This is a genomic window from Oceanisphaera marina (assembly GCF_014643915.1).
GTDB lineage: Bacteria > Pseudomonadota > Gammaproteobacteria > Enterobacterales > Aeromonadaceae > Oceanimonas > Oceanimonas marina.
This window is the reverse complement of record NZ_BMKE01000001.1, coordinates 228,838-272,916: the sequence shown is the minus strand read 5'-3', so window position 1 is coordinate 272,916 and position 44,079 is coordinate 228,838. Positions and strand designations below refer to the sequence as shown.

39 protein-coding genes (1 of these 39 only partly in view) are annotated in these 44,079 nt (G+C 53.6%); 27 read left to right on the top strand and 12 right to left on the bottom strand.

Going from position 1 to position 44,079, the window contains the following annotated elements; genetic code table 11:
• Positions 1-274: 274 nt before the first annotated feature.
• Positions 275-1,393 (top strand): S-(hydroxymethyl)glutathione dehydrogenase/class III alcohol dehydrogenase, encoded by a 1,119-nt coding sequence (locus tag IEW52_RS01360; protein ID WP_444544012.1) that lies wholly within the window; start codon positions 275-277, stop codon positions 1,391-1,393.
• Positions 1,394-1,599: 206 nt separating this feature from the next.
• Positions 1,600-2,433 (top strand): S-formylglutathione hydrolase, encoded by an 834-nt coding sequence (fghA, locus tag IEW52_RS01355; protein ID WP_188628265.1) that lies wholly within the window; start codon positions 1,600-1,602, stop codon positions 2,431-2,433.
• Positions 2,434-2,531: 98 nt separating this feature from the next.
• Here fghA and yjeH read toward each other — a convergent pair whose 3' ends face one another.
• The gene (gene yjeH, locus IEW52_RS01350) at positions 2,532-3,803 is read right to left on the bottom strand and encodes an L-methionine/branched-chain amino acid transporter (RefSeq protein WP_188628264.1); all 1,272 of its coding nucleotides are present in this window, start codon (positions 3,801-3,803) and stop codon (positions 2,532-2,534) included.
• Between the two features lie 273 nt (positions 3,804-4,076).
• Here yjeH and IEW52_RS01345 point away from each other — a divergent pair, with 273 nt between their 5' ends.
• The 8 genes from IEW52_RS01345 to IEW52_RS01310 all read left to right on the top strand — a co-directional run bounded on the left by IEW52_RS01345 (position 4,077) and on the right by IEW52_RS01310 (position 14,444).
• Complete coding sequence (locus IEW52_RS01345; protein ID WP_188628263.1) at positions 4,077-4,502, top strand: Lrp/AsnC family transcriptional regulator; 426 nt, start codon at positions 4,077-4,079, stop codon at positions 4,500-4,502.
• 31 nt (positions 4,503-4,533) lie between these two features.
• The gene (locus IEW52_RS01340; protein WP_229667735.1) at positions 4,534-6,573 is read left to right on the top strand and encodes a UvrD-helicase domain-containing protein; all 2,040 of its coding nucleotides are present in this window, start codon (positions 4,534-4,536) and stop codon (positions 6,571-6,573) included.
• A 139-nt stretch (positions 6,574-6,712) separates the two neighbouring features.
• A complete protein-coding gene (gene hppD / locus IEW52_RS01335) occupies positions 6,713-7,816 on the top strand; it encodes a 4-hydroxyphenylpyruvate dioxygenase (RefSeq protein ID WP_188628261.1) in 1,104 nt (367 codons plus the stop codon).
• Positions 7,817-8,038: 222 nt separating this feature from the next.
• The gene (locus tag IEW52_RS01330; protein WP_188628260.1) at positions 8,039-9,400 is read left to right on the top strand and encodes a sodium-dependent transporter; all 1,362 of its coding nucleotides are present in this window, start codon (positions 8,039-8,041) and stop codon (positions 9,398-9,400) included.
• Between the two features lie 933 nt (positions 9,401-10,333).
• The gene (locus tag IEW52_RS01325) at positions 10,334-11,887 is read left to right on the top strand and encodes an OmpA family protein (RefSeq protein ID WP_188628259.1); all 1,554 of its coding nucleotides are present in this window, start codon (positions 10,334-10,336) and stop codon (positions 11,885-11,887) included.
• 8 nt (positions 11,888-11,895) lie between these two features.
• Positions 11,896-12,360, top strand: coding sequence for a hypothetical protein (locus IEW52_RS01320; RefSeq protein ID WP_188628258.1), 465 nt, complete (start codon positions 11,896-11,898; stop codon positions 12,358-12,360).
• A 15-nt stretch (positions 12,361-12,375) separates the two neighbouring features.
• Positions 12,376-13,629, top strand: a complete 1,254-nt coding sequence (locus tag IEW52_RS01315) for a hypothetical protein (protein ID WP_188628257.1) — start codon at positions 12,376-12,378, stop codon at positions 13,627-13,629.
• Positions 13,626-14,444: a hypothetical protein gene (locus IEW52_RS01310; RefSeq protein WP_188628256.1), complete on the top strand. Its 819-nt coding sequence runs from the start codon at positions 13,626-13,628 to the stop codon at positions 14,442-14,444. The genes IEW52_RS01315 and IEW52_RS01310 overlap by 4 nt, the downstream gene beginning before the upstream one ends.
• A 233-nt stretch (positions 14,445-14,677) precedes the next feature.
• Here the strand turns inward: IEW52_RS01310 and IEW52_RS01305 are convergent, their stop codons facing one another.
• Both IEW52_RS01305 and IEW52_RS01300 read right to left on the bottom strand, forming a co-directional pair.
• Positions 14,678-16,087, bottom strand: a complete 1,410-nt coding sequence (locus tag IEW52_RS01305) for a sigma-54-dependent transcriptional regulator (RefSeq protein ID WP_188628255.1) — start codon at positions 16,085-16,087, stop codon at positions 14,678-14,680.
• On the bottom strand, positions 16,084-17,946 hold the full coding sequence (locus IEW52_RS01300; protein WP_188628254.1) for a sensor histidine kinase: 1,863 nt from the start codon (positions 17,944-17,946) through the stop codon (positions 16,084-16,086). Before IEW52_RS01300 ends, IEW52_RS01305 begins: the two co-directional genes overlap by 4 nt.
• A 322-nt stretch (positions 17,947-18,268) precedes the next feature.
• On the opposite strand from IEW52_RS01300, the gene IEW52_RS01295 reads away from it, so the two are divergent.
• Both IEW52_RS01295 and cydB read left to right on the top strand, forming a co-directional pair.
• Positions 18,269-19,675 (top strand): cytochrome ubiquinol oxidase subunit I, encoded by a 1,407-nt coding sequence (locus IEW52_RS01295; RefSeq protein WP_188628253.1) that lies wholly within the window; start codon positions 18,269-18,271, stop codon positions 19,673-19,675.
• A 1-nt stretch (position 19,676) separates the two neighbouring features.
• Positions 19,677-20,666: a cytochrome d ubiquinol oxidase subunit II gene (gene cydB, locus IEW52_RS01290; RefSeq protein ID WP_188628252.1), complete on the top strand. Its 990-nt coding sequence runs from the start codon at positions 19,677-19,679 to the stop codon at positions 20,664-20,666.
• Positions 20,667-20,980: 314 nt separating this feature from the next.
• Here cydB and IEW52_RS01285 read toward each other — a convergent pair whose 3' ends face one another.
• Positions 20,981-22,405 (bottom strand): glutamine synthetase family protein, encoded by a 1,425-nt coding sequence (locus IEW52_RS01285; RefSeq protein WP_188628251.1) that lies wholly within the window; start codon positions 22,403-22,405, stop codon positions 20,981-20,983.
• Between the two features lie 187 nt (positions 22,406-22,592).
• Between IEW52_RS01285 and puuD the strand changes: the two genes are divergently transcribed.
• The 5 genes from puuD (at position 22,593) to IEW52_RS01260 (ending at position 28,271) form a co-directional block, all read left to right on the top strand.
• The gene (gene puuD, locus IEW52_RS01280) at positions 22,593-23,357 is read left to right on the top strand and encodes a gamma-glutamyl-gamma-aminobutyrate hydrolase (protein ID WP_188628250.1); all 765 of its coding nucleotides are present in this window, start codon (positions 22,593-22,595) and stop codon (positions 23,355-23,357) included.
• Complete coding sequence (gene puuR / locus IEW52_RS01275; RefSeq protein ID WP_188628249.1) at positions 23,354-23,920, top strand: HTH-type transcriptional regulator PuuR; 567 nt, start codon at positions 23,354-23,356, stop codon at positions 23,918-23,920. The genes puuD and puuR overlap by 4 nt, the downstream gene beginning before the upstream one ends.
• Before the next feature lie 54 nt (positions 23,921-23,974).
• Positions 23,975-25,249 (top strand): NAD(P)/FAD-dependent oxidoreductase, encoded by a 1,275-nt coding sequence (locus tag IEW52_RS01270; protein ID WP_188628248.1) that lies wholly within the window; start codon positions 23,975-23,977, stop codon positions 25,247-25,249.
• 258 nt (positions 25,250-25,507) lie between these two features.
• Positions 25,508-26,992: an aldehyde dehydrogenase gene (locus IEW52_RS01265; RefSeq protein ID WP_188628247.1), complete on the top strand. Its 1,485-nt coding sequence runs from the start codon at positions 25,508-25,510 to the stop codon at positions 26,990-26,992.
• Positions 26,993-27,266: 274 nt separating this feature from the next.
• On the top strand, positions 27,267-28,271 hold the full coding sequence (locus IEW52_RS01260; protein ID WP_188628246.1) for an META domain-containing protein: 1,005 nt from the start codon (positions 27,267-27,269) through the stop codon (positions 28,269-28,271).
• A gap of 74 nt (positions 28,272-28,345) precedes the next feature.
• On the opposite strand, the gene IEW52_RS01255 is transcribed toward IEW52_RS01260, so the two are convergent.
• The 4 genes from IEW52_RS01255 to IEW52_RS01240 all read right to left on the bottom strand — a co-directional run bounded on the left by IEW52_RS01255 (position 28,346) and on the right by IEW52_RS01240 (position 31,485).
• Positions 28,346-28,690, bottom strand: coding sequence for a 4a-hydroxytetrahydrobiopterin dehydratase (locus IEW52_RS01255; RefSeq protein ID WP_188628245.1), 345 nt, complete (start codon positions 28,688-28,690; stop codon positions 28,346-28,348).
• Positions 28,691-28,700: 10 nt separating this feature from the next.
• Entirely contained in the window at positions 28,701-29,507 is an 807-nt protein-coding gene (gene phhA / locus IEW52_RS01250) for a phenylalanine 4-monooxygenase (RefSeq protein WP_229667734.1), read from the bottom strand.
• 135 nt (positions 29,508-29,642) lie between these two features.
• Entirely contained in the window at positions 29,643-30,845 is a 1,203-nt protein-coding gene (gene pncB, locus IEW52_RS01245; RefSeq protein WP_188628244.1) for a nicotinate phosphoribosyltransferase, read from the bottom strand.
• Entirely contained in the window at positions 30,838-31,485 is a 648-nt protein-coding gene (locus IEW52_RS01240) for an isochorismatase family protein (protein WP_188628243.1), read from the bottom strand. The genes pncB and IEW52_RS01240 overlap by 8 nt, the downstream gene beginning before the upstream one ends.
• 143 nt (positions 31,486-31,628) lie before the next feature.
• Here IEW52_RS01240 and IEW52_RS01235 point away from each other — a divergent pair, with 143 nt between their 5' ends.
• Both IEW52_RS01235 and zapE read left to right on the top strand, forming a co-directional pair.
• Complete coding sequence (locus IEW52_RS01235) at positions 31,629-31,970, top strand: DUF2750 domain-containing protein (RefSeq protein ID WP_188628242.1); 342 nt, start codon at positions 31,629-31,631, stop codon at positions 31,968-31,970.
• Positions 31,971-32,148: 178 nt separating this feature from the next.
• Entirely contained in the window at positions 32,149-33,273 is a 1,125-nt protein-coding gene (gene zapE, locus IEW52_RS01230; protein WP_188628241.1) for a cell division protein ZapE, read from the top strand.
• Positions 33,274-33,378: 105 nt separating this feature from the next.
• On the opposite strand, the gene IEW52_RS01225 is transcribed toward zapE, so the two are convergent.
• Positions 33,379-33,885 (bottom strand): DeoR family transcriptional regulator, encoded by a 507-nt coding sequence (locus IEW52_RS01225; protein WP_188628240.1) that lies wholly within the window; start codon positions 33,883-33,885, stop codon positions 33,379-33,381.
• Between the two features lie 227 nt (positions 33,886-34,112).
• Between IEW52_RS01225 and IEW52_RS01220 the strand changes: the two genes are divergently transcribed.
• The 8 genes from IEW52_RS01220 (at position 34,113) to IEW52_RS01185 (ending at position 41,351) form a co-directional block, all read left to right on the top strand.
• Positions 34,113-34,694: an anthranilate synthase component II gene (locus IEW52_RS01220; protein ID WP_188628239.1), complete on the top strand. Its 582-nt coding sequence runs from the start codon at positions 34,113-34,115 to the stop codon at positions 34,692-34,694.
• Between the two features lie 309 nt (positions 34,695-35,003).
• Positions 35,004-36,218 (top strand): aspartate aminotransferase family protein, encoded by a 1,215-nt coding sequence (locus IEW52_RS01215; RefSeq protein WP_229667733.1) that lies wholly within the window; start codon positions 35,004-35,006, stop codon positions 36,216-36,218.
• A 71-nt stretch (positions 36,219-36,289) separates the two neighbouring features.
• The gene (astA, locus tag IEW52_RS01210) at positions 36,290-37,306 is read left to right on the top strand and encodes an arginine N-succinyltransferase (RefSeq protein ID WP_188628238.1); all 1,017 of its coding nucleotides are present in this window, start codon (positions 36,290-36,292) and stop codon (positions 37,304-37,306) included.
• A gap of 3 nt (positions 37,307-37,309) precedes the next feature.
• Positions 37,310-38,797 (top strand): succinylglutamate-semialdehyde dehydrogenase, encoded by a 1,488-nt coding sequence (gene astD, locus IEW52_RS01205; RefSeq protein WP_188628237.1) that lies wholly within the window; start codon positions 37,310-37,312, stop codon positions 38,795-38,797.
• A gap of 169 nt (positions 38,798-38,966) precedes the next feature.
• Complete coding sequence (locus tag IEW52_RS01200; protein ID WP_268236637.1) at positions 38,967-39,854, top strand: NAD(P)-dependent oxidoreductase; 888 nt, start codon at positions 38,967-38,969, stop codon at positions 39,852-39,854.
• A 332-nt stretch (positions 39,855-40,186) separates the two neighbouring features.
• A complete protein-coding gene (gene hupA, locus IEW52_RS01195) occupies positions 40,187-40,459 on the top strand; it encodes a nucleoid-associated protein HU-alpha (protein WP_188628235.1) in 273 nt (90 codons plus the stop codon).
• Between the two features lie 108 nt (positions 40,460-40,567).
• On the top strand, positions 40,568-40,993 hold the full coding sequence (locus tag IEW52_RS01190; protein ID WP_229667732.1) for a hypothetical protein: 426 nt from the start codon (positions 40,568-40,570) through the stop codon (positions 40,991-40,993).
• 1 nt (position 40,994) lies between these two features.
• Entirely contained in the window at positions 40,995-41,351 is a 357-nt protein-coding gene (locus tag IEW52_RS01185; RefSeq protein ID WP_188628234.1) for a sirohydrochlorin chelatase, read from the top strand.
• Between the two features lie 50 nt (positions 41,352-41,401).
• On the opposite strand, the gene IEW52_RS01180 is transcribed toward IEW52_RS01185, so the two are convergent.
• From IEW52_RS01180 to purH, 3 genes are all read right to left on the bottom strand, one after another.
• Positions 41,402-41,770 carry a COG4315 family predicted lipoprotein gene (locus tag IEW52_RS01180; RefSeq protein ID WP_188628233.1) on the bottom strand — a complete coding sequence of 123 codons (369 nt, stop codon included), beginning with the start codon at positions 41,768-41,770 and terminating at the stop codon, positions 41,402-41,404.
• Positions 41,771-41,939: 169 nt separating this feature from the next.
• Positions 41,940-43,229 carry a phosphoribosylamine--glycine ligase gene (gene purD / locus IEW52_RS01175; RefSeq protein ID WP_188628232.1) on the bottom strand — a complete coding sequence of 430 codons (1,290 nt, stop codon included), beginning with the start codon at positions 43,227-43,229 and terminating at the stop codon, positions 41,940-41,942.
• Positions 43,230-43,451: 222 nt separating this feature from the next.
• On the bottom strand, positions 43,452-44,079 hold the 3' portion of the coding sequence (purH, locus tag IEW52_RS01170; RefSeq protein ID WP_188628231.1) for a bifunctional phosphoribosylaminoimidazolecarboxamide formyltransferase/IMP cyclohydrolase. 956 nt of this gene lie beyond the right edge of the window; 628 of the gene's 1,584 nt are visible here — the last part of the coding sequence; its start codon lies off the right edge, out of view; the stop codon is at positions 43,452-43,454.

Genomic DNA, 44,079 nt, shown 5'->3' with positions numbered 1-44,079 from the left:
CGGCCGTGAGTGACTGACCTAACAAGTTCCGTTTCATGGCAGGCTCCCGAATGTAGCTATATGTAGAAATTATAGATCCACATGGGTTATGCCGTACTGCTTATGTCGCCTTTTTATTACCTGATGGTAAAAATCATTTACATTTTAGGTCGTTGTTACTTGGTGGGCGTGTAATACAATGCATCCACTAAAAGTGATGGAGTGTTCTTTCTGTAAAGCACCGCTGTCATTCTGCTATTTGTACTGACGATTCGTTATTAACAGGAGAAAACCAATGGATATGATCAAAACCCGTGCCGCCGTCGCCTGGGAAGCGGGCAAACCGCTTTCGATTGAAGAAGTCGACCTTATGCCGCCGCAAAAAGGCGAAGTACTGGTGCGCATCGTGGCCACCGGTGTATGTCATACCGACGCCTTTACCCTGTCTGGTGACGATCCCGAAGGTATTTTCCCTGCCATTTTAGGTCACGAAGGTGGCGGCATTGTTGAAGCCGTCGGCGAGGGCGTAACCACGCTTGAAGTGGGCGATCATGTTATTCCGCTGTATACCGCCGAATGTGGCGAGTGTAAATTTTGTAAATCCGGCAAAACCAACCTCTGCCAGGCCGTTCGTGCCACTCAGGGGCAGGGTTTGATGCCAGATGGCACCACCCGTTTCTTTAAAGACGGCAAACCCATCTTCCATTACATGGGCTGCTCTACTTTTGCCGAGCGCACCGTGGTTCCCGAGATTTCCCTGGCCAAAATCAGCAAAGAAGCGCCATTGGAAAAAGTCTGCCTGCTGGGCTGTGGCGTAACCACCGGCATGGGCGCGGTTAAAAACACCGCCAATGTACAGGAAGGCGATACCGTGGCGGTATTCGGCCTGGGCGGTATCGGCCTGGCGGTGATCATAGGTGCGGTGATGGCCAAGGCCAGCCGCATCATTGCCGTCGATATCAACGAAGACAAGTTCGAGATCGCCAAACAGCTGGGGGCCACCGATTGCATCAACCCCAATGACTACGACAAGCCGATTCAAGAGGTGATTGTCGAGATGACCGATGGCGGCGTGGATTACTCTTTCGAGTGTATCGGCAACGTGAAAGTCATGCGTTCCGCACTGGAAGCCTGCCATAAAGGATGGGGCGAGTCGGTCATCATCGGTGTAGCCGGAGCCGGGCAGGAAATTTCCACCCGTCCGTTCCAGCTGGTAACCGGTCGCGTCTGGAAAGGCTCTGCCTTTGGTGGCGTAAAAGGTCGCTCTCAGTTGCCCGGTATCGTTGAACAGTACCTGAACGGCGAATTCGAACTGGATACCTTTATCACCCATACCATGGGTCTGGAAGACATCAACCATGCCTTCGACCTGATGCACGAAGGCAAATCGATCCGTTCCGTGATCCACATGTAATTAACATTTGGCAGTAGTGCCAGCATATTGCACCAATGTAGGCACTGCTTCAGCTGTGCAATTCGGCGCAGCCGGATCTCAGTGTCGCTGCGCGCCACCAGCCAGCTGAAGCAGGCTTCTACAAAACACCATCCGGCAGAGCCGGATCAGATTAATTTTTTTCTGACAGCTTTAAGCTCCCCCGAAGGGGGAAGGAAGGAGTTTCCATGCAAATCGTTCAACAGCAAATATGCTTTGGTGGTCGTCAAATCCGTTATCAGCATGACTCCAAAGTGCTTGATTGCAGCATGCAGTTTTCGGTGTTTCTGCCGCCACAGGCCGAGCTTGGCCCAGTACCTGCGGTGTACTGGTTGTCGGGCCTGACCTGTAGCGACGAAAACTTTTCCAGCAAGGCGGGTGCCCAGCGGGTGGCGGCCGAACTGGGGCTGGCCCTGATTATTCCCGACACCAGCCCCCGTGGCGAAGGCGTGGCTGACGATGAAAACGCCGCCTACGACCTGGGGTTGGGGGCCGGCTTTTATGTTAATGCCACCCAGGCTCCCTGGCAGCAGCATTACCAGATGTACGATTATGTGCTGAGCGAGCTGCCCAATCTGGTTGAAGCCGAGCTGCCGCTGAATGGCAAGCGTGCCATTAGCGGCCATTCCATGGGCGGCCATGGTGCCCTGGTACTGGCGCTGCGTAATCCCGAACGGTTCGTGTCGGTATCGGCTTTTTCACCGATCTCTAACCCCAGCAATTGTCCCTGGGGCCATAAGGCACTGGGGGCTTACCTGGGTAACGATCGCCAGGCCTGGGCCCAATACGATGCCAGCCTGTTGCTGAAAGAACATGGCTGCCCACTGCCGATACTGGTCGAGCAAGGGGAGTCTGACAACTTTCTGAACGAGCAGCTCAAGCCCGAAGTCTTGGCGCAAGCCGCCAAACAAGCCGATGCCAACTTCACCCTGCGCATGCAGCCCGGCTACGATCACAGCTATTACTTCATCGCCACCTTCATTGAAGACCACCTGCGTTTTCATGCCGAGCATCTTGGCTAACACAGTGCTCGCAGTGCCTACAGATGTGCATCCTGTAGGCACTGCTTCAGCTGTGCAATCCGGCGCAGCCGGATCTGACGCAGTTTCAATCCATTACATCAACAGACCCTGTTCCGGCGTTGACTTCCTAGCGCCATTCTTAGCCAGCGGCCGCCAATAAACAGCCCGCCCAACACCAGTGCATATCCTGCCTCAAACCCCAATGAGATAAATACCCCCAGGCACAACAGGCTGGCCAGGGCGGCTAACCAGCGGTGGTTGCCGTTGAGCAATTTAACACCGGCGATCATGGCGAGCAGATACACCAGAATAAAGTTGCCGTTGGCATAACGCATCAGGGTTTCCAGCGGTAGCTTGAACAGCCAAACGGCCAGTACACAAAGGGCGCTGGCGGCAACTATCCAGCACAGGGCGTGAAAGGGCGCCCCATTGCGGTTGAGTTTAGCCAGTGGCGCAGGCAGCTTGCCTTCGTCGGCCATGCTCCACAACAGACGGGCAAAACCTTGTACATATAAATTCAAACCGGCAAAGCAGGCCAGATAACCCACTATGGCGGCGGCCCAGCGGCCCGGTTCACCAAACAGGGTGGCCATCATCACCGGAAACGAGGTGGTATTGGCCACTTCGCTACCAAACACACTGAATTTAATTACTGCAACGGCGTAGGCCAGATAAATAAGGCCCGCCAATAACACGCCAAACAGCAGTGCCAACGGAAAATCCCGTTCGGGGCGTTTAAATTCTTCTCCCATATGGGTGAAAGCTTCCAGCCCGACAAAGCACCAGAACATCACTGCCAGCGTCGAGGGCAGGGCGTTCCAATGCACGCTGTGTACGGACGGAATGGCGTTTAATCCGCTACTAACCAAATCACCACTTAGCCAGATCGCGGTCAACAGCCCAATAATGGCCAGTGCAATCAGCAGTTGTATCAAACCCGAGGCGCCGCTGTTGCGGCTGCCCAGTACCAGTGCCAGGCCCAGAGTACCGAGCTGAATCAACAAATCGCCGGTGGCGTTGAACGCAAACAGGGCGTGCCAAAAGCCGGTGGTTAACGTCAGCATGGCGGGCAGGCCCACTGGCAGCACGGCTAAAAACAGAAAGGCCGCCAGTTTTTCCATTGGTGCACCTAGCGCGCGACCAATCAAGTGCGGAGCACCGCCAGCATGGGGAAAGGTTCGGCCCAGACGAGCGAAGGTAAAAGCGATGGGCAATACCAGGATCATCAGTAATAGCCAGGCCCATAATGAATCGGCTCCGGCCAGGCTGGCCGCCACCGCCGGTACCACAAAAATGCCGCTGCCCAATAACGAAGTGGCCATCATGGCGGTGCCATAGCCTAATCCCAGCTGTTTATGTAAACGTCCCATTTTGTTGCCATTCTCCATGTTCGCGCAGTGCGAAATTTCGTTATTCTAGGAAAGGTCGGAACCTGTGTATCAGATCCGGCGTATTTTTATAGGCACTGCTTTAGCTGCGCGGTTTGTATTCCACATTGAGCATTCAAGATTCCGCTTGGCGCTGTTTAATTCTGATATATTAGCGGCAAATAAAGAGCAGTAGGCGTGCCACTCTGCCGCTTGAACACGGCAAAGCGTCGTATTTGGCCGACGTTTGGTGGGTGGCAGTAAAAAGGGGTTGCAGTGGACAAGTTTGACCAAAAAATACTGGCGTTATTAACCACAAACGCGCGCATGGCGGTGGCCAGCATAGCGCGTGAGGTTAATCTTTCACGCTCGGCGGTCTCTGAGCGTATTAAAAGCCTTGAAGAGCGCGGTATTATCCAGGGCTATCATGCCCGGGTAGGCCAGGCACCTGCCCTGGTGCGCGCCTACTTTGCCCTTTGTTACCATGTGCGCCAGTGCGAGCAATATGCCGAGTCGTTGCGCGGCGTGCCGGAAATAAAGCTGTGCTATACCATCAGTGGCGAAACCGACATGCTGGTGTATGTTGAGGCCGCTTCCATGGAGCGGCTGGATGCCATTCGTCACCTTATCGAACACACGCCCCACATCAAAACCGTGCGCACCCACATGATTTTGGGCGAAGTGATCAACACCCTTGTCTGAGGCCGCTATGCAGATGTTTCGGGCGCACTGGATGGCGCCATGGTTTAATCACCCTTTTATTGCCAGCGAACTGACCCCTCGAGGGGTGGTGCTGCATCTTAAACGCGAGCGTCATGCACTGGAATGGCATGAGCTGAGTGCCCCGCCCAAACTGGTTAAAGGAAGGCGTTTGTATCGGCTGCATTTGTATTGCGCCCAGGGCGATATCGAACTGGGCTGGTTATCAAAGGCCGTAGCCGAATCGCTGCATGAAGCCGTGACCCTGGGTTGGTTTCGCTTTCAGGCCGCACGGATTTTGCCGTTGGCCGAGCAGTGCCTGAGCGTGCTGGAGTTGGGGTATTTACGACAGTCCCGCTGGCAGGCGTTACAGCAGCTGTTAACACAAGCCATACTGCCGGGGCAGACTTCGGTTGAACATTCTGGGACGGGGCGAGAACGGTTTGCCTGGACCGCGTTAACGCCACCGCCCGGATTAAGCGATCGCGAAACCGCCGCCATCGGCTTGATCGCCACCTTGATTTCGGCTGATGAGCGCTGGCGCGAACAGTGTTGCGATGATTATTGCCAGCAAATGCTGGCGGATTTCAGCGAGGTGTTTGACTCGTTAGAAGCGCACCCGCTCACCGAGGCCCAGCGACTGGCCTGCGTAGTTGATGAAGACCATAATCTGGTGCTGGCCGGTGCCGGCTGCGGCAAAACCAGCGTGATGACGGCACGCGCGGCATTTTTGGTGGCCTCGGGCCAGGCCCGACCCGATGAGCTGTTATTGCTGGCCTTTGGTAACGAAGCCGCTGTGGAAATGGCCGAGCGCTTGGCAGATCAGCCCAGCACGGCGACCGTTAAAACCAGCACCTTTCATGCCCTGGGCTTGATGATTCTGGCCAGTAGCAATGGCAAGACGCCTTCGCTTAGCCCGCTGGCACAACAAGAGAATACCCGCATTCAGGCCTTCGCCCTGTGGCTCGAGCAGTTGTGCGCCGAAGACGAAGCATACAGCCAGCAGTTGCACGACTGGTTGCGCCGGCATCGTTTTCAGGTGGTGCCGCAGCCGGATTATCGGCGGGTGGCGCGGGAGTGGGCGCCCCTGGTGTCGGCTCTCAAGCTGGTTGGCGAGCCCGAGCCGGCAGATCTGACGCCTGCGCTTGCGGAGCAGCTGAACCTGGTGTTGCCGCTCTTGCATCGTTATCAGCATACGCTGGCCGAGCAGGAGCATATTGATTTTGACGACATGATTGAACAGGCTACCGAATTGGTGCGCCAGGGGCGGTTTGTGGTGCCGTGGCGTTATATTCTGGTGGATGAGTTCCAGGATATTTCGGCGCCCCGTGCCGCCTTGCTGCAGGCATTGCGCGACGCCAAGCCCGAGTTATCGCTATTTTGTGTTGGCGATGACTGGCAGGCCATTTATCGTTTCAGTGGTGCCGACGTTACCTTGACCACCCGCTTTGCCGACTACTTTGGTGCCAGTCGCATCACTCGGCTGGATAAGACCTTTCGCTTTAATAACCAGATTGAACAAGTGGCCAGCCGCTTTGTGCAGCGTAATCCGGAGCAACTGCCTAAAACCCTGAATACGCATTCGCGCAGCAACTCGCCTTGTGTGCATGTGTTGCCGGTAGACAGTAACAGCCAGCTGGATGCCATTAGCCGTTTATTGGGGCAAATTGCTGCCGAGCAGGCCGAAGTCTCGGTATATGTGCTGGCGCGGTTTCGTTTTAGTCTGCCCGATAACGCTCAGTTGGCCGCCTGGCACAAGCGCTTTCCGACGCTCAAGATCGCCGTGCAAACCTTGCATGGCGCCAAGGGCAAAGAAGCGGATCACGTCATCATGCTGGGGCTCTGCCGAGGTAAATATGGCTTTCCGCCAGAGCAAAATGCGACCGGCTTGCTGGATCTGTTATTGCCAGAAGTCGAAACGTTTCCCCATGCCGAAGAGCGCCGGCTGTTTTATGTGGGCCTCACCCGTGCTCGCCAGCAGGTGTTCCTGCTGGCCGACCAGCAGATACCTTCTCCTTTTGTCAAAGAGCTCACCGGTGGTGGTTATCCGGGGGTAAGCCGGTGGGCGGGGTAAACCCCGCGGGCAACAGGATGCAATGTTTTTTGTAGGCGCAGCTTCAGCAGCTACTACAAAAGCCTGAAATTCGTGTTTTCCCCTATGCTCAATAGAGTGCGCATACCAGCGACCACAGCTAACAGGGGGGATCGTTATCATGGCTGCTATTCGTTCTACCACATCTGCTTCATCTACCCAGCCGCTGGCGTGGGATAACCCGCTGAACACCGACGGCTTCGAGTTTGTGGAGTATGCCTCCCATCAGCCAGAGCAACTGGCCAAGCTGTTCGAGCGGCTGGGCTTTGTGGCCATTGCTCGCCATCGCAGTAAAAACGTGACCTTGTATCGTCAGGGGGACATCAACTTTATTTTAAATGCCGAGCCCAACAGTCGGGCGGCGGAATTTTCGCGTCTGCATGGCCCCTGTGCCAACGCCATGGCCTTCAGAGTGAAGGATGCCGCCGCGGCCATTACGCAGCTGGCGGAAAAAGGCGCCAAGGTGGTGGCTTTGGGGGCCGGGCCCATGGAGCTGCAAATTCCGGCCATAGAAGGTATTGGCGGCTCACTGATTTATCTGGTGGATCGCTACGGCGAGCACAGTATCTACGACGTGGACTTCAAGCCCATCCCGGGCGTGTATCAAGAGCCCAAAGGGGTGGGGCTGACCTATATTGATCATCTAACCCATAACGTGGCCATGGGCAATATGGACTTGTGGGCGGGATTTTACGAGCGTCTATTTGGCTTTAGAGAGATTCGCTACTTCGATATTGAAGGCAAGCTTACCGGTCTTAAATCCCGGGCCATGACCAGCCCGTGCGGTAAAATTCGCATTCCCATCAACGAGTCGTCCGACGATAAAAGCCAGATCGAGGAGTTTCTGCGTCTGTATCAGGGGGAGGGGATTCAGCATATTGCGCTGGGCACGGCCGATATTTTTGCCACCGTGGAAACATTGCGTAACGGCGGCATGAGTTTTATGAACACTCCCGACACTTACTACGAACAGCTGGACACTCGGCTGCCCGGTCATGGCGAAGATGTGGCCAGATTACAAAAAAACCATATTCTGATCGACGGTGCGCCCACTGAGGGGCAGGGGGTATTGCTGCAGATTTTTACCGATACGGTAATAGGGCCGATTTTCTTCGAAATCATTCAGCGTAAAGGCAATGAAGGCTTTGGAGAGGGGAATTTTCAGGCTCTTTTTGAATCCATAGAGGAAGATCAGATCCGCCGCGGCGTATTAAAGCGCGAGTGATACTGGAGATAACGCACAAAACTGGGCTTAAAACTGACATATTTACTGGCTGCCATTTTTTATTTTATCCGTTAGTGGCAAAATAGCAGGACATGCTGTCAGCTATTCTTTACACCCAGGGTCTGCAGACCCCGAGAATGGCTGGCTTTTTGTTTAGCAGGCTTTTTGTTTAAAAAGCAGTCAGTAACAGGAGTGGCAGCGCCCGTGCCCCAAAGCAAACAAATGTCTCAGCGCCCTGCAACCAGCCCGGCTCTATGGTCCAGTCGTTTTGTGTTTATTATGGCTGCCGTCGGCTCGGCCGTGGGGCTGGGGAATATCTGGAAATTTCCCTACATTACCGGCGAAAACGGCGGCGGTGCTTTTGTGCTGGTATATCTGGCCTGTATTGCCATTATCGGTTTACCGCTGATGATGTCGGAAGTCATGCTGGGTCGGCGCGGCGGTAAAAGCCCCATCGGCACCATGGCGGCCGTAGCCGCAACAGAAGGGCGCAGCAAAAGCTGGGTCGGAGTCGGCGTGTTGGCCACTCTGGCGGCATTTTTGATTTTGTCGTTTTACAGCGTGATTGCCGGCTGGACCATGCCTTATATAGTGTCAGCCATGAGTGGTGGCTTTAATAACATTAGCGCCGACCACTCCGGTGAGCTGTTTGGTCAGTTGCTGGCTTCACCCGGCCAGTTGCTGTTGTGGCATTCGGTATTTATGGGGCTGACGGTACTGGTCTCCGCCGGTGGCGTACGGCACGGGCTGGAACGGGCCGTGACCAAGCTGATGCCGGCGCTGTTCGTGCTGCTGCTGATCCTGGTGGGCTATGCCACCACCACCGGCCACTTTGGGCAGGCCGTCAGTTTCTTGTTCAAGCCGGATTTTTCTGCCCTTACCGCCGAGTCGATACTGATTGCCCTTGGCCATGCCTTTTTTACACTGAGCCTGGCCAGTGGTGCCATGATGGCCTACGGCGCCTATTTGCCCAAAAACGTTTCTATTGCTCGTACCGCCGTGGTGGTTGCCGTGATGGATACCGGCGTGGCGCTGCTGGCGGGGCTGGCTATTTTCCCTATCGTGTTCGCCCACGGCCTGGCCGCCGGTGAAGGCCCCGGCCTGATTTTCGTGACCCTGCCGGTGGCCTTTGGCCAGATGCCCGGCGGCAGTTTCTTTGCCTCGCTGTTCTTCGTGTTGCTGTTGTTTGCCGCCTGGACCTCGTCCATCTCCATGCTGGAGTCCCTGGTCAGCTATTTGAACGAGAAAGGCGTAGGCCGGGTAACGGCGGCCATTGGTGGCGGGGTTGCCGCCTGGTTGGTGGGGATTACTACCTTGCTGTCGCTTAATGTCTGGTCCGATGTAACTCCGCTCGACATGTTTTCCCGCTTTGAAGGTAAAACCCTGTTCGACCTGTACGACTATGTGACCGCCAACATCATGATGCCGATCGTCGCCTTGCTGATCGCCGTTTTTGTAGGCTGGAAGATGAAACCGGCACACTCCGCCAGTGAACTGGGCGGCTGGCACAAGCTGTGGTTTCCGGTGGTCCGTTACCTGACTCCCGTCGCGTTACTGATCGTGTTTTATTTCAATCTGAAATAACACCGACTGACACAATTCCAACGCCGGTCAGCTCGAAGGAACTGACCGGCGTTTTTTATGGGCCGTATTTATTCGAGGGCTTAACGGGCCAGCGGCAGCAGACTGTTGGGATTGGGAGTGAACGACAGGGCAATCATGGCCACTAGATAGATAAGCTAGAGCCCTGCTCCATCGGCTGATTCTCTTCAGCGTTGGGGAATGGCGCAATATAGCAATGAGGAGTCTGCGGTTTCGAGAGGATGATTTAAATGGTTCTATGACCATCACTGTTTACGATTAGTTATCCTGAAGACTTGTTTTATTCCTGCTGATTGTTCAAGAATAGTTTTTATCGTGATAGCTCATATCTGGTAGAGCTGCCTGACGCTATGTAGTTTCGGGCTGCTCTAAATCACCACCTGGTGAATAGAAAATTGTTCATTAAATGGTCGTCATTATCAACTTTATCACGCACCGGCCTGCCATACTGTCAATACAAATTAACTTGCTGTTAGCTCGTTGTTTCGTTTCCAATATGTAACAGAAGCATAAAATTGTTGCATATGAGTCTTAAATTACTTACATTTGCGTTTTTTGCAAAACGCATTGCGGCATTGTTTTTTTGATTGTTGGATCGTCTTCTTCATCAAAGAGTAAATATTGAACGCAATGTTAGGTATTTACGGTGAATAGCCAGGAAGATAGCAAGCTAATATTTGTCATTACCTTGATGTGAGGCGGGTGCGTTGCCTTGGATCGTAAATATGAGGTATTGCATTAGCAGGTTCTTTATAAAGTTGAGTTTGAGCTCAATCTACAGGCCGATATAGCACACTGCTTGCTATGTCGCGCTGAGCATTTTCTAGTGTAGAAAAACTTCATTTTACATTTTTATCTTAAATAAAAAATGATAGGCACATAATATCTTTTTTGTGAACGTAACGGGATAACGCTTTGAAAAAGAAGAATAATAAATATTATCTAACTACTTTGAGTTGCGCTGTCGTATTGAGTGTTACCGGATGTGCCAGTATTGACAATTTTTATGCTAATTCGTCCGGTAGCCTTGCATGCGCCGCCGGTGGTGTTGTCGGCGGTGTGCTGGGAGGGGGGATTGCAGCTCTTACTGGAGGAGACACCAAAAGCATTATTGGAGGTTCTTTGGTGGGAGCAGCGGCTGGCTGCGGCTTAAGTACTGCTTACCAGCATAGGGTAAAGGCAATACGCGCCCTGGCGCGTGAAGAAGGGATGAGTATTGAAATAGAGGAGCTTAAAACCACCGACAATAGTCAGCAGCGCTCAACTTCCGGCACAGGTTTGGTTGCCACTACACAAGACAGCAGCATGTTTGCCGTTGGCTCTCATCAGTTAACCGCTGATGGGAGAAGGCAGATAGGTAAACTGGCTGCCATTTTTGCTGGCTCAGCGACGGACTCTGAGCAACCAAAGTTACTCGTCGTAGGTCATACGGATGCCACCGGCTCTGCTGCCTTGAATCAACGTTTATCTGAGCGCCGTGCACAAACGGTAGGTAAGGTTTTAGCCTCGGCGGGTATTCCTGCCAGCCATATTTATTTCCAGGGGGCGGGCTCTTCAAGGCCCATAGGTGATAATACGGTGGTGGCGGGTCGTAATAAAAATCGTCGAGTGGAAATAGTAGAAGTCACCGATGAGCAGATGCTGGCCCAGCGTATTGATGCCGAAAAAGGCAACAGTAAATATTTGGCTTTTGGTACATCAAGTGCGCCTAGCCCGGTTGTTAGCCCCAAACCTGTTATTAAATCTGGCACTGAACTCAGCTCAAAGGAAAAGCGAACCACTACCGCCAAGCGGGTTGAGTCTCAGGCAAGCAAATCTCAATCACAGGATGTGCGAACACCCAATAACGGTAATGCCAAGAGCAAGCCAGGAGCTGATATTGTCGATAGTACTGCGCGAGTGAATTTTGGTGGCTCACCGGCACATAATTATACGGCGTCCCTGGGAATGAATATCGAGCCCAAATCTGGAGGTTTTAACCTTATATCCAAGGCCGAAGCGTCAGATGTTCCTATTTCCAGTTGTTTGGAAGATATGCCTAGGCAGCAGGGTGAGGTGATTAACCTTGCTACCAACAAGCCATTGAATAGTCACAAAACCAGAGAATATCTACCCGGCTATAACAATCGGGTGTGGGCTAATTTAGTCAATGGCCATTTGGTCACTATATCTCCAGTTTCGATACTGAAAAAAAATGCGGCCATAGATCGTCAGCCGTTAGTACAGATTGTTAAGGGCTACGATAAAGGTAACCGCAAGGCCTTAACCGATAAATATGTCAGCGTGGCCAATACCTACGAAGGCGAGACAGACCTGCTCTACCGAGTGTTCTTTAATGGCAAGAATACGCCAGTGACTTGCATGGATGTGGTATTCAGCAAGGGGAATGCCAAAGCCAAAGACGGCGTGCTGTTCTATTCCGATAGTAATCAGCCTTATGTCGCTCAATACCAACCTATCAGATCTTAAGGTAAAAGATGGAAACGTTATCACTGGATACACTCTTAGCGGCTCTTAGAGCTAATCAAGGCATCGTGTGGAGTCTGGTTAGCCTCTGTATTGCCTTGGCGGTTTTGGCCAAATACTGGGAGGAAGTTCGTTATTTTGCCATGCGTGTTTGGCATCGCATTCCCTTTATTGGCACTATTGATCGCTTCGCCAAAAAACAATGTAACCAGCCAGATGGCTGGCCTACGGTGGAGAAAGATCTCTGTTCTGCCTATTACACTGAATATAAAAAATATGACGGTGGCTCAAGTTTATATCGTAAGAGTAAAGACTACCTAGCTAAAGTCGGTGAAGCAGGCAGAAAGCCGACGCCAGCTTGGGTATACGTGTTGGCTGTAGTGTTACTTATTCTGGAAGCCGTGGGTTTTGCTTTTGTGATAGGTCCTTGGGTAAATCCGAACGTGAGTGCTACCCAAATGGGATATCTGGCCTGATCAGTAGCGTTCTTCTTGGCATTGATCAGTGGTGGTCTGGCTCATTTCGCCGGCTCGCAGATCCACTACAATAATTTGATCGGTAAGGCGCATGCTTGGTGGCGTGCAACGCCAAAGGACGACAGAACCCCCAAGCTGAAACAATTGTATTCCATTAATCTTGATGCCACTTTTGATGATGATGACAAACCTGATTATCAACATATTATGGCGCGGGTACATGCTAACGCCGAAGTCAGCCAGAAAAAAAACTGGGTTGTGGGCTTTTTCGCACTGATTCTTATCTTTGCCGTGGCCGCCTTCTGGATACGGGCTGAAACCCTGAAAAGCATAGAAACCGAGATGATTTCATCACTGCAACCGCCTGCTGCAGCGGGCACTATGGCCGGCCCCTTCGATTTGCCGGAAATCTCGGAAGATATTAATAATGCTGAGGTTGAGGTAAGCATTCAAGAGCAAATAGATGCGATACGCAGCGCCTCTTTGATGACTTATGTGGTGCTGTCGGTTATCTACATTGCGATTCAGTGCATCATGCTGTGGTTGGCTATTGCTTACGGATTCAAAGGAATTCATTCCAAGGCGGCCTGGAAGTATACACATAAATTTCAGAGCGCAGATGAACTGGAAGACTGGTTGGAAACAAAGCGTAACAAAATACGTGGTCATGCGAATGAAAAACTGCGGGCCTTGCAGCAAAAGCGCAGCATGCTGCACACCACAGATTCTGACCGAGATGATGCTAGCTCCAGCGTAGATGTAGCCGCTCGACATTTTTTGGCTTTTGTATCGATGGAAAATATGCCTAGAGCAGCAGCTGATGCAGACAGGAATAAGGGTGTTAACGCCTCGGGCGCAGCAGCAGAGAGTGGAAAGTTAGCGCCCGGAAGCTCTCCCAGTACCACCTCTAGAGATGCCATGAATTTTCATGATATTACCGAGATGAGTGATACCGAGCTGTCAGCGTTAAGCCGAGCCATGAAGTTGGATCTGTCTGAGCTTCAGGATATTCAAGAACAACAAAAAGCCCTGAAACTGATCGGTCATTTTGGCGTGAAAACGGCGGCCAATGAGGTTATTGAAGATCAGGAAGACAAGGTTGATCCGATAGATGCGGCGACCTTTAACGATTTGACCGAGCTGGAAGTCAGCGAACTGGCGATGGCCAGCAAAAGCCTCAATATCGATGTCGAGATACTGCAAGATATACGTGAGCAACAGCTGGTGATGAAAAAGTTAGGAATGTTTGCCAGTAAGGAAACCGCATGAAACTGACATGTTTAGTCGCTATTGCCGCACTCGTTACCGCGACAGGTTCTTTTGCCAGCGAACGAAATGACATTGTGAGCTGTTATGACCAAGCGCAGTTAAGTGATGCCAGGCCTGCCGTTTCGGGTCGATTGTTGACTGTGGTGGTGGATCAAACTCTACCGCTTTCTGATGATCTGCAGCGTGCCGCCTGGGGGCACATTGCCCGCTTTGTAAAGCCAGGTGATGAAGTCAAATTATACAGTTTTTCATCATTGGCTAACGGTAACTATATGCGGTTACATTACAGCGGAAAATTGGATGGACTATTAACTGAATCAGCACGTAATGATATCAACATGACACGATTACGTAGATTGGATAACTGTCTTAAAGGACAGATGGGTTTGTTTACGCAAACTTTTGGTCGTGAGTTTGTGCAGACAGTGAAAGGTGCCTCGTTAGATCATCCTAAGACTGAGATCATCTTTTCACTACGTGCAATAGCGGGCGATCTCCAGCGTAGTCAAACGGAAGAACGAGTCGTCTTTATACTCAGCGATATGATGGAAAATAGTGACTACACGTCGCTTTACGGCAAGAACAAAAAAGCTGCGAATGAGCTGAAAATAGTTGAAGACAGACAACTGTTTACCGATCTGGGCGGAGCTAGAGTTTATGTGCTTGGCGTAGGGTATTTACCTGATCAACCAGGCCATTATTATCCTGGTGAATATATAGACAGAATAAAGGAATTTTGGAGTGCATATTTTGAAAACTCCAATGCGAGTCTTGAAGGTTTTGGTACGCCAAACCTAGGTATGGATTTGAACTAATCGGCTTCTTATTGATGCGGGTAATTGAGAGCTGTCTGAGTCAGGCAGCTCTCTTTTTTGGTTTGAGCATATCGCTACTTGCTGTTCAACACTACAATAACGGTAACTAATATCACGTCGTAAATGCGGTTTACTGGATACTACCACCCTTCCTGGACCGTGGGTCGCTACCCATTCATTATCGACACAAGGCTGGCAGAGTTATAACCAAAAAACAGGCTTTCAGCTTGTGTTTACAATCCATATCGTTCTATTTTTTTCAGCAGGCCTTGGCGGGATAACCCCAGGGCTTGGGCGGCGTGGGTACGGTTGTTGTTGTGTTGGGCCAGGGCCTGGCTTATCAGGGTAATTTCCAGGGCCCGAACCTGGGCGTCCAGGCTTTGGTCTGGGTGGGCCATTGAGGGTTGGTCAGGCCGATTGGCGGAGTCGGTACTTGCTGATGATGTGCTGACCTGGTTGTCTGTTTGTGCGTCGGGATAGAGCAGGGCAATGTCGTCGAGCGTGATCACGCCGTTGCGGGCGATGGCGGCCACGCTGTCGAGGGCGCTTTTCAGCTCGCGCACATTACCGGGCCAGCGGCGCTGCATAAACCAGTTAAACGCCTGGCTGTCCGGGTGTTGAGGGGCTTGTTGAAACGCGGTAGCCTGCAGCGCCAAAAAATGATTAATCAGTAAAGGAATGTCTTCGGAGCGCTCATCCAGTGGCCGGGTTTCTATGTTGACGCCCTTGATGCGGTAGTAGAGATCTTCACGAAACTCGCCCAGTCGTACCTTTTCTGCCAAATCCGCATTGGTGGCCGACACCAGCCGCACGTCTATGGTTTCCAGGGCGCGTCCTCCCACCGGATAAAAGCTGCCCTCTTGCAGGACCCGCAGCAGTTTTACCTGCATAGCCCAGGGCATGTCGCCAATTTCATCCAGAAACAGAGTGCCGCCATCGGCCAGTTTCAACAGGCCGTCGCGGGCCTTGTCGGCGCCGGTAAAGGCGCCCTTGGTGTGACCAAACAGCTCGCTTTCCAGCAAATCGGCCGGAATGGCCCCGCAATGCACCGAAATAAACGGCTGGTTGGCGCGATTGCTCAGATCGTGAATGGCGCGAGAAATCACTTCTTTACCGGTGCCCGAGGGACCTGTGACCAGCACTCGTACATCGGTGGGGGCAATGCGGCTGACCAGGGCACGAATGGTGTTCATGGAAGGCGAGGCACCAATCAGGGTTTCAAGCGCCTGTTTGCCGCCCTGATTGCTTTTCAGGTTGTTCAGTTCGCGTACCAGGTGGTGCTTGGTGAGTGCTCGCTTCACTACCACCGCCAGCATGTCGGGATCGATGGGCTTGGCCAGAAAATCCCAAGCGCCTTGGCGCAGTGCTTCCAGTGCCAGCTCGCGCTCGCCATGACCGGTTAGAATGATCACCGGACGCTCGATAAATTGCGGCAAGGCCGCCAGCGTGTGTTGTGGATCGAAATGCGGCGGCAGCGACAAATCGAGCAGGATCAAGTCGGCATCAAACTCGTCGAGCCGGCTTTGCAGCTCGCTCAGACTGGCACCGGTTTGTACCTGATAGCCTTCGCTTGCCAGCCATTGGCTGCTGAGGGTACGAAAAGCCGGTTCGTCATCTATCAGCAGAATACGTGATGGTGTCATGAGTGATCCTTGGGGAAATAAAGCTCGAAGGTGACCGGCCAGCCCAGATCACTGCGATGGGTAATACGTCCGCCGTGGGCGTCCATAATGCGGCGGACGATGGACAGCCCCAGCCCGCTGCCGCCACTGCGTTTACTGACAAAGGGGCGAAATAAATGCGCCAGCATGTCCGGTGAAATGGCCGGCCCATTGTTATGCACCCGCAGAATGTCATCGGCGCTGGCTTCTATGCAGATTTTACCGTGGGGCTGGTTGCGAACAAACGACAGGGCATTGTCCAGCAGGTTAACAAGCACTTGCTGCAGCCGGTAGGTATCTGCACATAGGGTGAGATGTTCGTCCAGCTGATAATCAAATTGAACATGTTGCCAGTCGAACTGCGGGCGCAAGCTATCGAGTAGCGATGCCAAGGGCACGGCATGACGTTGCACCTTGATGTTGCCCGAGTAGGTCAACATGTCGGAAATCAGCCGATCTGCACGCTTGAGCTGGGTCTGGATCATGGTTTTGCGCTCGGTTTCCAGCCCCGCCGAGGCCATGGAAATGATATTCAGCGGATTGCGTAGCTCATGGGCCATGGCCGCCGACAGCCCCCCAAGCTCTACCAGGTGTTGCTCGGACAAACGTTTGCGTTCGGCTTCGGCCAATTGCAGTGAGCGCTCCAGCAGGCTGCAGCGGGTGGTCAGCAGCGAGGCGAATACTTCTGCCGCCAGCCGCACGCTGGGAGTGACATCGTCAAATCCTTGCAGGCGCGACTGCCAGCCGCTTGCCTGATGATGGCAAACGATGCACGGGCCGGAGATGACGTGGGCAACCTGCATGGCGGGCAGCAGCTGCACCCGAATGCTTTGTCCCATCTGGCTGCTGAGCAGTTGTTCGGCAATGATACCCAGTTCGGGCCAGTCTCGTGCTTCGGCCAAATGCTGCAGCCAGCTGTCCAGTCGTTGTTCGTTCAGCTGGCTGCCGGGATAGATAAGCCTGGCCACCAGCTTGCTGACCGGCTGATACAGTGCCAATGCCAGGGTCAGTAATAACATGGAATAGAGCCACAGCTGCCATTTGGGCACATTGGCCAGCGCCTGCATGCCAAACTGACCGGCGACCGAGCTCAGCAGGGCGATCAGTCCCAGCAGCAGTAGTGTCATTAAAATCCACAGCAGGGCGCGATTGGCCCAGGCATTGATCTCCAGCATTTGATAACGCACCACGCCATACACCAGCAGCACCACATAACTGGGCAGTAACAGCATGGGCCAGGGATACCAATAGAGCCCCAGCGAGGGAAAAATAAAGCTGCTGGCCAGCAACAGTCCCCAGGCACCGGCGGCAAACATCGCCGCGATGGAGCGTCGACGATTGCCGCTGTGAGTGCGCCAGCCCCACAGCAGCAGGGCGTGGGCCAGTATGCCGATGGCGATAGTGTAGGCAATGTTAAACCAGCCGATGCCGCCGAATACAAAGTAGTGGCTGAAGGGGCCAAACGAAATAATGTGGCCGCCATCGGCCACCAAGCTGATGCCCAATACCAGTAATGCGGCCAGATAGAGGAATACGCGCCGCTTTGCCAGGCGATCCAGCCAGCGGCGTCGGCCAGCGCCCTGGTTGACGAAGCCGATGGCAAAGTCGAGAAAAAAGGTCGGCATCAGTGGGTTGGCCAGAATGAGTGCTTTGCCCAGTGTTTCCCAGCCGTAAAATACCGACACATGACCACAGCACCACACCGCCATCATGATGCCAAAGCCGGCCATGGCCTTCATGCTGCGCTGGCTGCGGGCTCGCCAGAACAACCAGGTTGACACCACAAGTGCGCAACCTGCGGTGAGCAACATCATCAATTCAAAGGCCAGATCGAGCGCCATGGAAGTCCTTGGTGTGTGGAGTAAGAGGGAGCATCAAACTGTAAACAAGGTTTACAGCCAGACAGGTGTAAACTGTAAACCTGGTTGTCGGCTGGAGCAAGTATTATGACTTTTATTGATCTAAGTTAAGGTAATTAAAGGTATTTTGTTTTGTGGCACAGTTCGTGCTTCGTAAGGTGCATTGTTACATTGAATGATATCTGCGAGCACTTATATGAATATAGCCACATTAATGCTGGAATTTTCTGCCATCTTTATTGTTCTACTCTTGGCTACACTGCCTGCGGCAGTTAACCGTTTTCAACGTACATAAGGAGGCAATATGGACTTAGATGCGGCCATACTGTCGAGGGTTCAATTCGCCTTTACCATCAGCTTTCATATTATTTTTCCGGCCATTACCATCGGTCTGGCGACCGCCATCGCCATCTGGGAAGGCATGTGGCTGAAAACCCGTAATCCGGTTTATTTTCAGCTGGCCAAGTTCTGGATCAAACCTTTTGCCATTACCTTCGGCATGGGGGTGGTCAGCGGCATAGTGCTGTCTTACGAATTTGGCACCAACTTTTCCAAATTTTCCGAGCTGGTAGGCCCGGTACTGGGGCCGCTGCTGGCCTATGAAGTGCTGACGGCCTTTTTTCTGGAAGCCGGCTTTCTGGGGATCATGCTGTTTGGCTGGCAACGGGTAGGCGAAAAGCTGCACTACTTTGCCACCTGCGTGGTAGCCATAGGTACCTGGATTTCGTCGTTCTGGATTATTGCCGCCAACTCCTGGATGCAAACTCCCGCCGGCTACAAGATAGTAGACGGTCACTTTGAAGTTGAAAGCTGGATGGAAGTTATTTTCAATCCGTCCATGCCCTATCGTTTGGCGCACATGCTGCTGGCCGCCATGCTGACCGCCACCTTCGTGATTGGGGGTGTCAGCGCCTGGTATTTACGCAAGAATCGCGATGTGGCCTTTGCCCGCAAAGGCTTGTCGATGGCCATGTGGGCCGCCCTGGTACTGGCGCCCTTGCAGCTGATGGTGGGGGATGCTCATGGCTTGAACGTGAAAGAGCATCAGCCGATTAAAGTGGCGGCCATGGAAGGCATTTGGCCGGCGCAGGAAACCGGCGCCCCCTTGCTGCTGTTTGCCATTCCTGACATGGAAGCAGAAACCAACCATTTTGAAGTGAAAGTGCCCAAGATGGCCTCGCTGATTTTAACCCACGAACTCGACGGTGAACTGCAGGGACTGAAATCGGTACCTGCAGACGAAAGACCCTATGTGCCTTTGGTGTTCTACTCGTTTCGCGTCATGGTGGGGCTGGGCATGCTGATGATAGGTGCCGCCCTGTGGGGCTTGTGGCTACGCCGTCAGGGCAGCCGGTTTGAAAGCAAACCCTTCTTGATATTAATGAACATGATGATACCCGCAGGGGTGATTTCTACCCTGGCCGGCTGGTATGTGGCCGAAGTAGGGCGTCAGCCCTGGCTGGTGCATGGTCTGGTGCGCACTATGGAGGTGGTGACGCCCTTGCCTGCCGAACGGGTGCTGTTCTCGCTCACGCTGTTTGTGCTGACCTACAGCACTCTGCTGCTGGTTTATCTGTATTTTATGGCCAAACTGGTCCGCAAGGGACCGCCGGATCTGGCGCGGCTGGAGCAATACATGATTGGCGTCAATGCGCCCAGTTTTGCCCTTGAATGGGTGAAGAAACTGCAACGCGACGTGGTGGAGGACTGATATGGATCTGGCGCTGTTTTATTATTTATTACTCGGCTTTGCGGTGCTCATGTATGTGGTGCTGGATGGCTTCGATCTTGGCCTTGGCATCCTGTATCCCTGGTTTAAAAGCGAGGGAGAGCGCGACCACATGATGCGCTCGATCTCTCATGTGTGGGATGGCAACGAAACCTGGCTGGTGTTTGGCGGTGTGGTGCTGTTTGCCGCTTTTCCGGCGGCTTATGCGGGTATTTTATCGACCATGTACACGCCCATTATCATCATGCTGATTGGGCTTATCTTTCGTGGCGTGGCCTTTGAGTATCGCTTCAAGTCTCATCGTTCCAAATCCTTGTGGGACTGGGCCTTCTTTCTGGGCTCTGCGGTAGCAACCTTTTGTCAGGGCACCATTTTGGGAGCCGTGGTACAGGGGGTGGAAGCCGGCGAACAGGGAGCGCTGGACTGGCTGACGCCCTTTAGCGCCTTTACCGGTTTTGCGCTGATGGCGGCCTATGCCTTGCTGGCCTGCTGCTATCTGGTGATGAAAAGCCGGGGCGATATTATGGCGCGTGCCGCTCACCTGGGCCGCAAGCTGGTGGTCACCGTGATGGTGATCCTGGTGATCGTCAGTCTGTGGACGCTATATACCAATACCGAAGTTCGCGCCCGCTGGTTTGACGGTATCAACTTTATTCTGCTGTTGCCGCTGCCCTTGCTGAGTGCCTTGTTCGGCTGGTTGCTGTTCCGGGATCTGGATGGTGAACCTCATGAAACCCGGCCGTTCTGGCTGGCGGTGGGCCTGTTTGTGCTGGGCTTTGGCGGTTTGGTCGTGGGTTTGTTCCCTTATCTGATCCCCCATCAGCTAACCTTGTGGCAGGCCAGTGCGCCCGAAAGCAGTTTGAAATTTCTGTTACCCGGCATTTTCATCTTCCTGCCGCTGATCTGTGCCTACACCCTGTGGGGCTATCGTATTTTCTCGGGCAAGGTCGAGGACTTTGAAGAGGGGTATTGATTGATGGCCAACAAGAAAAGCTGGCTGTGGTTTGCGGCTCTTTACCTGGGCGGCGTACTGCTGCTGACCTTGGTGGGGGGCGCCCTCAAACTGCTGCTAACGGGGTTGTAACTCCATGTTTAAAAAGGCTCCTTTGGAGCCTTTTTTGTGGGTGACATACGGTTATACAAACAGTAAGCCGGCTCTCAACAGGCCTATGGTGGTGATGGCACCCTCGGACAAGTCGTTACAATATGCGGGGAGTATCGTACCCTGCGTAGATGCGGCGTTACAAGTGGACGTTATGCAGCATCTGGCAGGGTGTTGGTGCCCAATCAGGCATTTTTCAGCATCCATTCCAATTCGATGTCGGATATTTGTCGCTCAAACGCCAGGAGTTCGTCGTATTTGCAAATACGATATACCTCGATAAATTCTTCACCCAGGTAGTGTTTCAGCTGTGTTGAGTCAGCCAGGGCCTGCAGCGCTTCACTTTGTCGAGTAGGAAAAGCGACGCCTTCCTGCTCCATACCGTTACCAATCACAGGTTGAGGCAAGGGAAGTGTGTTATCGATCCCATGAAGTAAACCGGCCAGTACCGTGGCCATAATCAAGTAAGGATTGGCGTCGGCGCCGGCCACTCGGTATTCGATCCGTCTTGCATCTTCATCGCCACAGGGGATACGCAGCGCCACGGTACGATTGTTATGACCCCAGGACGCTTGAGTAGGAACAAACATGCCTGGCTGAAAACGACGGAAGGAGTTCATGTTGGGGGCGAGCAGCGCCATGCTTTCCGGCATTAAATCCAGCATGCCCGATAATGCCTTATGCAAGAGGGCAGAGTCTTCGCCGTCGGCATCGGCAAACAGGTTATTCCTGCTCTCATCCACCACACTGATGTGCACATGCAAGCCACTGCCCGCATGCTCTTCATAAGGTTTGGCCATGAAGGTCGCGTCCATGTCGTTCTTTTCAGCAACCAGTTTAATGAGACGCTTCAGTGCCAGTGCATGGTCACAGGCGGCCAATACATCGTCGGTATGAGTGAGGTTGATTTCAAACTGGCCCGGGGCGGCTTCGGCGACGGCCCCATCGGCAGGTAGCCCTTGCTGTACGGCCAGGCTGTCGATCTCGGCCAAAATATCGGCAAAATTGTTCAGGTTATCAACAGAGTAAACCTGGCTATAAGTATCTCGCTTTTGAGTCAGGGGAGAGCGGGGGGGTTGCAAGTAGCCTGCTTCATCTCGCTCTCTATCAACCAGATAAAATTCAACTTCCAACGCCACGACCGGAGTCAATCCTCTGGTTTTGACTTGCTGCCACACCCTGGTCAGCACATTACGTGGCTCCAGCGGGAAAGGAGTTCCATCTTCCATTTCCATGGTCAGTAATAATTGGGCAACAGTGTCGGGATCACTTGCCGAAGGCACCAGTGTATTGGGGATGGGAAAACAGGGCAGATCCGGCTCACCTATATCCTGGCCGACGCCGGTTTCTTCAACCACATTACCGCGAAAATCCATGGCGAAGACAGAACCGGGGAAGAAGCAACCCGCTTCCAGTTTATCGAGGGCACTCACCGGCAAGCGCTTTCCCCGAAAAATCCCATTTAAATCCGTGAGTAATACATCCAGATACTGGGTATCCGGGTACTGGGCCAGGTATTTAGCGACCTCTTGCTCGAATGGACTCAGCGCTTTGGTGGATGACGTTAAACTCGTCACCGCAGGAAAGGAATTAAAGGCCTCTGCTTGCATAAGCTCACCGCTCATTGTTGTTAATAATATTCAACACTAACAAACATAGGTATGTTCATTATGTTTGGCAACTGTTAAATATATATTACACCTGTTGCTGTTTTTTGGTTGCTTTGTTAGATTTTTTATACGGCATGTACTTGTAATAGAAAAAACATCATAGGCAACGCATCCGGGAGGAAGTCGAGTGGTTGATATTATCAACAGGCCGGTGGTGGGGATCATCATGTGTGAGCAAGTGCTTGGCGCGCATCCCACCATGACCTTGCATCAAAAATACTTGAATGCCGTCTGGGATGCCGGTGGCCTGCCTTTTCCTCTGGTGCATCGCCTGGCCAAAGATGCTTCAGTTTTGCGGCAAACCTTATCGCTACTCGACGGCATCCTGCTCACTGGTAGCCCGAGTAATATAGAGCCCCATCATTACGGGGCGCACGGCAATGAGCCAAATGCCGATCCCGGCCGCGATGCCTTGAGTCTGGCGCTGGTAACATTGATACGAGAGTGTCAGTTGCCTTTATTGGGTATTTGTCGTGGCTTTCAGGAAATGGTGGTGGCCAGTGGCGGCAGCTTGTATCCGCGCCTGCATGAAACCGGCTTGTTTGATGAGCACAGAGAAGATGAATCTCAGCCCATCGACCGGCAATACGGACCCGCCCACTCTATTACACCGACTGAAAATGGCGTGTTAAGTCAGCTGGCCGGATCTCAGGAGCTCTGGGTCAATTCCTTGCATACCCAGGGCGCGCATCTATTGGGTGCCGGGGTACGTACCGATGCTATCGCTGCAGATGGGCTGGTGGAGGCCATCAGCTTTGCCGAGCATCCGTTTGCTCTGGGAGTACAGTGGCATCCAGAATGGCAGAGTCGAGAGAACCCGCTGTCTCGCGCCTTGTTTGATGGTTTTATTCAAGCCTGTTGCCACTATCAGCAGCAGAAGGGCATGTTATGAAAACGTCACCACGCCAGGAAGTCGTACTGGGTCGCCAGTTGGCGTTACTACGTCGGCAAGCCGGCTTGAGCCAGCGCAAGGTCGCCGAGCTGGCTGGCCTTACCCACAGTGCCATTTGCACCATAGAGCAGGATAAAGTCAGCCCTGCAGTCAGTACCCTGCAAAAAATACTCAAGGTATATAACCGCTCCTTATCCGAGTTTTTCACCGAGCTGGTACCGGCATCACGTTATCAGGTGGTGATTAATCCTGAAGAGTTGATAGAAATAGGTAGCCAGGGGGTGTCTTTCAAGTTGGTACATAACGGTAATAACCAGCGCGCGCTGGATTTTTTGATTGAGCGCTATGCGCCAGGTGCAAGCACCGGCGGCCACATCAAGCACCGGGGGGAAGAAGTGGGCACAGTGCTTGAGGGGGAAATCGAGCTGGTTGTGGATGGCGAGCAATACTGGCTTGCAGCTGGGCAAAGCTATGTTATCGATACCGGATTACCCCATACCTTTACCAATCATTCCGAGCAAGAGTGCCGCATTGTCAGTGCGCACACCCCTGCCAATTTTTAATGCACGCGCAGTGCTGCAGTCAAAGGTCCATAGCCCTGAATAAAGGAGAAGCAGATGCAACATGTCAGCAGCTATTACGCAGCATCAGCAAACACACACCCGGCATGGCCACAACTGGACGAAGACATACAGTGCGACGTGTGTGTGGTGGGGGGGGGCTATACTGGTTTGTCGAGCGCCCTTTTTCTGGTGGAATCCGGCTTTGATGTGGTGTTACTGGAAGCCAGTCAGATTGGCTTTGGCGCCAGCGGTCGTAACGGTGGACAAATCGTTAACTCTTACAGCCGTGATATCGATGTAATCGAATCCCGCTACAGCCAGGATACTGCCCGCATGCTTGGCAGTATGATGTTTGAAGGGGCCGATATTATTCGCAGCCGTATCAAACAATATAATATCGACTGTGATTTTCGCCAGGGTGGCATGTTTGCGGCACTCAATACACGGCAAATGGCCGCGCTCAAGGCGCAAAAAGCCGGTTGGGAGCGTTATGGCCATCAGCACCTGGAACTGCTGGATGCCAAGCAGATACGCCAGCAAGTAGATACCGAGTCTTATGTTGGCGGCCTGCTGGATCATAAGGGTGGTCATCTGCACCCCCTGAACCTGGCATTGGGTGAGGCTAACGCCATTCGTCAACTCGGCGGACGTATTTTTGAGCAGTCGGCCGTGCTGGAAATTCGCCACGGCGACCCTGCGACCGTCGTCACGGCTAAAGGGAAGGTGAAAGCGCATTTTGTGGTCATGGCCGGTAATGCCTATTTGGGAAATCTTGAGCCTAAACTGACCGCTAAAGCCATGCCTTGTGGTTCGCAGGTGATTACGACGGAGCCCTTAAGCGAAGAGCAAGCCAGCCGTCTTATTCCTAACAACTATTGCGTTGAAGACAGTAATTATCTGCTGGATTATTTTCGTTTAACCGCAGACCGACGATTAATCTATGGCGGCGGTGTGGTGTATGGCGCACGGGATCCCGATGACATTGAACGACTGGTGATGCCCAAACTCTTGAAAACATTTCCGCAATTAAAAGGGATCAAGGTCGATTATCGCTGGAGTGGTCATTTCTTGTTAACCCTGTCCAGGCTGCCTCAGTTTGGCCGGCTTGAACCCAATGTCTACTATATGCAGGGTTACAGCGGTCATGGCGTGACCTGCACTCATCTGGCTGGCAAGTTGCTGTCGGAAATATTAACCGGCCAGGCCGAGCGTTTTGATGCATTTGCCAATTTACCGCATTTGCCATTTTTTGGCGGTCGACGTTTTCAAGTGCCTTTTAGTGCCATGGGAGCCGCTTACTATAGCCTGCGTGATAAGCTGGGCGTGTAACCATTTACAGGCATTCCGCATAACCCATGCAGGAATGCCTGTTCCTTTTCTATCATGGTGACGCCATGCCACATGCCAACCCGGTATCGATTTCACCAGCATGGTGCCCGCAGTCATGTTCCTGATATCGTTTCGAGCAGAGATCGACTAAGTTTAAAATTTATCACAGCCGTACGAGCGTAACACTTTCACTTATCGAGCATTTTCCGTGATTTGGGAAGGGGGGGCGCCGTGGGAGGAGCATGGAGAGGGGTCATTATGGACTATAAAGACAAGGCGTATTGGCAAGCACTGGCGAGTGAACTGACCCTGGAAACGAGATTGTTCATTGCCGGTAAATACCAGAAGGCACAGGCAGGTGAGTGCTTTGGCTGTATTAATCCGGCAACGGATCACCCGCTTGCCGAGGTAAGCCGAGCGCAAGAAGCGGATGTGAACAAGGCGGTAATGGCTGCCAGAAGCAGCTTTGAGTCGGGCGTGTGGTCCGAGGCCTCGCCTGCCGAGCGCAAGTCGGTGCTGTTACGTTTGGCCGCATTAATAGAAAAGCATCAGCAAGAGCTGGCATTGCTGGAAACCCTGAATACCGGCAAGCCGATTCGCCATAGTCTGCGTGATGATATTCCCGGTGCCGTGCGCGCCATTCGCTGGTATGCCGAGTCGATTGACAAGATCTACGGTGAAATTGCCCCTACCGCCAACAATGCGCTGGCGTTAATCAGTCGCGAACCAGTGGGGGTGGTGGCGGCAATCGTGCCCTGGAATTTTCCGTTATTGCTGGCGTGCTGGAAGCTGGGACCAGCGCTGGCGGCGGGAAACTCTGTGGTGCTCAAGCCCTCGGAAAAGGCCCCCCTGAGTGCGATTCGCCTGGGCGCGCTGGCCAAAAAAGCGGGCCTGCCAGATGGCGTGCTGAATATTCTGCCAGGCCTGGGCCTGGAAACCGGCAAGGCGTTGGGGTTGCATCATGATGTGGATTGCCTGACCTTCACCGGCTCGACCGGAGTGGGCCGTCGGTTGCTGGAATATGCGGGCAGTTCCAACATGAAGCGGGTCTGGATTGAAGCCGGAGGAAAGAGCGCCAATATTGTGTTTGCCGACTGTCCGGATCTGGGCAAAGCGGCAAAGGCCTGTGCTGCCGCTATTTTTTATAATCAGGGCGAGGTGTGTGTTGCCGGCACACGCTTGTTGGTGGAAGCGAGTATAAAAGACACCTTTATGGCCGAATTCAAACAGGCCGCCGCCGCCTTCAAACCCATGAACCCGCTAGATCCGGACACCATTATGGGCACCCTGATAGATAAAAATCACCATGCCAGTGTCTGTCGTTATATCAGCCTGGGACTTGAAGAGGGCGCCCAGCTGACTCTGGACGGCCGTGATCAAGCGGGCAACTTCATGGGGCCGACCGTACTCGAGCAGGTTACGCCGCATATGCGCATTGCCAATGAAGAAATATTCGGGCCCGTTTTGGCGGTGACGACCTTTAGCAGTGAAGCAGAAGCCTTGCACCTGGCCAACAGCAGTAAATACGGCCTGGGAGCCGGGGTGTGGACCTCTAATTTGCAGCGAGCTCACCGACTGGCGCGCAAGCTCAGGGTGGGGTCGGTATTTATCAATAACTACAACGACGGTGATATGACGGTGCCCTTTGGCGGCGTGAAAAAAAGTGGTAATGGCCGAGACAAGTCATTGCACGCCTTCGACAAATTTACCGAGCTGAAAACCACCTGGCTGGCGCTGGATTGAATTACTACCTTGGCCGGATGTCGCGGCTAAAGCGCGCGACTACAGGGAGCACGGATGCAGGCGCTGCGACCGCTGCGCAATATCGCGCAGCGCCGTCTGTTTGTGTCGCAATAACGCCGGTTTATGATGAGGCAAAGCGGACCTTTGCGGTTAGGCGCGCTTTTATTTATCAAACCCTATATTCTGATTAGGTATCTTACTCTAATTACTGGGTTGCCAGCGGACGAACCCTGATGTTCAAGGATGATGGAACCTTATTCTTCGAGGTGTTTTAATGAATCAACTGACTTCCCTTGCATTAACTTCCGTTGTGGCCATCACTGCACTGAGTGGCTGTGCCGAGCAACATGAGGTTACTGAGCAACATCAGATAACCGGTAGTCTGTCTTACCTGTCGCGTATTGCGCTGGCGCCGAACAGCGTAGCCGAAATTACGGTGCGCGATACCAGTGTGGCCAAGGGTGCCATAGTGGCCCAGCAGCAAATCGATCTTGATAAACAGCAGTTGCCCATTCCGTTTAATGTGCTGCTTGATACTCGGAATTTGAACTCGAGTACCTACAGTTTGAGCGCGGTCATTAAAGAGCAAGGTCAGGTAAGCTGGAGCAGCGCGCCCATTGGTGTGTCCGCCGAGCCGGGCCTGACCGAGTTGGGCAATCTGCAATTGCAGCAGGTAACCGACTACCAGTCTCTCAGTGTCATGCAATGTGGTGGGCAGCGTATTCAGGTGAAATTTGCCGATGATCAGGCTCATCTGCAGCTTAACGATCAGGCGCTGACTCTGGACTTGGTCAAGTCAGCCTCTGGCGCTCGTTTTCAGTTGGCCAACGACAGCAGTACCGAGTTTTGGAGCAAGGCAGACTGGGCTCTGCTAACCGTAAACGGCAAGACATATCCCGAGTGTGTGTCCGATCCCGCGGCTTTGCTGCAGAGCCGAGAATGGCAGGTGACCAACCTGAACGGTGAAGACGTATCCGTGCCCGCAGGGGCTGCGGCGGATGCCGAAGCCAGCATTCACTTTGGTGATGACGGCCGTTTGTACGGTCGTGCGTTTTGTAACAGCTTTACGGGCAGCTATCAGCTGCAAGGCGACAAGTTAAGCGTGCCCTCCGATCTGGCCGGTACCATGATGATGTGTACCGAGGCACAAATGCAGCACGAGCGCATCATGCTGGATGTATTGAGTCATGCCCAGCGTATCGAGTGGAATGCCAACGGTGGTCTGGTTATTTTTGCCGAAGATGGCCGCACCTTAACGGCTCACCAGGCAATAAGATAATAGGGAATAGGGAATAGGGAATAGGGAATAGGGAATAGGGAATAGGGATTCCCCATTCCCTTTACTCTTTATATCTACGGCGCAGCCAGCAACTGGTCGGTGCGAGCGGCCATGATGAAGTCGTTGCGGTGTAGTCCGTTAATGGCGTGGGTCCACCAGGTGACGGTCACCTTGCCCCATTCCAGGGTAATGGTCGGATGATGAAACTCGCTTTCTGCCAGCTCGGCCACCTGGTTGGCAAAGGCCCAGGCGAGCTTGAAGTTTTTAAAGGTAAATTCCCGCTCCAGCTGCAGTACCCCCTCTCGGGCCATGGGCGTCCAGTCCGGCAGAGCTTTCATTAAATCGGCCAGCTCGGCATCGCTGACTTTGGGAGCGTCAGCCTTGCAGGCTTCACACTGTTGTTGGGCAAGTTCGGTCATGTTGACTCCTTTAACTGGCATTGTGTTTGGTGGCTTTTTTGTCAGGGAATGTGGGCGTAAACAGCCCCAGACTGCGGGCTTGCTGTATGTGAGCCATGATATCCATGTCGGCAATGGCAAATAGATCGTCGAGCGAGTCGAGCACGTAATAAATGGGCTGCATGATGTCGATGCGATACGGGGTACGCAGCACATCCAGTATATCAAAGGGGCGAAACTCCGGAATATCAGACTCGAAGGCGTGTTGCGTTTCGCCAGGAGAAGACAGGATACCGCCGCCGTAAATACGCCGCCCCTGCGGGCTGTTCAACAGGCCAAACTCCACGGTAAACCAGTATAGTCGCGCCAGAAAACCCCGATCGGCAGGACTGGCATCGCGGCCCAGTTGACCATAAGTGTGGGTAAAGCGGGCAAAAGCCGGATTGGTCAGCAGGGCGCAGTGGCCAAACAGCTCATGGAAGATATCCGGCTCTTGCAGATAGTCCAGCTCGTCTTCGCGGCGAATAAAGGTGGCTACCGGAAACTGCCGGTTGGCCAGGAGTTCAAAAAAATGATCGAACGAGATTAACGCCGGTACTCTGTGTACCTGCCAGCCGGTAGCGGGTTCTAATACCTGATTGATATCCTTCAGTTGAGGAATATGCCGGTGGGAAAGCGCCAGTTTTTCCAGCCCTGTCATGTATTCTTTACAAGCTCTTCCCTGAACGCAGGCCAGCTGGCGCTCAATCAAGGTATGCCAAATGGCATTTTCCTCGTCGCTGTAATGAATAATGCCATTGGCATCGGGCTTGTGCGCCACGTACTGAGTGCTGTTCATCAGGCGTTTCCACTTCCAATCGGTTTCGATTCAATCTTTAATGTAGAGAACCGACCGCAAATAGAGAAGCCCGGCGCCGTCCCTGGCGAGAGTGTGGCTGTCATTATAAGTTTACAGACAGAGTGGCCGGGTGGATTATTTGACCGTCGCTAAATCCACGTCAAACACCTGTGCCAGATAGGCCATGTAGCCTTCGTCATCACTCATGGCCTTTCCCGGGCTGTCCGACAGCTTGGCTACGGCCTGGCCATTGCAACTGGTCATTTTCAGCACTATGTTGATCGGCGAATGGCTCATGATGTCGTTGGTTAACTGGGTACCAATACCAAAGGCGGGCCGACATTGGTCGCGAAACTGTCGATACAGATCGAGTGCGCTGTGCATGGTGAGCCCATCGCTGTAGACAAAGGTTTTGCTACGCGGATCTATGTTTAACCGCCGATAGTGGGCCAATGCTTTTTCGGTCCATTCCACTGGATCGCCCGAGTCTTGGCGCAGGCCGTCAAACAGCTTGGCAAAATACAGATCGAAGTCCCGCAAGAAAGCGTCCATGCCGACCACATCGGTCAGTGCTATGCCCAGCTGGCCGCGATATTCATGTACCCAGGCCTCCAGTGCCATTTTCTGGCTGTCGATAAGTCGTGGTCCCAGCGCCTGAAAAGCCTGCATGAATTCATGAGCCAGGGTGCCCACCGGCTTGAGGTTGAAACGACGAGCCAAATCCAGGTTGCTGGTGCCGCTAAATTGCACCGGTAGTTGCCGGGCCAGCTCCTCGACCACTTCCTGTTGCCACAGGCGGGAATAACGGCGGCGGGTGCCGAAGTCGGAAAAGCGAAAATCAGCATGCTCAACGTCGCTTTTCACCAGGCTGATTTTGTCTTGCAGGCGCGCTCTGGCGGCGGACCAGTCGGGTGCTGGGTGATGGCGGCGGCAATACACCTCGCTGATAATCGCCAGTAACGGCACTTCGAATAAAATGGTATGCAGCCAGGGGCCGTGAATTTTCAGCTCCAGCGTTCCCTGGTGGCAGCTTAGGTGAATAAAGCGTTGATCGAGGCGAAACAGACGTAAAAAGTGAATGAAATCGGGCTTGATGTAGTCGAGTTGCCCCAGATAAGCCAGCTCTTCTTCTGTTAAGCGAAGCTGACACAGGTGGGCGATTTCAGCGGCTATTTCGTCGATACAGTCGCTGAAGTCCAGATCGGGATTACGGCTGCGAAAGTGATATTCCACTTCGGCCGCCGGGTGCTGATGCAGTACGGTTTGCATCATGGTGAACTTGTATAAATCGGTATCGAGCAGCGATTGGATCACAAATTCGGTTTTGGGTTCAGTCATTGGTTTGCTCCAGCTCTGCGCTGTGATGCATAAAATGGGCGCCGTGCTGGATCATCTCGGCAATGGCATGGCGGCTGCTCTCATCGGCCACGCCACGGGTGGCGGCGCGATTCACGATCACCTCGAAGCCTGCCTTGCGTAACTGCAATACCGTATGGCGCACGCAATAGTCGGTGGCCAGGCCGCCAACCAGCACTGTGGTTACCTGTTTACCGTGCAAATACTCGATAATGCCGGTGCTCATGCGCTCGGCCAAATCGTGATAACAGGCGCCGTAAGGGTGCATGTCCGGCTCGACGCCTTTCCAGACAAAAAAGTCGTAGTCGGCCGGGTGTGGCAGACCGGCTAGCAGCTCAAAGCCTTTGGTGCCGGGCACCGCATGACTGGGCCAGCGAATATCCATGTTGGCGCCCTCTATGGGGCTGAATGGTGGTTGCTGCTCGTTACTGACCCACAGCGCCTCTGGCGAATGGGCATCTTTAGAGCCCAGTCTAAAGGCTGCAAATTGCGCCTGTTGGTTGAGTTCGTCGACAATGGTGTCGCCATCGGGCACGGGAAGCTCGTTGGGGCAGACCGGTGTAAAGGTGTATTGAGCATCAACATCCAGGCTGGCAACGTATTTTTTGGCGGGTAATTGCATACCCCACCTCCTATTTTTAAGTATGGGTGTTTGACCCTAAATGACCTGATACTACTATTGTTTTGATTGAGTCTAGGGGGGATTTGGTTCAGTATCGCCCCATCTGGGGTATCTTCCCCGTTATCAGCCCAAAGGTGAACAACATGAGCGATAGCCATCAGAAAAATTACCAGCGTTTTCTCGACGAAGTAACCGCCAATCGAGTGATGTGGGGATTGCGTTTCGGCGAGGAGTGGGTCGTTTGTGACTCCTCCGAGTTTGAAGATACCGAAGTTATGCCGGTATGGTCTACCGAGAATGAAGCAAAAGCACAGTGTTTGGACGAATGGGCCGAATATGTGCCCTTCGAAATTACCTTGCCCGAGTTTTTGGAAGTCTGGGTAGAAGATATGTCTGAAGACGGCGTGCGCATTGGCCCCAACTGGGACGAAGAGCTGGACGGCGTTGAGCTGGATGTACTGGAACTGGTAAAAGACCTGGCTTAATCGTCTCGGCTTTTGGGTTAACGGCCTGTTCTGCTTGCAGAACAGGCCGTTTTTATTGGTTAAACCAGCTTGAGAAGTAAGATACAGAAGTGTGAGGACGGACAGGTTGGCGGATGTCAGTTATGTCTTAAATCTGGCTTAATGGTCTTATGTGTCATTCAGCTAAACATGAGGACTGATGTCTGTACTTTCTCCTTATTTTGCTTACCAACAGGCGCTGGAGTCCGGCTTTAAAGACGATGCGGCTCAACGGCGTGCGGTTGAATGTCTGGAGCTGTGTTATCGTCGTTTAGTGGTTGGCGAAGCAGAGATTTCCGGCATCTATTTATGGGGGCCCGTTGGTCGGGGTAAAACCTGGCTAATGGACGCTTTTTATCAGAGCCTGACCAGCAGTTTGATTGTGCCGGCCCGGCGGTTGCACTTTCATCACTTTATGCGCTGGGTGCATAAACGGCTGTTTCTGCTGACTGGCCAGGAAGATCCGCTGACTCTGCTGGCGCAAGAGTTGGCGAGCGAGGCCAGAGTCTTGTGTCTGGATGAGCTGTTTATCAGCGATATTGGCGATGTGATGTTACTGAGCCGGTTATTGCAGCAGCTGTTTGAGCTCGGGCTGATTCTGGTGGTTACCTCCAATCAACCGCCGGAAAAACTCTATGAGAATGGCTTCAACCGCGAGCGCCTCCTACCTGCCATTGCGTCGATGAATCAGCATATGCAGGTGCTGAGTGTGGATGGCCGGCATGATCATCGGCTGCACCCCGGCCAGCAACAGCCCCGATTTTGGATCAACCAGCCTCAGGCGCTGGCGGGGGTTTTCAACGAGCTGGCTCCAGAGGGTGGGCATAAGCAACCGTTATTACTGGGTCACAGAAACATTACAGTGGTGCAACGCGCTAAGCAGGTGTTGTGGTGTCGTTACTCTGATTTGTGCGAGCAGCCACTGGCCGCGCCGGACTTTATTGAATTGTGTGACCAGTTTTCGCATATATTACTGAGCGAGGTGCCCCGGTTGTCGGGGGGCGCGCAGCAAAATGCCATTGCCCGAGGCACCGAAGACGGTGCGCTTCAAGTGACGGCTGGCGACCGACAGCTGCCCGCATTATCGCGACAGGACGACGGCGTACGCAGATTTATTGCTTTGGTGGACGAGTGTTATGACCGCCAGATCCCTCTGTATTTAAGTGCCGCCGTGCCGTTAAGTGAACTGTATAAAGAGGGGGCGCTGGCGTTTCCGTTTCGGCGCACCCTTAGCCGGTTGCAAGAGATGCAGCTGCAACGCTTTGGTCAGTCCCCCTCAGACTGATGCCGTTCGCCATGATGCAACCCGAGTGATATTGGCCATCCCACACTCCCTATTCCCTATTCCCTATTCCCTATTCCCTATTCCCTATTCCCTATTCCCTATTCCCTATTCCTTACTCCCTATCCCCTGTATCTCAGCTTTACGTTTTTGATCTGGTTCTTCGCCTCTGCGGTTTGCGTTTCGATAAATATCTCCCAGAGCGGCCAAATACTGCAGGCTGGCATCGGTAGAGGCAGACAAGGTGCGAGTGGCGTTATCGGTCACATGCAGCATGCCATTTTGGCTACGTTCAATCAGTCCTAATTCCTCCAGCTTATTCACTTTGCGGCGGACCGTTTCCCGGGCGATGCCACTGCATTCGGCGACAGATTGAATATTGATTGGCTGCAGGTTGGCCGCCTTTTTTGCAACCGACTTGAACTCATCGTAGGTCATGGCACTGGCGAGCCTGGCCGGTAGCGAGCGTGAGCCGATAATGGCCAGGATCAGCATCAAGTCGAGATCGCCAAAAAACTGTTTGCGTAATTGGATCAGCAGTTCGCAAAGCTCTTCTACATGGGCCGGATAAATATGGCCAAAATGTGTGGTCAGCTGATCATAGTTGAAAGGCATATCAATCTCGAAAATAGAAAAAGGATGTTTAGGCGCTGTGCCCATTTTGGGTATATGCGACGTTGTCTGCAAGGGATGTTTCACCGACACGGCGCGGGCGCCTTTTTTATGCCTGGCCTGATTCTTTTTTACGATGGCGGAAACGGCGGCTGGTTGTACTTTAGCTGGGCGGGTATTATGGCGGGCATATAAAGCGTTAATGACTCATTCATACGGAAACTGTACTCATGCTGCTCATGCTCGATAATTACGACTCTTTTACCTACAACCTGGTGCAGTATTTTGGTGAGCTGGGGCAGGCGGTAATGGTGCGACGTAACGACGACATTACACTGGATGAGATTGCCGCCTTGCAACCAACGGGGCTGATTATTTCTCCGGGCCCTTGTACGCCAAACGAGGCGGGGGTGTCGCTGGCGGCCATCAGTGAGTTTGCCGGGAAGCTGCCCATTTTGGGGGTGTGTTTGGGGCATCAGGCCATCGCCCAGGCCTTTGGCGGCAAGGTGGTGCGGGCTCGCCAGGTGATGCACGGCAAAACCTCGGCCATTCGTCATACCGGAGTGGGGGTGTTTCGTGACTTGCCCGATCCGCTGACGGTCACCCGTTATCACTCTTTGATTGTCGAGACGGCCAGTTTGCCGAGCTGCTTTACCGTGACCGCCTGGAGTGAAACCGAGCGCGGCGAGCGAGATGAAATCATGGGCATGCAACATAACGACTTGCCGCTGCACAGCGTACAGTTTCACCCCGAAAGCATTTTGACCGAAGGCGGCCATCAGTTGCTGCAAAACTTTCTTCGCCTGCTGTAATCCCTGGCGCTGATGCCGCCGATTAACATCAATAACGCCGAATGCGAAGAAAGCAGGCGAATTAACGCTTTCTGTTGCTGCGCCGAAACTCATTTTTATGCACTATGGAGTGGTGTCAGGCGCAGCCCTGGCCTTTTGAGTGCGAGCTTATGCAATATCTTTGACTAACTCTTTTAAATCAGCCAGATAAACGACTGCTTTGTTTGCTTTTTGTAGAGACATGTCACAGGTTGTTTGCAATAATGCTTGTATATTTACATAGATTTAACTTTTGCTGCAGAGCAAGCTGCGGTATTTGGAGGAGTAAGCATGTCTGATATGGCAGTCACCCGCGAGTTATTCGATCAAGTGATGGTTCCCAACTATGCGCCAGCCGAGGTGATTCCGGTGCGTGGCCTGGGTGCTCGCGTCTGGGATCAGCAAAACCGGGAGTACATCGATTTTGCCGGTGGCATTGCGGTTAATTGTTTGGGCCACTGCCATCCGGCACTGGTTGGTGCGCTGAAAGAGCAGGGCGAAAAGCTGTGGCATGTGAGCAATGTGCTGACCAACGAACCGGCACTGCGTTTGGCCAGTAAAATGGTAGAAGCGACCTTTGCCGAAAAAGCCTATTTTTGTAACTCGGGTGCAGAAGCCAACGAAGCGGCCTTGAAGCTGGCGCGTCGCTATGCGCTCGAGCATTTTGGTGCCGAAAAAACCCAGATTATTGCCTTCAATCAGGGCTTCCATGGCCGTACCTTCTTTACCGTCACCGTGGGCGGCCAGGCGGCTTACTCCGATGGTTTTGGCCCCAAGCCGGCCGATGTTGATCATGTTGACTACAACGATATAGCGGCACTTGAAGCCATTATGTCGGACAACACCTGTGCCGTGGTCATGGAGCCCTTGCAAGGTGAGGGCGGCATTATCAGCCCGGATCCCGACTATGTGAAGGCGGTGCGTGAGTTATGTAATCAGCACAATGCGCTGTTGATTTTCGATGAAGTACAAACCGGTGTCGGCCGAACCGGCGCGCTTTATGCCTATATGAACCTGGGCGTGACCCCGGATATTCTGACCAGTGCCAAGTCATTGGGCGGCGGTTTCCCCATCGGAGCCATGCTCACCACCACCGCCATTGCCGCCTCGCTTAAACCGGGCACCCATGGCTCTACCTATGGTGGCAATCCGCTGGCCTGTGCGGTGGCCGAAGCGGCCTTTGATACGGTGAACACCACAGCGGTATTGAACGGCGTTAAAGAGCGTGAAAGCTGGTATCGCGAAGGGTTGGAAGCCATCAATGCCCAATACCATTGCTTTGAAGAAATTCGTGGCCAGGGACTGTTGCTGGGCTGTGTGCTGAACGAGCAGTTCAAGGATCGCTCGCGCGATTTTCTGCAGGCGGCCATGGCCGAGCAGCTGATGGTACTGGTGGCCGGCGCCAATGTAGTGCGCTTTGCGCCTTCACTGGTGATCAGCAAAGAAGATGTCATTGAAGGCCTGGCGCGTTTCGAGCGCGCCGTGGCCAAGGTGGTCAACGGCTAACGCAACCAGGCACAGTAATAAGGAGCAAGGCAGGGTTGCCTTGCTCTGATTGCCATAACAAGGAGTGCTGCATGCTGGTGATCCGCCCCATAGAGCAGAAAGATTTCCCCACCCTCAAGCAGTTCGCTATTGAGTCTGGTCATGGTTTTACCTCGCTGCCGGTTAACGACGAACTACTTCAGAACAAGATAGATCATTCAGTGGCTTCCTTTGCCAGCCGACCGGCAGGCAAGGGCGAGTGCCTGTACTTTTTTGTGGCCGAAGACAGTGAGTCCGGTGAGGTAATGGGCACCTGCGCCATAGATGCAGCCGTGGGCTTGTCTGCTCCTTTTTATAATTATCTGCTGGGCAAGCAGGTACACAGCTCGCCGCGATTGGGCATTTACAATGTGGTCGACACCCTGACCCTGAGTAATGACTACACCGGAGTCAGCGAGCTGTGTACGCTGTTTTTGCGCGAGTCGGCACGCAAGGGCTTGAATGGACGCTTGTTGTCTAAATGTCGTTTTTTGTTTCTGGCAGAATTTACCGAGTTATTTGATCACCGCATTCTGGCAGAAATGCGCGGCGTGTCCGACGCAAAAGGTAACAGCCCTTTCTGGAGCTGGTTGCAAGAGCACTTTTTTTCGATGGACTTTCCTACCGTCGACTATCTTACCGGTATTGGCCAAAAAGGCTTTATTGCCGATTTGATGCCCAAGTTCCCGATCTACGTGAATTTGCTGTCTAAAGAGGCGAAGTCCGTCATCGGGAAAACCCATGATAATACCCGGCCTGCCCTGCGCATGCTGGAAGAAGAAGGTTTTACCTGGCGCGGCTATGTCGACATTTTTGATGCCGGCCCCAGTGTGGAGTGTGAGTTATCGCAAATTCGCACCGTACGCACCAGCCGCCAGCTAAAGGTGCATGTTGGCAAGACCATTCAGGGTAAAACCCACCTGATTAGCAATACTGAATTTGCCCATTTTCGTGCCCTTATTGCCGAGGTGGCGATTAATGAAGACAAGGCGCAGGCGGTGCTGACCGACGAGGTGGCGCGCTTGCTCAAGGTGGAAGACGGCGATACCGTCCGGCTAGTGGAGATATAGTTGATGACTGAAGCAATTCAAGCTAGTGAAGCGGTGCAGTATATTAACGGGCAGTGGCTGCCGGGTGAGGGAGCCTTGTTTACCTCTCGCGATCCGGCCAAAAACAAAGACCTCTGGTGCGGTGCCGCCGCCAGTGCCGGCCAGGTAGATGCCGCCATCGCGGCGGCGCGCAAGGCCAGTGTAGCCTGGGCCGATCGAGGGGTTAACGAGCGCCTTGTTATTGCCAGGCGCTACGGCGACTTGCTGGCAGAGCACAAGGAACGCCTCGCCCGGTTGATTGCAGAAGAAACCGGCAAACCCCTGTGGGAGAGCCTGACCGAGGCGGCGGCCATGGCCGGCAAGATAGCCTTGTCGGAAAAAGCCTACTTCGAGCGCACCGGTATCACCGAAAACCCCATGGCCGGGGGGCGCGCCTTTATTCGTCACAAACCCCATGGCGTGGTGGCGGTATTTGGCCCTTACAACTTTCCGGGACACTTGCCCAATGGCCATATAGTTCCAGCCCTGATTGCCGGTAATACGGTGGTATTCAAACCCTCCGAGCTCACGCCCAAGGTAGCCCAGGAAATGGTCAAACTGTGGGAGCTGGCCGGGCTGCCCAATGGGGTATTGAATCTGGTCCAAGGAGAAGTAAGTACTGGCCAGGCGCTGGCTGCACACCCCAATATAGACGGCCTGTTTTTTACCGGCTCGTCGCGTACCGGTAATGTGCTGCACAGCCAGCTGGCCGGACAGCCCGGCAAGATTCTGGCGCTGGAAATGGGCGGTAATAATCCGCTGGTGGTGGGCGAGGTGGCCGACATAGACGCAGCCGTGCACACCATAGTGCAATCGGCCTTTATCACCGCCGGCCAGCGTTGTACCTGTGCCCGTCGTTTGCTGTTGCCCAAAGGCGAGGCGGGCGATCGCATTCTGGCGCGATTACTGGAAGTCACCAAGGCGATCAAAGTGGGGCTGTACGACGCCGAGCCCCAGCCGTTTATGGGATCCATGATTTCGCCTCAGGCAGCCAAGTCGATGATCGCGGCCCAGGCCCATTTGCTGGCGCTGGGTGGGCAATCGCTGTTGATGCTCAAATCGCTGCAGGCAGATACCGGATTGGTCTCGCCGGGCATTATCGACGTGACCGCCATTGATGATTTGCCCGATGAGGAATATTTTGGTCCTTTGCTGCAGGTGATCCGCTATGGCGACCTGGACCAGGCCTTAACTCTGGCCAATAACACCCGTTATGGATTGTCGGCAGGCCTGTTGTCGGATTATCAGCAAGACTGGGATTATTTTTTCCGCCGCATTCGCGCCGGCATTGTTAACTGGAACAAACCCATCACAGGTGCCTCGGGTGCTGCGCCCTTTGGCGGCGTGGGCGACAGTGGCAACCACAGAGCCAGCGCCTATTATGCCGCCGATTACTGTGCCTATCCGGTAGCCTCGGTTGAAGACGACAAGGTGACCATGCCAGCCAGCTTGTCACCCGGGTTGACGTTTTAAATCCACGGCGCGTTAAGCTTTTGCTGTAACACCCTGACCCTGCTGCTGCGCCTGGCGTGGCAGCAGGGTTTTCTGTCTATTCATGATGGAATTCTCTTGGTGGCCTCAACAAAGATGCAGTCCGCCGCATTTATTGATACAAATAGCGCCATTCAGTTAGCGAAACAGCATAAAAACCAAAGGAGCAGCAGAGATGAAACTGGCATTTATCGGCCTGGGCGTCATGGGATTTCCCATGGCCGGCCACCTGCAACAGGCAGGACATCAGGTGTGCGTGTATAACCGCAGTACTGAAAAGGCGGCCAGCTGGGCCGAGCAACAGGGGGGCTCTTATGGTGCGACGCCTGCCGAGGCGGCCAAAGACGCAGACATTGTCATGGTGTGTGTGGGTAACGACGACGATGTACGCTCTGTAGTGTATGGCGATGAGGGCGTGTTGGCCGGCATGAAAGCGGGCGCGCTGTTGGTGGATCACACCACCACCTCGGCTATTTTGGCCGAAGAGCTGGCAGAGGCCGCAGGTAAAGCGGGCCTACGCTTTATTGATGCACCTGTATCTGGCGGCCAGCTGGGCGCAGAAAACGGCGCCCTGACCATTATGGTCGGCGGCGGTGAGGCGGATGTGGCCGAAGCGGCACCTGTGCTGGCGGCCTACGGTAAAAAAGTCACGCGCTTAGGCCCGGTCGGTGCCGGCCAGCGTTGCAAGATGGTGAATCAAATCTGCGTGATTGGTGCCGTGCAGGGGATAGCCGAAGGCTTGATGATCGCCAAAAAAGCCGGGCTGGATATTCCCACCCTGATTGATGTGCTGGCCGGTGGTGCCGCACAAAGCTGGCAGCTGCAAAACCGCGCGCAAACCATGGCGGACGATAAATTCGATTTTGGCTTTGCTGCCCAGTGGATGCACAAGGATCTGGGCATTTGCCTGGATGAAGCCGAGCAGCAGGGGCTGACACTGCCATTGACCGAGCATGTGCACAAGGTATACGAAAAACTGCTGGGCGAAGGGTTTGGCCGTTGTGACTCTACCGTGGTCATCAAGGATCTGGAGTCGTAATAGCCGGCCTGGCCTGAAAACAGCGCCGCGCCTACAAAACACGTCATTTGTCGTTTATTGCCGGTCTGCTTCTGTCGGACCGGCTTCGATAAGCGGGTTATTTTGTGCCGAAAGTCGCGGTGAGTCTGGCAGCCGATGCGGGCCTCGGCTATGCTGGGTTCGGTGTTGACCGCAGCCATAGCGGCATTTCTGTAGCGGTTATGTGATGTTTTCCGCATATTTTGCACAAAACAACGGCACTTGATGTTGAGCTACCAGACAAAGGCTTTGCTTGACGCCTAAATTTGAATAGAGTGGGTAACCACTTAATGCCAAGTGAGAAAGGATCCCCTATGAATAAGACTCAGCTTGTTGATGCAATCGCTGCCAAGGCAGATTTGAATAAAGTACAGGCCAAGGCCGCATTGGAAGAAGTATTGAACGGTATCACCCAAAGCCTGAAAGAAGGTGACCCGGTGCAACTGGTTGGTTTTGGTACTTTCAAGGTTAATCACCGTGCCGCCCGTACCGGCCGTAACCCGCAAACAGGCAACGAAATTCAGATTGCCGCTGCCAACGTTCCTGCCTTCGTTGCCGGCAAAGCCTTAAAAGACGCTATCAAGTAATTGCTTCTCAACCCGGCTTTCGCCGGGTTTTTTCTTTCTTCTATACTTGCTCCTTTAACGTTTGAATTGTTATAACTAACTCCAGTCTGTTCCCGTTTTTGGGAGGCTATGATGGAAGTAAATACCATTCGACAAATGGCAACACCCTGGTCGGGCGGCCGTGGTTTAACCACCGGGCTCATGCTCACCGAGGTGTATCAGGATGTATGGACGGGGCGCTTGCTGCTGTCTATGGGCATCCCCACCAAAATGGACATTCCGCCTCAGGTCATCTATCAGTTACAGTTCGATCATTTATTTGGCTATCGCGTGCTGGAAGGTGCCGATGTTTTGGACTATATGGACGACGACGACTTTGGGTCCGACAGCCAGATCCAGCTGATTACGCCCTCTCGTTTTTTGATCTGGTTTCATCAGCAAAGCAAAGGTCTGCATCTGGACGAAGATATTCAGCATTATCGCATTGCCAGCTGGGATTACTGTGTGGATGTGCTGGCGGCACAGGACCCACTGGTCAAGCGTAAAAAGGAGTAACATGAACGGATTTATACTGGTTGCTCACGGCAGCCGCCGCGTGGCAGCCAACGAAGAAATAGCCATATTCTCCCACAGCCTGTCTCGGGCAATGACGGCACGTTTCGATGTATTGGGCCATGCGTTTTGGGAATTGGCCGAGCCCACGCTGGAACAGTCTATTGATCAGCAAATAGCGGCGGGCGCTAAAGACATCACCTTGTTTCCCTATTTTCTGGCTCAGGGCAAGCATGTGGTCAACGATCTGCCTTCGGTGCTGGAGCAAAAGCGGGCGCAATATCCCGATGTGACTCTAACGCTGTTACCTCACCTTGGGGCTCTGCCCGGTTTTGCCGACTGGCTGGCCGAGCAACTTTAAAAAAGAGCCCGCAAGGGCTCTTTTTATTATGTATCACCTTATGTTCAGGCTCAGGGCTTGGCCAGATGCCACACATCGAATTTGCCATCACCGGTCATATCACCGGGTGCCTTGTCTTGCTTCCACAGGTACAGGGGTTGATCCAGATAGCTCCACTGCAGGCTGCCATCGGATCGGGTAATAATGCCGTAATCGCCTGCGGCCTGGTCTTCTTTACTGGCCGCCAGTGGTGGCCAATTGTCGGCACAGGTGTCATTACAATTACTGACGCCGGCCTCGTCTTTATCGAATACATACAGACTCATGCCGGCTTCGTTGGTCAGAATTTCTCCCTCACTGCTATCGGCCGTTTGCACCGGCGCGGCCCAAACCTGCACACTGAAGGCCATTGCCAGTCCGAGTAATACTTTTGGGTACATACATGACTCCTTTCAACAGGAAACAAGCGGATGCCAAGCCAGAGAATCATTAGCCGCATCTGGATAAAGGGTAGATGGTTTTCGATATGTGAGGAGAAATAACCGCGCATAAAAAAGCCGCCATCTTGCGATGGCGGCTTGCTATCCGAGTTCAGGCCGAATGTTTGCCTTAAGACGCGGCGTTTTCACGCTCAATGGCGCGATAGGCGATGTCGTGGCGATAAAACACGCCTTCCCATTCCACCTGTCGGGCAACGGCGTAGGCGTTGGCCTGAGCCTCGGTGACCGTGTTGCCCAATGCGGTGGCACATAACACTCGGCCGCCAGAGGTAAGCAGTTCGCCGTCTTTGAATTTGCTACCGGCATGAAAGACTTTGCTGATGTCGGTTTCAGCAGGAATGTTGCTGATGACATCATTCTGGCGATAGTGCCCCGGATAACCACCGGCCGCCAGCACCACACCTACAGATGCGCGCGGATCAAACTCGGCACTCACCTTGTTCAGCTCGCCTTTGCAGCCGGCCAGACACAGTGCAACCAGATCAGACTGCAAGCGCAGCATAATGGGCTGGGTTTCCGGATCGCCAAAGCGACAGTTGAATTCGATCACCTTGGGTTGACCACGCTTGTCTATCATCAGACCCGCATACAAAAAGCCTTTGTAAACATGACCTTCATCGGCCATGCCGCGCACCGTGGGCATGATCACCTGTTCCATAATGCGATCGTGGATCTCGGGCGTCACCACAGGGGCGGGGCTATAGGCGCCCATGCCGCCGGTATTGGGCCCGGTGTCGCCATCGCCAACGCGCTTGTGATCCTGGCTGGTGGCCATCGGCAACACATGTTCGCCGTCGACCATCACGATAAAGGAGGCTTCTTCGCCATCCAGAAACTCTTCGATCACCACCCGGCTACCCGCATCACCAAAGGCATTGCCAGACAACATGTCGCGCACTGCGGCTTCGGCCTCGCTCAGCGTCATGGCGACGATCACGCCTTTACCGGCCGCAAGGCCATCGGCTTTCACCACGATGGGCGCGCCTTTCTCCCGCAAGTAGGCCAGGGCGGGCTCTACCTCGGTAAAGTTCTGATAATCGGCGCTGGGGATGTTTTGGCGAGCGAGAAAGTCTTTGGTAAAGGCCTTGGAGCCTTCCAACTGGGCCGCAGCGGCGCTGGGGCCAAAAATCGCCATGTTCTCGGCCTCAAAGGCATCCACTACACCGGCCACCAACGGCGCTTCCGGGCCCACTATGGTGAGGGCAACCTGCTCTTTTTTGGCGAAGGCCAGCAGGTCCTGAATATCGGTGGCGGCAATGGCCACATTGGTCAGGCTGGGCTCAAGCTCGGTGCCAGCATTGCCGGGCGCCACGAATACCTGGCTGACGTTGGCAGACTGGGCGGCTTTCCAGGCCAGGGCGTGTTCACGACCGCCACCACCAATGACTAATACTTTCATCAATTTTGTTCCTCAAAACCTATAAAGCAAATGAAGGAAACTACGGGTCTGCAAAATGCCATTCAGCCGGTTAGGGAGGGATAGGGGGCAGTCTCTAAGCCGACCATGAAATGCCATGGATGGCATTTCGAGCCCCCATGGAGGGTTCATGGCGTGTCGGCGTGAGATTCCCCCTGTCCCGATAGCTACCCAGCGTTCAATAACACCGCCCCTAGTTTCTTATCAGTGGCGGAAGTGGCGCATGCCGGTGAACACCATGGTCATGCCATGCTCGTCCGCAGCCTGAATCACTTCGTCATCCCGCATAGAGCCACCGGGCTGGATCACACAGCTGATACCGGCGGCGGCAGCGGCATCGATGCCGTCACGGAACGGGAAGAAGGCATCGGATGCCATCACCGAACCTTCCACCTGCAGACCTTCATCGGCGGCCTTGATACCGGCAATTTTGGCTGAATAAACCCGGCTCATCTGGCCCGCGCCCACGCCTATGGTTTGTGCGCCTTTGGCATACACGATGGCGTTGGATTTAACGTACTTGGCCACTTTCCAGCAGAACAGCAAGTCTTGCAGCTCGGCGTCGCTTGGCTGGCGCTTGCTGACCACTTTAACATCGTCGAGATCGATCATGCCCTGATCCCGATCCTGCACCAGAATACCGCCGTTTACGCGCTTGATGTCACGGCCCTGAGTTTTGGCAGCCCATTGACCACATTCCAGCAGACGTACGTTTTTCTTGTCGGCTACGGTCGCCTTGGCGGCGTCGGAGATGCTGGGCGCGATAATCACTTCCACAAACTGGCGCTCAACAATGGCCTTGGCCGTGGCTTCGTCCAGCTCGCGGTTAAAG

Excerpts from the sequence above, each read along its gene's own strand:
- IEW52_RS01260 (WP_188628246.1), top strand. The coding sequence starts at position 27,267 with ATGAATCAACTGACTTCCCTTGCATTAACTTCCGTTGTGGCCATCACT.
- IEW52_RS01320 (WP_188628258.1), top strand. The coding sequence starts at position 11,896 with ATGGAAACGTTATCACTGGATACACTCTTAGCGGCTCTTAGAGCTAAT.
- IEW52_RS01240 (WP_188628243.1), bottom strand. The coding sequence starts at position 31,485 with ATGCAATTACCCGCCAAAAAATACGTTGCCAGCCTGGATGTTGATGCT.
- puuR (WP_188628249.1), top strand. The coding sequence starts at position 23,354 with ATGAAAACGTCACCACGCCAGGAAGTCGTACTGGGTCGCCAGTTGGCG.
- IEW52_RS01265 (WP_188628247.1), top strand. The coding sequence starts at position 25,508 with ATGGACTATAAAGACAAGGCGTATTGGCAAGCACTGGCGAGTGAACTG.
- IEW52_RS01310 (WP_188628256.1), top strand. The coding sequence starts at position 13,626 with ATGAAACTGACATGTTTAGTCGCTATTGCCGCACTCGTTACCGCGACA.
- IEW52_RS01190 (WP_229667732.1), top strand. The coding sequence starts at position 40,568 with ATGATGGAAGTAAATACCATTCGACAAATGGCAACACCCTGGTCGGGC.
- IEW52_RS01340 (WP_229667735.1), top strand. The coding sequence starts at position 4,534 with ATGGCGCCATGGTTTAATCACCCTTTTATTGCCAGCGAACTGACCCCT.
- fghA (WP_188628265.1), top strand. The coding sequence starts at position 1,600 with ATGCAAATCGTTCAACAGCAAATATGCTTTGGTGGTCGTCAAATCCGT.
- IEW52_RS01300 (WP_188628254.1), bottom strand. The coding sequence starts at position 17,946 with ATGGCGCTCGATCTGGCCTTTGAATTGATGATGTTGCTCACCGCAGGT.
- purD (WP_188628232.1), bottom strand. The coding sequence starts at position 43,229 with ATGAAAGTATTAGTCATTGGTGGTGGCGGTCGTGAACACGCCCTGGCC.
- astA (WP_188628238.1), top strand. The coding sequence starts at position 36,290 with ATGCTGGTGATCCGCCCCATAGAGCAGAAAGATTTCCCCACCCTCAAG.
- astD (WP_188628237.1), top strand. The coding sequence starts at position 37,310 with ATGACTGAAGCAATTCAAGCTAGTGAAGCGGTGCAGTATATTAACGGG.
- IEW52_RS01185 (WP_188628234.1), top strand. The coding sequence starts at position 40,995 with ATGAACGGATTTATACTGGTTGCTCACGGCAGCCGCCGCGTGGCAGCC.
- yjeH (WP_188628264.1), bottom strand. The coding sequence starts at position 3,803 with ATGGGACGTTTACATAAACAGCTGGGATTAGGCTATGGCACCGCCATG.
- IEW52_RS01235 (WP_188628242.1), top strand. The coding sequence starts at position 31,629 with ATGAGCGATAGCCATCAGAAAAATTACCAGCGTTTTCTCGACGAAGTA.
- IEW52_RS01180 (WP_188628233.1), bottom strand. The coding sequence starts at position 41,770 with ATGTACCCAAAAGTATTACTCGGACTGGCAATGGCCTTCAGTGTGCAG.
- IEW52_RS01220 (WP_188628239.1), top strand. The coding sequence starts at position 34,113 with ATGCTGCTCATGCTCGATAATTACGACTCTTTTACCTACAACCTGGTG.
- pncB (WP_188628244.1), bottom strand. The coding sequence starts at position 30,845 with ATGACTGAACCCAAAACCGAATTTGTGATCCAATCGCTGCTCGATACC.
- IEW52_RS01225 (WP_188628240.1), bottom strand. The coding sequence starts at position 33,885 with ATGCCTTTCAACTATGATCAGCTGACCACACATTTTGGCCATATTTAT.
- IEW52_RS01305 (WP_188628255.1), bottom strand. The coding sequence starts at position 16,087 with ATGACACCATCACGTATTCTGCTGATAGATGACGAACCGGCTTTTCGT.
- zapE (WP_188628241.1), top strand. The coding sequence starts at position 32,149 with ATGTCTGTACTTTCTCCTTATTTTGCTTACCAACAGGCGCTGGAGTCC.
- IEW52_RS01215 (WP_229667733.1), top strand. The coding sequence starts at position 35,004 with ATGTCTGATATGGCAGTCACCCGCGAGTTATTCGATCAAGTGATGGTT.
- hupA (WP_188628235.1), top strand. The coding sequence starts at position 40,187 with ATGAATAAGACTCAGCTTGTTGATGCAATCGCTGCCAAGGCAGATTTG.
- IEW52_RS01285 (WP_188628251.1), bottom strand. The coding sequence starts at position 22,405 with ATGCAAGCAGAGGCCTTTAATTCCTTTCCTGCGGTGACGAGTTTAACG.
- phhA (WP_229667734.1), bottom strand. The coding sequence starts at position 29,507 with ATGAACAGCACTCAGTACGTGGCGCACAAGCCCGATGCCAATGGCATT.
- IEW52_RS01270 (WP_188628248.1), top strand. The coding sequence starts at position 23,975 with ATGCAACATGTCAGCAGCTATTACGCAGCATCAGCAAACACACACCCG.
- IEW52_RS01360 (WP_444544012.1), top strand. The coding sequence starts at position 275 with ATGGATATGATCAAAACCCGTGCCGCCGTCGCCTGGGAAGCGGGCAAA.
- cydB (WP_188628252.1), top strand. The coding sequence starts at position 19,677 with ATGGATCTGGCGCTGTTTTATTATTTATTACTCGGCTTTGCGGTGCTC.
- hppD (WP_188628261.1), top strand. The coding sequence starts at position 6,713 with ATGGCTGCTATTCGTTCTACCACATCTGCTTCATCTACCCAGCCGCTG.
- IEW52_RS01330 (WP_188628260.1), top strand. The coding sequence starts at position 8,039 with ATGTCTCAGCGCCCTGCAACCAGCCCGGCTCTATGGTCCAGTCGTTTT.
- IEW52_RS01255 (WP_188628245.1), bottom strand. The coding sequence starts at position 28,690 with ATGACCGAACTTGCCCAACAACAGTGTGAAGCCTGCAAGGCTGACGCT.
- IEW52_RS01295 (WP_188628253.1), top strand. The coding sequence starts at position 18,269 with ATGGACTTAGATGCGGCCATACTGTCGAGGGTTCAATTCGCCTTTACC.